The sequence below is a fragment of the Citrobacter sp. CK194 genome, assembly GCF_030333395.1.
Taxonomy (GTDB): Bacteria; Pseudomonadota; Gammaproteobacteria; order Enterobacterales; family Enterobacteriaceae; genus Citrobacter_B; species Citrobacter_B koseri.
On the sequence record NZ_JAOWGA010000015.1, the window covers coordinates 57672 to 115342 of the forward strand.

46 protein-coding genes (2 of these 46 cut by a window edge) are annotated in these 57671 nt (G+C 55.5%); 19 read left to right on the forward strand and 27 right to left on the reverse strand.

Features of this window, described 5'->3' with window-relative positions; all coding sequences use genetic code 11:
• From aroB to OGX80_RS05820, 7 genes are all read right to left on the reverse strand, one after another.
• Window positions 1-211: the beginning of a 3-dehydroquinate synthase gene (gene aroB / locus OGX80_RS05790; protein WP_047460717.1), read on the reverse strand. 878 nt of this gene lie to the left of the window's left edge; 211 of the gene's 1089 nt are visible here — the first part of the coding sequence; the start codon lies at window positions 209-211; the stop codon falls past the left edge of the window.
• 58 nt (window positions 212-269) lie between these two features.
• Window positions 270-791 (reverse strand): shikimate kinase AroK, encoded by a 522-nt coding sequence (aroK, locus tag OGX80_RS05795; protein WP_012135498.1) that lies wholly within the window; start codon window positions 789-791, stop codon window positions 270-272.
• Between the two features lie 308 nt (window positions 792-1099).
• On the reverse strand, window positions 1100-2338 hold the full coding sequence (gene hofQ, locus OGX80_RS05800; protein WP_115181036.1) for a DNA uptake porin HofQ: 1239 nt from the start codon (window positions 2336-2338) through the stop codon (window positions 1100-1102).
• Window positions 2250-2651, reverse strand: a complete 402-nt coding sequence (locus OGX80_RS05805) for a DUF2531 family protein (RefSeq protein WP_012135501.1) — start codon at window positions 2649-2651, stop codon at window positions 2250-2252. Before OGX80_RS05805 ends, hofQ begins: the two co-directional genes overlap by 89 nt.
• Window positions 2644-3114, reverse strand: coding sequence for a HofO family protein (locus OGX80_RS05810; RefSeq protein WP_115181035.1), 471 nt, complete (start codon window positions 3112-3114; stop codon window positions 2644-2646). Before OGX80_RS05810 ends, OGX80_RS05805 begins: the two co-directional genes overlap by 8 nt.
• Window positions 3098-3637 (reverse strand): PilN domain-containing protein, encoded by a 540-nt coding sequence (locus OGX80_RS05815; protein ID WP_150333871.1) that lies wholly within the window; start codon window positions 3635-3637, stop codon window positions 3098-3100. The genes OGX80_RS05810 and OGX80_RS05815 overlap by 17 nt, the downstream gene beginning before the upstream one ends.
• Window positions 3637-4416, reverse strand: a complete 780-nt coding sequence (locus OGX80_RS05820) for a type IV pilus biogenesis protein PilM (protein ID WP_115181034.1) — start codon at window positions 4414-4416, stop codon at window positions 3637-3639. Before OGX80_RS05820 ends, OGX80_RS05815 begins: the two co-directional genes overlap by 1 nt.
• 120 nt (window positions 4417-4536) lie before the next feature.
• Between OGX80_RS05820 and mrcA the strand changes: the two genes are divergently transcribed.
• A complete protein-coding gene (mrcA, locus tag OGX80_RS05825; RefSeq protein WP_047460696.1) occupies window positions 4537-7089 on the forward strand; it encodes a peptidoglycan glycosyltransferase/peptidoglycan DD-transpeptidase MrcA in 2553 nt (850 codons plus the stop codon).
• A gap of 93 nt (window positions 7090-7182) precedes the next feature.
• Here the strand turns inward: mrcA and nudE are convergent, their stop codons facing one another.
• Window positions 7183-7743 carry an ADP compounds hydrolase NudE gene (nudE, locus tag OGX80_RS05830; RefSeq protein WP_012135506.1) on the reverse strand — a complete coding sequence of 187 codons (561 nt, stop codon included), beginning with the start codon at window positions 7741-7743 and terminating at the stop codon, window positions 7183-7185.
• Between the two features lie 322 nt (window positions 7744-8065).
• Here nudE and igaA point away from each other — a divergent pair, with 322 nt between their 5' ends.
• The 5 genes from igaA to pckA all read left to right on the forward strand — a co-directional run bounded on the left by igaA (window position 8066) and on the right by pckA (window position 14300).
• On the forward strand, window positions 8066-10198 hold the full coding sequence (igaA, locus tag OGX80_RS05835) for an intracellular growth attenuator protein IgaA (RefSeq protein WP_049012024.1): 2133 nt from the start codon (window positions 8066-8068) through the stop codon (window positions 10196-10198).
• An 81-nt stretch (window positions 10199-10279) separates the two neighbouring features.
• Entirely contained in the window at window positions 10280-10948 is a 669-nt protein-coding gene (gene yrfG, locus OGX80_RS05840) for a GMP/IMP nucleotidase (protein ID WP_012135508.1), read from the forward strand.
• Between the two features lie 10 nt (window positions 10949-10958).
• Window positions 10959-11360, forward strand: coding sequence for a ribosome-associated heat shock protein Hsp15 (gene hslR / locus OGX80_RS05845; RefSeq protein WP_012135509.1), 402 nt, complete (start codon window positions 10959-10961; stop codon window positions 11358-11360).
• Between the two features lie 24 nt (window positions 11361-11384).
• Window positions 11385-12263: an Hsp33 family molecular chaperone HslO gene (gene hslO / locus OGX80_RS05850; protein WP_024131015.1), complete on the forward strand. Its 879-nt coding sequence runs from the start codon at window positions 11385-11387 to the stop codon at window positions 12261-12263.
• A gap of 417 nt (window positions 12264-12680) precedes the next feature.
• Window positions 12681-14300 carry a phosphoenolpyruvate carboxykinase (ATP) gene (gene pckA, locus OGX80_RS05855; protein WP_058668195.1) on the forward strand — a complete coding sequence of 540 codons (1620 nt, stop codon included), beginning with the start codon at window positions 12681-12683 and terminating at the stop codon, window positions 14298-14300.
• Between the two features lie 288 nt (window positions 14301-14588).
• Here the strand turns inward: pckA and envZ are convergent, their stop codons facing one another.
• Entirely contained in the window at window positions 14589-15941 is a 1353-nt protein-coding gene (envZ, locus tag OGX80_RS05860; protein ID WP_012135512.1) for a two-component system sensor histidine kinase EnvZ, read from the reverse strand.
• Window positions 15938-16657 carry an osmolarity response regulator transcription factor OmpR gene (gene ompR, locus OGX80_RS05865; protein WP_001157751.1) on the reverse strand — a complete coding sequence of 240 codons (720 nt, stop codon included), beginning with the start codon at window positions 16655-16657 and terminating at the stop codon, window positions 15938-15940. Before ompR ends, envZ begins: the two co-directional genes overlap by 4 nt.
• Before the next feature lie 226 nt (window positions 16658-16883).
• Between ompR and greB the strand changes: the two genes are divergently transcribed.
• From greB to feoC, 5 genes are all read left to right on the forward strand, one after another.
• Window positions 16884-17357 (forward strand): transcription elongation factor GreB, encoded by a 474-nt coding sequence (gene greB / locus OGX80_RS05870; protein ID WP_012135514.1) that lies wholly within the window; start codon window positions 16884-16886, stop codon window positions 17355-17357.
• A 97-nt stretch (window positions 17358-17454) separates the two neighbouring features.
• Entirely contained in the window at window positions 17455-19785 is a 2331-nt protein-coding gene (locus OGX80_RS05875; RefSeq protein ID WP_012135515.1) for a Tex family protein, read from the forward strand.
• 425 nt (window positions 19786-20210) lie between these two features.
• Window positions 20211-20438 carry a ferrous iron transporter A gene (gene feoA / locus OGX80_RS05880; protein ID WP_012135516.1) on the forward strand — a complete coding sequence of 76 codons (228 nt, stop codon included), beginning with the start codon at window positions 20211-20213 and terminating at the stop codon, window positions 20436-20438.
• An 18-nt stretch (window positions 20439-20456) separates the two neighbouring features.
• Entirely contained in the window at window positions 20457-22775 is a 2319-nt protein-coding gene (gene feoB, locus OGX80_RS05885; protein WP_115181033.1) for a Fe(2+) transporter permease subunit FeoB, read from the forward strand.
• A gap of 11 nt (window positions 22776-22786) precedes the next feature.
• Window positions 22787-23023: a [Fe-S]-dependent transcriptional repressor FeoC gene (gene feoC, locus OGX80_RS05890; protein WP_012135518.1), complete on the forward strand. Its 237-nt coding sequence runs from the start codon at window positions 22787-22789 to the stop codon at window positions 23021-23023.
• A gap of 83 nt (window positions 23024-23106) precedes the next feature.
• Here the strand turns inward: feoC and bioH are convergent, their stop codons facing one another.
• Window positions 23107-23877, reverse strand: coding sequence for a pimeloyl-ACP methyl ester esterase BioH (gene bioH / locus OGX80_RS05895; protein ID WP_114848061.1), 771 nt, complete (start codon window positions 23875-23877; stop codon window positions 23107-23109).
• A gap of 37 nt (window positions 23878-23914) precedes the next feature.
• Here bioH and gntX point away from each other — a divergent pair, with 37 nt between their 5' ends.
• From gntX to gntT, 3 genes are all read left to right on the forward strand, one after another.
• Complete coding sequence (gntX, locus tag OGX80_RS05900; RefSeq protein WP_024131016.1) at window positions 23915-24598, forward strand: DNA utilization protein GntX; 684 nt, start codon at window positions 23915-23917, stop codon at window positions 24596-24598.
• 58 nt (window positions 24599-24656) lie between these two features.
• A complete protein-coding gene (gene nfuA / locus OGX80_RS05905) occupies window positions 24657-25232 on the forward strand; it encodes a Fe-S biogenesis protein NfuA (protein WP_012135521.1) in 576 nt (191 codons plus the stop codon).
• Between the two features lie 431 nt (window positions 25233-25663).
• Window positions 25664-26980, forward strand: coding sequence for a gluconate transporter (gene gntT / locus OGX80_RS05910; RefSeq protein ID WP_012135522.1), 1317 nt, complete (start codon window positions 25664-25666; stop codon window positions 26978-26980).
• Between the two features lie 131 nt (window positions 26981-27111).
• Here gntT and malQ read toward each other — a convergent pair whose 3' ends face one another.
• Complete coding sequence (gene malQ, locus OGX80_RS05915) at window positions 27112-29199, reverse strand: 4-alpha-glucanotransferase (protein ID WP_012135523.1); 2088 nt, start codon at window positions 29197-29199, stop codon at window positions 27112-27114.
• A gap of 9 nt (window positions 29200-29208) precedes the next feature.
• On the reverse strand, window positions 29209-31602 hold the full coding sequence (malP, locus tag OGX80_RS05920; RefSeq protein WP_115181032.1) for a maltodextrin phosphorylase: 2394 nt from the start codon (window positions 31600-31602) through the stop codon (window positions 29209-29211).
• A 617-nt stretch (window positions 31603-32219) separates the two neighbouring features.
• Between malP and malT the strand changes: the two genes are divergently transcribed.
• A complete protein-coding gene (gene malT / locus OGX80_RS05925; protein ID WP_012135526.1) occupies window positions 32220-34925 on the forward strand; it encodes an HTH-type transcriptional regulator MalT in 2706 nt (901 codons plus the stop codon).
• A gap of 44 nt (window positions 34926-34969) precedes the next feature.
• Here the strand turns inward: malT and OGX80_RS05930 are convergent, their stop codons facing one another.
• The 3 genes from OGX80_RS05930 to glpE form a co-directional block, all read right to left on the reverse strand.
• Window positions 34970-35728 (reverse strand): DeoR/GlpR family transcriptional regulator, encoded by a 759-nt coding sequence (locus OGX80_RS05930; protein ID WP_012135527.1) that lies wholly within the window; start codon window positions 35726-35728, stop codon window positions 34970-34972.
• A 115-nt stretch (window positions 35729-35843) separates the two neighbouring features.
• On the reverse strand, window positions 35844-36674 hold the full coding sequence (gene glpG / locus OGX80_RS05935) for a rhomboid family intramembrane serine protease GlpG (protein WP_049011819.1): 831 nt from the start codon (window positions 36672-36674) through the stop codon (window positions 35844-35846).
• Window positions 36675-36749: 75 nt separating this feature from the next.
• Entirely contained in the window at window positions 36750-37076 is a 327-nt protein-coding gene (gene glpE, locus OGX80_RS05940; RefSeq protein ID WP_012135529.1) for a thiosulfate sulfurtransferase GlpE, read from the reverse strand.
• Window positions 37077-37278: 202 nt separating this feature from the next.
• Between glpE and glpD the strand changes: the two genes are divergently transcribed.
• Window positions 37279-38787: a glycerol-3-phosphate dehydrogenase gene (glpD, locus tag OGX80_RS05945; protein ID WP_012135531.1), complete on the forward strand. Its 1509-nt coding sequence runs from the start codon at window positions 37279-37281 to the stop codon at window positions 38785-38787.
• 136 nt (window positions 38788-38923) lie between these two features.
• On the opposite strand, the gene glgP is transcribed toward glpD, so the two are convergent.
• From glgP to asd, 6 genes are all read right to left on the reverse strand, one after another.
• Window positions 38924-41371 (reverse strand): glycogen phosphorylase, encoded by a 2448-nt coding sequence (glgP, locus tag OGX80_RS05950; RefSeq protein ID WP_115181031.1) that lies wholly within the window; start codon window positions 41369-41371, stop codon window positions 38924-38926.
• Window positions 41372-41390: 19 nt separating this feature from the next.
• A complete protein-coding gene (gene glgA, locus OGX80_RS05955; protein WP_115181030.1) occupies window positions 41391-42824 on the reverse strand; it encodes a glycogen synthase GlgA in 1434 nt (477 codons plus the stop codon).
• Complete coding sequence (glgC, locus tag OGX80_RS05960) at window positions 42824-44119, reverse strand: glucose-1-phosphate adenylyltransferase (protein WP_058668212.1); 1296 nt, start codon at window positions 44117-44119, stop codon at window positions 42824-42826. The genes glgA and glgC overlap by 1 nt, the downstream gene beginning before the upstream one ends.
• Before the next feature lie 17 nt (window positions 44120-44136).
• Window positions 44137-46110 carry a glycogen debranching protein GlgX gene (glgX, locus tag OGX80_RS05965; protein ID WP_047460642.1) on the reverse strand — a complete coding sequence of 658 codons (1974 nt, stop codon included), beginning with the start codon at window positions 46108-46110 and terminating at the stop codon, window positions 44137-44139.
• Window positions 46107-48293 (reverse strand): 1,4-alpha-glucan branching enzyme, encoded by a 2187-nt coding sequence (gene glgB, locus OGX80_RS05970; RefSeq protein WP_058668214.1) that lies wholly within the window; start codon window positions 48291-48293, stop codon window positions 46107-46109. The genes glgX and glgB overlap by 4 nt, the downstream gene beginning before the upstream one ends.
• A 362-nt stretch (window positions 48294-48655) precedes the next feature.
• The gene (gene asd / locus OGX80_RS05975; protein ID WP_012135538.1) at window positions 48656-49762 is read right to left on the reverse strand and encodes an aspartate-semialdehyde dehydrogenase; all 1107 of its coding nucleotides are present in this window, start codon (window positions 49760-49762) and stop codon (window positions 48656-48658) included.
• A 191-nt stretch (window positions 49763-49953) separates the two neighbouring features.
• Between asd and yhgN the strand changes: the two genes are divergently transcribed.
• Window positions 49954-50547: an NAAT family transporter YhgN gene (gene yhgN, locus OGX80_RS05980; protein ID WP_012135540.1), complete on the forward strand. Its 594-nt coding sequence runs from the start codon at window positions 49954-49956 to the stop codon at window positions 50545-50547.
• 83 nt (window positions 50548-50630) lie between these two features.
• Here the strand turns inward: yhgN and gntU are convergent, their stop codons facing one another.
• From gntU to OGX80_RS06005, 5 genes are all read right to left on the reverse strand, one after another.
• Window positions 50631-51971, reverse strand: a complete 1341-nt coding sequence (gntU, locus tag OGX80_RS05985) for a gluconate transporter (RefSeq protein WP_047460635.1) — start codon at window positions 51969-51971, stop codon at window positions 50631-50633.
• Window positions 51971-52501 (reverse strand): gluconokinase, encoded by a 531-nt coding sequence (gene gntK / locus OGX80_RS05990; RefSeq protein ID WP_024131019.1) that lies wholly within the window; start codon window positions 52499-52501, stop codon window positions 51971-51973. The genes gntU and gntK overlap by 1 nt, the downstream gene beginning before the upstream one ends.
• 139 nt (window positions 52502-52640) lie before the next feature.
• Window positions 52641-53636, reverse strand: a complete 996-nt coding sequence (gene gntR / locus OGX80_RS05995; RefSeq protein WP_024131020.1) for a gluconate operon transcriptional repressor GntR — start codon at window positions 53634-53636, stop codon at window positions 52641-52643.
• Between the two features lie 296 nt (window positions 53637-53932).
• Complete coding sequence (yhhW, locus tag OGX80_RS06000) at window positions 53933-54628, reverse strand: quercetin 2,3-dioxygenase (protein ID WP_012135544.1); 696 nt, start codon at window positions 54626-54628, stop codon at window positions 53933-53935.
• A gap of 124 nt (window positions 54629-54752) precedes the next feature.
• Complete coding sequence (locus OGX80_RS06005) at window positions 54753-55790, reverse strand: oxidoreductase (RefSeq protein ID WP_024131021.1); 1038 nt, start codon at window positions 55788-55790, stop codon at window positions 54753-54755.
• 519 nt (window positions 55791-56309) lie between these two features.
• On the opposite strand from OGX80_RS06005, the gene yhhY reads away from it, so the two are divergent.
• Both yhhY and OGX80_RS06015 read left to right on the forward strand, forming a co-directional pair.
• Window positions 56310-56798: an N-acetyltransferase gene (gene yhhY, locus OGX80_RS06010; protein WP_115181029.1), complete on the forward strand. Its 489-nt coding sequence runs from the start codon at window positions 56310-56312 to the stop codon at window positions 56796-56798.
• A 236-nt stretch (window positions 56799-57034) separates the two neighbouring features.
• Window positions 57035-57671, forward strand: partial view of an Hcp family type VI secretion system effector gene (locus tag OGX80_RS06015; protein WP_225622037.1) — the 5' portion only. 266 nt of this gene lie beyond the right edge of the window; 637 of the gene's 903 nt are visible here — the first part of the coding sequence; the start codon lies at window positions 57035-57037; its stop codon lies beyond the right edge, outside the window.

Sequence of the window (57671 nt, forward strand, 5' to 3'; positions counted from 1 at the left end):
CGGGCAGGATAACGCTATCTACGTTAACCCCCGCCTGTTCAAGTACGCTACGGATCTTATCAAGGTAAAGGGGAGCCAGGGTTTCGTTGGTCACCAACATAACCTGATCGCCCGATTTCAGCGGTAAGAATGAAGCTGGTTCGTTAAACAAACCAGCCGCGATGGTGATAGGGTAACTACGTTCCCCGAGAGTAACTGTAATCCTCTCCATGACGCGACATCCACCTTAGTTACTTGTACCCGCTTACCGAGTATGTATTAAGCCAGAATCAGTTGCTTTCCAGCATATGAATAATCTGGTTTGCCACGACCTTAGCGCTCTGATCGTCGGTACGAATGGTCACGTCGGCAATCTCTTCATACAGAGGATTGCGTTCGTTGGCCAACGCTTCCAGAACTTCACGAGGCGGAGCTTCTACCTGCAACAGCGGGCGTTTCTTGTCGCGCTGCGTACGCGCAAGTTGTTTTTCGATTGTCGTTTCAAGATACACCACGACGCCACGCGCGGAGAGACGGTTACGCGTTTCACGTGATTTTACAGAGCCACCGCCGGTTGCCAGCACAATACCCTGTTTTTCCGTCAACTCGTTGATGACTTTTTCTTCGCGATCACGGAAGCCGTCTTCACCTTCTACATCGAAGACCCAGCCCACATCAGCTCCGGTTCGTTTCTCAATCTCTTGATCAGAATCGTAAAATTCCATATTGAGTTGTTGAGCTAACTGGCGCCCAATAGTGCTTTTTCCGGCACCCATAGGCCCAACCAGAAAGATATTGCGTTTCTCTGCCATTTTTTCGGTACTACTAAGACAATTCGTTAATGATAAACCCGCGTCGCAGACACCTTGCGCAGCAGGACATGAACTGAAACCTCATAAGATATTGCGAGAGTCAGACTGAAAATTATCTCAATACTCCAACGGGTTTGGCAACTGAATAAATTACCAAGACATATTGTAGACAACCCCGGAGGCAGCGTCGCCGGATAGCGACGAGAAGAACCAACTCTCAAATCGGTACTCCTTGTATGCTAAATACACCCCCACGTCAAATCCCTGAAACGTGTTCAGTGCAAAAACAGCGCGATTTCAGGCATAAATTATTCTGCCGCAACCAGTCTGGGGGTAATGAACACCACCAGTTCGCGCCGCTCGTTCTCTTTTCCATCATGGCTGAAAAGGGAACCAAGCCAGGGGATATCGCCTAACAGCGGGACGCTATCTTTAGCGGATTTGTTCTTGCGCGAAAAGATGCCGCCCAGCGCCAGCGTTTCGCCGCTTTTAACCTCGACCTGCGTGTCGATCTCCTGCTTATCGATCGCCAGCACTTCGCCATCCGCCTGCTGTAGCACCTGACCGGGAACGTTCTGGCTGATGTGAAGCTTCAGGCGAATGCGCCCCTTCGGCAAAACGGTGGGCGTCACCTCCATCCCCAGCACCGCTTCTTTAAACTCCACGGACGTCGCCCCGCTCTCGCCGCTGGAGACCTGATACGGGATTTCGCTCCCCTGCTTAATACTGGCGGGTTGCAGGTGCGAAGCCAGCAGTCGTGGGCTGGCGATAATATCAAGTTGCTGCTTCTGCTCCAGGGCGGAAAGCTCAAGATCCAACAAGCGACCGTTGATGCGCCCGATGTTAAACCCGACGCGAGACGTGGCGGCCGCGACGGAAAGATCGCTGGCAAGCGACGTCACCTGCCCTGGCGACCCGGCCTGTTGCGCGTCCGCCAGCGTCCACTTTACCCCCAGCTCACGCAGGCTTTTTTCATTTATGGTGACGATATGCGCCGCCAGTTCAACCTGCTCAACGGGGAGATCCATTTGCGCCGCCCACGTTTCCAGCGCCGCCAGCGCAACGTTGTTATCCCGAAGCAATAACCGGTTGGTGCGCTTATCTACCGTCATACTGCCTTTGGCGCTCAGCAGTTTTTCTCCCGCTTTTGCCAGTTCGGAGGCATCGGCGTATTGCAGAGAAATACTGCGATCCTCCAGCGGTAAGTTGGCCCGAATCCTTGCCTGCTCGGCCTCCTGCCGCGCGGCGTTTTCGTTTTGCCAGTGAACCGAGTGAACATGCAGAATATTCCCCTCCTGGCGCAGCACCAGCCCGGCGCTTTTTATGACCGTCTGCACCGCCTGCTTCCACGGCACATCCGTCAGACTCAGCGACAGCGAACCGCTGACGTCAGGCGAGACCACCAGATTCTTCTTCTCCTGCGCGGCAAGCGCCTGCAATACCTGAACAACAGGAACATCATCCACCACCAGCGTCACGTTTTGCGCTTTCCCCGCCTGTACGGCGGGCATCACGGCGATCAACGCTGCGGCTATCCATCGCTTCATTCACTTCTCCTTGTCGTTGCCACCGCCACTGCGACGGTTCACAGCCTTTACCGGTCTCAAGCGTTATGCTGTCTGCCGTCAGTCGGGAAATCGTCCAGCCGTTCTCCAGCACCTGATATTGTTCGACGCGCCGCCACTTCTGCTGGCTGTCTTTGAGAATGCCAGTCAGGCGCTCTCCCTGACTCACCACGCCCTGGTAACGCCACATCGGCAGTTCAGCGATCCGGCATCGGTCCTCCGGCGGTTTGAAGGGGTCGCGCATTCCGGTCAGCATCAGCAGGCAGCTACAGACCAACAGCCAGCGCTTAGTCATCAGTCAGCCGCTCCAGCTGTAGCGTCAACAGCAGTTCCGTCTCCTGCGGAACAAGCGAAAAGCGGTTGATGCGTATGCCGCGCTCCGCCAGCCGACTGAACAGTTGTGGAACCGCCTCCCAGGAGGATGCCAGCGCCAGCTCGCCTCCCTGCGCGGAAGGCTGCCAGTGAAGGAGGCGTACCGGAGAGCGCTGAAAATCCAGAGGGGAAAAAGGCACGCGCTTGCTGGCCGACGCTAAACGAGACATATCCATTGATGCGGCGATCTGGCGCAGGCTTCGCCACTGCCGGTCGATAGCCGCCCGCTGTTGCGCCAGCGCCGTTCGTTGCCGCTCCTGTTGCTGCGCACCCGAAGAAAACGCACATAAACACGCCAGTAATCCCAGCCCCAGGCTCCAGCCTAACCAGCAGAAGAGGCGGGTTCGCGGCAATAACCCGCACCAGAGGTCAAAAAGCGCGGCCATCTGCGAGGCTCCTTTTTAACGGGTAATGAAATTGCCAACGTCCCTGCGCATCCTGCTGCGTTGCCCCACTCCCGGCTAACGGGAAATCAGGATGACGACGCAGCGCGGTTTCCAGCGTGTTTAACGCGAGAAATGTCGTCGCGTATCCCTCAAGTTCCAGCGTTCCCTGCTGCCAGGATAACCGGGTTAGCCACGCCTGCTCGGGCAACAGCGCCGCCATCCCTTCCAGCACGCTCTGCCAGCGCCGCGTCTGCTCATATTCCGTTTGCCGCTGCAACGCTTGCTGCCACGCGGTCTGCCGCTGCTGTAAGCGGGGTTGGATCGCCAGCAGCGCGGCCGCGCGCTCTTTCTCTGCGATCGGCCACTGCGCATCCGCCCGTTTTTGCGCCGTGAGCGTAACCTCATGGATGCACGCCAGCGCAATGGCCAGCAGCAGTGAACCGCTGAACATAACGCTCCAGAATCGCAGACATTCGCGCCGCCGGGACTGGCGCCAGGGCAAAAAGTTGACCGGATGACTCATCAGCACGGCGCCCCCATTGCTAATCCCAGCGCGATGGCAAAGGTATGGCCTTCCGGCGGAACGGGAGGCTGGCGAATGGCAACCGCGCACCAGGGTTCGAAGCCGCCCGCGCCGCACACCGTCAGACTTTCCGGCGCAATGGACAACGTCGCGGCAAGACTGTTGGCGCAGGCCGCCTCTTGTAGCGGTTTTCGTCCCCACGCATAGCGCGTCGCCCACAGCCACTGTTCTTCGTCACGCCAGGCCAGACACTGCTGGTGCGCCAGCAGATAAGGAATAAAGCGCTGTAATGCGCAGGCATCCGGCGTAATCGCCGTCACCTGCATTTTCAGTTTTTGCGCCAGCGTTAATAAGGTCGCCACCTCCTTGCTTTGGGCGGCGGTCACGTTAAATGCCGGAGTCAGGGTATCTTCGCGATAGTCAAAGCGCAGGGCGTCGGGGGGCATATCCAGCTCACGCGCCATCGCGCCGGTCAGCCACGCCGTTTGTTCACGTTCGCGCAGCGCCATTTCCGGGCGCGGAAAATGCTTTTGCAGCGTCCGGCTGGCAGGGAAAGAGAGATAAATATGATGCCGGTGAGGAAGCGAACGACGCCACGGAAGCAATGCATCGACGAGCTGTTCTGGCTCGCGGAGATGCCCGTCAACGAAGGTACGTCCCGCCAGCGGCACCCGCCACCAGCGTTGTAAAGACCAGCCTGACGCGCCGCGAACCACGGCGACAGCCAGCGCCTCATGCTGCTGAATATGAAGGCCAATTTGCCAGAACCTGAAAGCCATTGCTTATGATCTCCTTATCAATGGTCGCTCTTACGGGTATATCAATGCGTCTGGCTTGCCTTTATACTACCGCGCGTTTGTTTATAAACTGCCCAAATGACACTAAATGGGAAATCTCCAGTGAAGTTCGTAAAGTATTTATTGATCCTTGCAGTATGTTGCATCCTGCTGGGAGCAGGCTCTATTTATGGCCTCTACCGCTATATCGAGCCGCAACTACCTGACGTCGCGACCTTAAAAGACGTGCGTTTGCAGATTCCGATGCAGGTTTACAGCGCGGATGGCGAGCTGATCGCGCAGTATGGCGAGAAACGTCGTATCCCGGTCACGCTTGACCAGATGCCGCCGGAAATGGTTAAAGCCTTTATCGCTACGGAAGACAGCCGCTTTTACGAGCATCATGGCGTCGATCCGGTAGGGATCTTCCGTGCGGCCAGCGTCGCGCTGTTCTCAGGCCATGCCTCACAGGGGGCAAGTACCATCACCCAGCAACTGGCGAGAAACTTCTTCCTGAGCCCGGAACGCACGCTGATGCGTAAAATTAAGGAAGCGTTCCTGGCAATCCGCATTGAGCAGATGCTGAGCAAAGATGAGATCCTCGAACTTTACCTGAACAAGATCTACCTCGGCTACCGTGCCTACGGCGTCGGCGCGGCGGCGCAGGTCTATTTCGGTAAGACGGTCGATCAGCTCACCCTGAGCGAAATGGCGGTGATTGCCGGTCTGCCGAAAGCCCCTTCCACATTTAACCCGCTCTACTCGATGGATCGGGCGACGGCGCGTCGTAACGTGGTGCTGTCTCGTATGTTGAGCGAAGGCTACATCACCCAGGCGCAGTACGATCAGGCGCGCGGCGAAGCGATTGACGCCAATTACCATGCGCCGGAAATCGCGTTCTCAGCGCCGTATCTGTCGGAAATGGTGCGCCAGGAAATGTACAGCCGTTATGGCGAAAGCGCCTATGAAGACGGGTATCGCATTTACACCACAATCACCCGCAAAGTACAGCAGGCGGCGCAGCAAGCCGTGCGTAACAACGTGCTGGACTACGACATGCGCCACGGCTATCGCGGGCCGTCGAACGTGCTGTGGAAAGTAGGCGAAACCGCCTGGGACAACAAAAAAATCACCGACACGCTGAAAGCCCTGCCAACCTACGGGCCGTTGCTGCCCGCCGTCATTACCGGCGCGAATCCGCAGGAAGCCACCGCGATGCTCGCTGATGGCACCTCCGTGTCGCTGCGGATGGAAGGCGTACGCTGGGCGCGCCCTTACCGTTCGGATACCCAACAGGGCCCGACGCCGCGTAAAGTGACCGACGCCGTACAGACAGGCCAACAAATCTGGGTTCGCCAGATGGGTGATGCCTGGTGGCTGGCGCAAGTCCCGGATGTGAACTCGGCGCTGGTTTCCATCAACCCGCAAAACGGCGCGGTTCTGGCGCTGGTCGGCGGTTTTGACTTCAACCAGAGTAAATTCAACCGCGCCACGCAGGCGCTGCGTCAGGTCGGGTCGAACATCAAACCGTTCCTCTATACCGCCGCGATGGATAAAGGTCTGACGCTGGCGAGTATGCTGAACGACGTGCCGATTTCCCGCTGGGACGCAGGCGCCGGTTCCGACTGGCGGCCAAAAAACTCCCCGCCGCAGTATGCCGGGCCAATCCGCTTACGTCAGGGTCTGGGTCAGTCGAAAAACGTAGTGATGGTGCGGGCGATGCGCGCGATGGGCGTGGATTACGCCGCAGAGTATCTGCAACGCTTCGGTTTCCCGGCGCAGAACATCGTGCATACCGAATCGCTGGCGCTAGGCTCCGCGTCCTTCACCCCAATGCAGGTGGCGCGCGGTTATGCGGTAATGTCTAACGGCGGCTTCCTGGTAGACCCGTATTTCATCAGCAAGATAGAGACCGACCAGGGCGGCGTGATCTTCGAAGCGAAGCCGAAAATCGCCTGCCCGGATTGCGATATCCCGGTCATTTACGGTGATACCCAAAAATCCAACGTGCTGGAAAACAATAACGTTGAAGATGTCGCCATCTCTCAGGAGCAGCAAAACGCCACCGTGCCAATGCCAAAACTGGAGCAGGCTAACCAGGCGTTAGTGGCGCAAAGCGGAATGCAGGAATATGCTCCGCATGTGATCAACACGCCGCTGGCCTTCCTGATTAAGAGCGCGCTGAACAGCAACATCTTCGGCGAACCCGGCTGGATGGGCACCGGCTGGCGCGCGGGTCGCGACCTGCAACGTCATGATATCGGCGGAAAAACCGGGACCACCAACAGCTCGAAAGATGCCTGGTTCTCCGGTTACGGCCCGGGCGTGGTGACTTCTGTGTGGATCGGCTTTGACGATCATCGTCGCGATCTGGGGCGCACTACCGCGTCCGGGGCGATCAAAGACCAGATTTCTGGTTATGAAGGCGGCGCGAAAAGTGCGCAACCCGCATGGGATGCTTACATGAAAGCCGTGCTGGAAGGGGTTCCTGAAGAGCCGTTGACGCCGCCTCCGGGCATCGTGACGATCAATATCGACAGAAGCACCGGGCAACTGGCAAACGGCGGTAACAGCCGCGCGGAATACTTTATCGAAGGCACTCAGCCAACGCAGCAGGCGGTGCATGAGGTGGGCACCACCATTATCGATAACGGTGAGACACACGAACTGTTTTGATCTTTTGCCGGATGGCGACGCCTGAGACGTCTTATCCGGCCTACATTTTGTTGTAGGCCAGGTAAAACGTCAGCCGCCATCCGGCAATATAAATTACAACCGCCCCTGCCCCTTCAGCCACTCACGGACCAGGAACAGCGCGCTGACGTTTCGCGCTTCACTGAAATCCGGTTCTTCCAGCAGATCCATTAAATGCGTCAGCGGCCAGCGCACCTGCGGCAGCGGTTCCGGCTCGTCGCCTTCCAGTGATTCAGGATAGAGGTCTTCCGCTATCACAATGTTCATTTTGCTGGAAAAATAGGACGGTGCCATGCTGAGCTTTTTGAGGAACGTCAGATCGTTCGCGCCAAACCCAACTTCTTCTTTCAGTTCGCGGTTCGCCGCTTCAAAAACGGTTTCGCCAGGGTCGATCAACCCTTTGGAGAACCCCAGCTCATAAGACTCCGTGCCCACGGCATATTCACGGATCAGAATCAGGTGATCGTCTACGATCGGCACAATCATTACCGCTTCACGAGTGGACGGACGCATACGCTCATAGACGCGGCGCACGCCGTTGCTGAATTCGAGATCCACACTTTCGACGTTAAACAGCCGGGATTTCGCGACAGTTTCAACTTTCAAAATGGTGGGTTTTTGTAATGATTTGCTCATCGTGAGAATCTATGCAGTGAAATCTGGTGCCATTGTGCGATATACAGCACGGTTTCGGCAATGTGAATTGCCGTTTATTTACATTTATGTAACGTAGTAAAAATTAATTCCCATTTAAAATTAAAAGTCAATAGGTTGAAATAACTCCAGGAATTTGCTGATATTCCGCTTTTGGTGGGTTTGCTATGATCCGCGTTCACTGGGATGCGCGTAAAAATGCTCAAGTTCAACTCCACGCTTGCCGATAGCCAACCACAGCATCACATTTATTCGACAGGGTGCGACTGACCACGCCTGACAGACTTAGTAAGATGGGGAAAGCATGAGCACCATTTTGATTTTCTTAGCTGCTTTGCTGGCCTGCTCTCTACTGGCAGGATGGCTACTCAGAGTAAGAGCCAGGCGGCAGAATCTGCCCTGGATCAGCGCCTTTTCAGACGCCGCGACGCGCAAGCTAACGCCGGAAGAGCGCAGTGCGGTTGAAAACTATCTCGACAACCTCAGTCAGATTCAGCAGGTGCCGGGGCCGACAGGCGCCAGTACCGCTCCCGTGTCGTTAACGCTGAATGCCCAGAGTAATAACGTCATTATTCTGACCCATTCCATTACGCGTTATGGCATCACGACCGACGATCCCAATAAATGGCGATATTACCTTGATTCCGTTGAGGTTCATTTGCCGCCGTTCTGGGAACAGTACATCAATGACGAAAATAACGTTGAGCTGATCCATACCGATACGCTTCCTTTGGTCATCTCGCTTAACGGCCACACGTTGCAGGAATACATGCAGGAGACGCGCGGCTATGCGCTACAGCATACCTCCTCCACCCAGGCGTCGATTCGTGGCGAAGAGAGCGAGCAAATTGAACTGCTGAACATTCGTCAGGAAACTCACGAAGAGTATGCGCTCAGCCGCCCTGCTGGGCTGCGCGAAGCATCGCTGATTGTGGCCTCATTCCTGCTGTTCTTCTGTTGCTTAATTACGCCGGATGTCTTCGTGCCGTGGATTGCGGGCGGCGCAATTTTGCTGCTCGCCGCAGGTCTCTGGGGGCTGTTCGCACCGCCATCTAAAACCTCGCTGCGGGAGATTCACTGCCTACGGGGAACCCCGCGTCGCTGGGGGCTGTTTGGCGAAAACGATCAGGAGCAGATCAACAATATTTCGCTGGGAATTATTGACCTGATTTACCCTGCCCACTGGCAACCCTATATCGCACAGGATCTCGGGCAGCAAACGGATATTGATATCTATCTGGATCGCCACGTCGCGCGGCAAGGGCGTTTTCTCTCCCTGCATGACGAGGTGAAAAATTTCCCGTTGCAACACTGGCTGCGTAGCGCCGTTATTGCGGGCGGATCGCTGCTGGTGCTGTTTATGCTGCTCTTTTGGATCCCGCTGGACATGCCGATCAAATTCACCTTGTCGTGGATGAAAGGCGCGCAAACCATTGAGGCCACCAGCGTTAAACAGCTCCACGACGCCGGAGTTCGCGTGGGCGATACGCTGCATCTGAGCGGCAAAGGCATGTGTAATATCCATCAGTCTGGTAGCTGGACTGCGCAGCCGAACTCCCCTTTTATGCCGTTTGATTGCTCGCAAATCATCTGGAATGACGCGCGGACGCTGCCGCTGCCCGAGTCCGATCTCGTCAACAAAGCCACGGCGCTGACCCAGGCCATCAACCGCCAGCTGCACCCGAAGCCGGAAGATGACTCCCGCGTTAGCGCGTCGCTACGTTCGGCGATTCAAAAGTCCGGGATGGTATTGCTGGATGATTTCGGCGACATCGTATTAAAGACCGCCGATCTGTGCGCCGCCGAAGACGAATGCGTGCGCCTGAAAAACGCGCTGGTGAACCTCGGCAATAGCAAAAACTGGGCCGCGCTGGTCAAACGCGCGAATGCGGGCAAACTTGACGGCGTGAACGTTCTGTTGCGCCCTGTCAGCGCGGAGTCGCTCGATAACCTGGTGACGACCTCAACCGCGCCGTTTATCTCCCGTGAAACCGCGCGCGCCGCACAGGCGCTTAACAGCCCCGCGCCGGGCGGCTTCCTGATTATCAGCGATGAAGGCAGCGATCTGGTTGATCAGCCGTGGCCGTCGATGTCCCTGTACGATTACCCCGCGCAGGAACAGTGGGGCGCATTCCAGCGCCTGGCGCAGATGTTAATGCAAACGCCGTTTAGCGCCGAAGGGATCGTCACCCGTGTCTACACCGACGCCAACGGCACGCAGCACATCGGCCTGCACCGCATCCCGGATCGTTCCGGTTTATGGCGCTACCTTGGCACGACGTTGCTGATGCTCACCATGCTGGGCTGCGCCGCTTACAACGGCATTCAGGCGTTCAGACGTTATCAGCGTAACCGCACCCGTATGGCGGAAATTCAGGAATATTATGAAAACTGCCTGAATCCAAAGCTGATCGCCTCCCCGGAAAGCCTCATCTGACAGCTCACGGTATGCTACCCTGTAGCGCATATCCGGCAAAAGCCGCCAGGATTTGGCGGCAATCTCATCTGGAGAATTCCCATGCATATTGATATTGCCTGGCAGGACGTCGATACCGTTTTGCTGGACATGGACGGCACGCTGCTCGATCTGGCATTCGATAACTATTTCTGGCAGAAACTGGTGCCGGAAACCTATGGCGCACAGCAGGGAATCACTGCACAGGAAGCCCAGGACTATATTCGCCAGCAGTATCATGCCGTGCAGCATACGCTAAACTGGTACTGTCTTGATTACTGGAGCGAGCGGCTGGGTCTGGACATTTGCGCTATGACGACGGCACAGGGGCCGCGCGCCGTGCTGCGCGAAGATACCGTGCCGTTTCTGGATGCGTTAAAAGCCCGCGGTAAACGCCGCATTCTGCTGACCAACGCGCACCCGCATAACCTGGCGGTGAAGCTGGAACATACCGGTCTGGCATCACACCTTGATTTATTACTTTCCACCCACACATTTGGTTATCCCAAAGAGGATCAGCGGTTATGGCACGCAGTGGCTGAAGAAACGGGAATAAGCGCAGAGAAAACGCTGTTTATCGACGACAGCGAACCGATTCTCGACGCCGCCGCCCAATTCGGCATTCGTTACTGCCTCGGCGTGACCAATCCCGACTCCGGCATTGCGGAAAAGCAGTATGCACGCCATCCGTCGTTGAATGATTACCGCCGACTGATCCCCTCACTGATGTGAAGGAGACGCCATGAAAGAAAAGCCCTCTGTTGAGGTCCGACTGGATAAATGGCTGTGGGCCGCACGCTTTTATAAAACCCGTGCATTGGCCCGCGAAATGGTTGAAGGCGGTAAGGTGCACTATAACGGGCAGCGCAGCAAGCCGGGCAAGATTGTCGAGCTGAATGCGACGCTGACCCTGCGCCAGGGCAACGACGAGCGGACGGTAGTCATTAAAGGCATTACCGAGCAGCGCCGTCCGGCGAGCGAAGCCGTTACGCTGTATGAAGAAACAGCGGAGAGCGTGGAAAAACGCGAAAAAATGGCGCAGGCACGCAAACTTAACGCATTAACCATGCCGCACCCGGACAGGCGACCGGATAAAAAAGAGCGCCGCGACCTGTTACGATTTAAACACGGCGACAGTGAGTGACTGTCACCCGCAAGAGAGATGATTATGCCGCAACATGACCAATTACATCGTTATCTGTTTGAAAACTTTGCCGTGCGCGGCGAACTGGTGACCGTATCGGAAACCCTGCAACAGATCCTCGAAAACCACGCCTATCCGCAGCCGGTCAAAACCGTGCTGGCCGAGCTGCTGGTCGCCACCAGCCTGCTGACCGCCACGCTGAAATTTGCCGGTGACATTACCGTGCAGCTACAGGGCGACGGCCCGCTGAGCCTGGCGGTGATCAACGGCAATAACAACCAGCAGATGCGCGGCGTCGCTCGCGTACAGGGCGAAGTGCCGGAAAACGCGGATCTGAAAACGCTGGTGGGCAACGGCTATCTGGTGATCACCATTACGCCGGAAGAAGGCGAGCGTTATCAGGGCGTGGTCGGTCTGGAAGGCGACACGCTGGCGGCGTGCCTGGAAGATTACTTCCTGCGTTCCGAACAGTTGCCGACACGCCTGTTCATCCGCACTGGCGAGGTGGAAGGCAAACCGGCGGCGGGCGGAATGCTGCTACAGGTAATGCCCGCGCAGAACGCGCAGGCAGACGACTTCGATCACCTGGCGACGCTGACCGGAACCATCAAAACCGAAGAGTTGCTGACCCTTCCGGCTAACGATGTGTTGTGGCGTTTGTACCATGAAGAAGAGGTCACGCTCTACGACCCGCAGGACGTTGAGTTCAAGTGTACCTGTTCTCGCGAACGCTGTGCGGGCGCGCTGAAAACGCTGCCGGATGAAGAAGTGGACAGCATCCTGGCGGAAGAAGGCGAGATCGATATGCACTGCGATTACTGCGGCAGCCACTATCTGTTCAACGCGATGGACATTGCGGAAATCCGCAACAACGCCTCCCCTGCCGACCCGCAGGTGCATTAATCACCGGTAAAAGGCCTGATGGCGAATCGCTCATCAGGCTTACTCATTTACAGGTCGGATAAGACGCATCCGCGTCGTCATCCGGCCTGCTCCGCAAAATTCCGCACTTTTTGTTCATTTTTTCCTTCGTGGTGAATCGATATTTTATATGTAAGGGTTTCGTAAATTTCTTACATGAATGCGATTACACTCACAACATTCCCGCAGAATACACTCATTTTTAACGTTTTAAGAACATTTTCCACAACAAAAAAGGGTTCTCTGCCATAATAAGCGCCGCTTCGTGACAGGAGTCACAGCGTTTTCGGTCAATCGTGATTTTGTCCAGATACGTAAATCTATGAGCCTCGTCGCGGTTAACAAACCCTAAAAAACCCTACAATTTCAGGTAATACATATTGGCTAAGGAGTAGTGACATGCGCGTTAACAGCTTAACCCCGCAAGATCTCAAGGCTTATGGTATCAATGACGTTCAGGATATCGTTTACAACCCCAGCTACGACCTGCTGTACCAGGAGGAACTCGATCCTACTCTGGAAGGTTACGAGCGCGGCGTATTAACGAATCTGGGTGCCGTTGCCGTTGATACTGGTATCTTTACCGGACGTTCGCCGAAGGATAAATACATTGTCCGTGACGACACCACGCGTGACACGCTCTGGTGGTCCGACAAAGGCAAAGGCAAGAACGACAACAAACCGCTGTCCCAGGAAACCTGGCAGCACCTGAAAGGGCTGGTAACTCAGCAACTCTCCGGCAAACGCCTGTTCATCGTTGACGCCTTCTGCGGCGCTAACGCGGATACCCGTCTCTCCGTTCGCTTCATCACGGAAGTCGCCTGGCAGGCGCATTTTGTCAAAAACATGTTCATCCGTCCTACGGACGAAGAACTGGTGGATTTCAAACCAGACTTTATCGTGATGAACGGCGCGAAATGCACCAACCCGCAGTGGAAGGAACAGGGGCTGAACTCTGAAAACTTCGTGGCCTTCAACCTGACTGAACGCATTCAGTTAATTGGCGGCACCTGGTACGGCGGCGAAATGAAAAAAGGGATGTTCTCCGTCATGAACTACCTGCTGCCGCTGAAAGGCATTGCTTCCATGCACTGCTCCGCCAACGTGGGCGAGAAAGGCGACGTCGCGGTCTTCTTCGGGCTTTCCGGCACCGGGAAAACCACCCTCTCCACCGACCCGAAACGCCGTCTGATCGGCGATGACGAACACGGCTGGGATGACGACGGCGTGTTTAACTTTGAAGGCGGCTGCTACGCGAAAACCATCAAGCTGTCTAAAGAAGCCGAACCGGAAATCTACAACGCTATCCGTCGCGATGCGCTGCTGGAAAACGTCACCGTTCGCGAAGATGGCTCCATTGATTTCGACGATGGTTCCAAAACCGAGAACACCCGCGTCTCCTACCCGATTTATCACATCGATAACATCGTTAAGCCGGTATCAAAAGCGGGCCATGCAACCAAAGTCATCTTCCTGACTGCCGACGCTTTCGGCGTGCTGCCGCCGGTTTCTCGCCTGACGGCTGACCAGACGCAGTACCACTTCCTGTCTGGCTTTACCGCTAAACTGGCCGGTACTGAGCGCGGCGTTACCGAACCGACGCCAACCTTCTCTGCCTGCTTCGGCGCGGCGTTCCTGTCGCTGCACCCGACGCAGTACGCTGAAGTGCTGGTAAAACGCATGCAGGCATCTGGCGCACAGGCGTATCTGGTAAACACCGGCTGGAACGGCACGGGCAAACGTATTTCCATCAAAGATACGCGCGCGATTATCGACGCCATCCTGAACGGCTCTCTGGATAATGCGGAAACCTTTAATCTGCCGATGTTTGACCTGGCGATCCCGACCGAGCTGCCGGGCGTAGAGACACGTATTCTTGACCCGCGTAACACCTACGCGTCACCGGAACAGTGGCAGGAAAAAGCCACCGCGCTGGCGAAACTGTTTGTCGAGAATTTCGAGAAATACACCGATACCCCAGCCGGTGAAGCGCTGGTCAGCGCCGGGCCGAAGCTGTAAAAAAACACGCCGGATGGCGGCTGCGCCTTATCCGGCCTACAGAGCACACGCTGTTGTAGGCCCGGTAAGCGTAGCGCCACCGGGCGCAATGCCGGATGGCGGCTGCGCCTTATCCGGCCTACGAAGCACACGTTATTGTAGGCCCGGTAAGCGTAGCGCCACCGGGCGCAATGCCGGATGGCGGCTGCGCCTTATCCGGCCTACGGAGCACACGCTGTTGTAGGCCCGGTAAGCGTAGCGCCACCGGGCGCTGAGAAACGAAAAGGGAGGCATTTCGCCTCCCTTTTCTTATGCGTCTTTCGTCGAACCCGGTACGCGAGCGACCGGAATCGGCAGCCAGGCGCGAATAGAAAGCCCACCGCGCTCGCTGGAGCCAATCTCCAGCATACCGTTATGGTTATCCACAATACGCTGCACAATCGCCAGACCCAACCCGGTGCCGCTGGTGCTGCGCGCGCTGTCGCCACGCACAAACGGCTGGAACAGGTGCTTACGCTGTTCCGGCTTAATGCCCGGCCCATCGTCTTCAACCTGGAACCAGGCGCGATGCGGTTCCGTACCGCTGCTGACCTTGATCCAGCCATTGCCATAACGGGCGGCGTTGACCACCATATTGGCGATCGCGCGTTTAATCGACAACGGATGCATTTTCACCTGAATACTGCCCGGTTGCAGCGCGGTATCAATTTCCCGCTCGTAGCCGCTTTCCGCCGCAATAACCTCACCCAACACGGCATTCAGATCGGCCATCTCCATCGGCATTTCCTGACCGGTACGCAGGTAATCGATGAATTGTTCGATAATGGCGTTGCACTCTTCGATGTCCTTATTAATGGACTCCGCGAGATAGCCGTCCTCTTCACCCATCATTTCGGTAGCCAGGCGGATACGCGTCAACGGTGTGCGCAAATCGTGGCTCACCCCCGCCATCAGCAAGGTACGGTCATCAGCCAGTTGCTTCACGCCTGCTGCCATATGGTTGAAGGCGCGGGTCACAGAGCGCACCTCCGACGCGCCATACTCGCGCAGCGGCGGCGGAATCATGCCTTTCCCCACCTGCAACGCGGCATGTTCAAGATCGACCAGCGGTCGGTTCTGGATACGAATAAACAACCATGCGCCGCCTATCGCCAGCAGCATAATCGCCAGCGTATAGCGGAACAGCGGGGAGAAATCGCCCTGATGGATTTCCGTCAGCGGCACGCGCACCCAGATATTGGGCGACAGCCAGGTTTTCAGCCAGACCACCGGCGAGCTTTTGTTGACCTCAACGCGTACTTCCGTCGGGCCGCCCAGCTGCTGCGCCATCTGATGGCTTAAGAATTCATAGTGTTGCGCCCAACGCAGCCCGGCCTCTTCGGCAGCCTCGTTGGAATAGAGAGAAATTCCCAGCTCACGATAGATTTCCCGGCGGAACGCAGGCGGCACCACCAGTTGCGTGCCGTCCTCCAGTTGCAGCTTGTCGGTCATCAGCATACGAACTTCGTAGGCCAGAACCTTATTAAACTGCTGGAGGCTCGGCAGAATCGCAAAGTTCAGCACCACCAGATAAGTCGTCACCAGGCTGACGAACAGCAAGGTGACGATGAGCAGTAGCGTGCGGGCAAATGAACTTCGCGGTGAGAAGCGCATTCGCCTCATGCTTTAGAACCGTCCGGTACAAAGACGTAGCCCAGGCCCCAGACGGTCTGAATGTAACGTGGATGCGCCGGATCTTCTTCCACCATGCGGCGCAGACGGGAGATCTGCACATCGATGGAGCGTTCCATCGCAGAGTATTCACGACCGCGCGCCAGGTTCATCAGCTTATCGCGGGAGAGCGGTTCGCGCGGGTGGCTGACCAGCGCTTTCAGTACCGCAAATTCACCGCTGGTGAGCGGCATCGGTTCGTCTTCGCGGAACATTTCGCGGGTGCCGAGGTTCAGCTTGAACTTACCGAAGGCGATTACCGCTTCTTCCTGCGAAGGCGCGCCCGGCAGTTCGTTCGCCTGACGGCGCAGCACAGCGCGAATACGCGCCAGCAGTTCACGCGGGTTGAACGGCTTCGGAATGTAGTCGTCAGCACCGATCTCCAGACCCACAATGCGGTCCACTTCTTCGCCCTTCGCCGTCACCATGATGATCGGCATAGGGTTGCTCTGGCTGCGCAGACGGCGGCAAATTGACAGGCCATCTTCGCCAGGCAGCATGAGGTCCAGTACCATAAGGTGGAAGGACTCACGGGTCAGCAGACGATCCATTTGCTCGGCGTTTGCCACGCTTCGAACCTGGAAGCCCTGCTCGGTCAGATAACGTTCCAGTAGCGCGCGCAGGCGCATATCGTCATCCACCACCAGAATCTTATAATTCTCTTGCATTGTTTTACTCCCAAAGGTTCGCAACAATTGAATGTGTGTATTCTTAAAAAAGCTTACGTTCGTCACCAGCGAATTCTGGTATAAATTCCAGGCTAAATTGTTACAAAGCATATTTAACAGCAGCTTAAGTATACAATTAATCTTGCGACACATTATTTATTCTGCTGCGGCGATCACGTAATACGTATTGTGCGCATCGCCAAATAGTCAAAGGTAAATCAACGAGATGAAAACGCCCCTGATTACCCGGGAAGGGTACGAAAAACTCAAACACGAGCTGAATTATCTCTGGCGGGAAGAGCGCCCGGAAGTCACCAAAAAAGTGACCTGGGCTGCGAGTCTTGGGGACCGCAGCGAAAATGCTGACTATCAGTATAATAAAAAGCGCCTGCGTGAGATCGACCGTCGTGTTCGTTATCTGACCAAATGCATGGAAAACCTGAAAATCGTCGATTATTCCCCGCAGCAGGAAGGCAAAGTGTTCTTCGGCGCGTGGGTGGAGATCGAAAACGATGAGGGCGATATCCGCCGCTTTCGCATCGTCGGCTACGATGAAATTTTCGGTCGTAAGGATTACATCTCCATCGACTCGCCTATGGCGCGGGCGTTGCTGAAAAAAGAAGTGGGCGATCTCGCGGTAGTACACACGCCCGCCGGAGAGGCCAGCTGGTACGTTAATGAGATCGAGTACGTAAAATAGCGCCGGAACAATCCGAAGCCCCCGCTGATGACTGGCAATTTTGCCAGTCAATCCGTATAACTATCCCCTGATTTTTTACTCAGATGAAACTAAATCCATGATGAATGATTCTTTCTGCCGCATTATCGCAGGTGAAATTCAGGCACGCGCCGAACAGGTAGACGCTGCCGTTCGCCTGCTTGACGAAGGGAACACCGTGCCGTTTATCGCACGTTATCGTAAGGAGATCACCGGCGGGCTGGATGACACGCAGTTGCGTAATCTGGAGACCCGTCTGGGATATCTGCGTGAACTGGAAGACAGACGTCAGGCCATTCTCAAGTCCATTTCCGAGCAAGGCAAGCTGACCGATGAGCTGGCTAACGCCATCAACGGCACGTTAAGTAAGACCGAACTCGAAGACCTCTACCTGCCCTACAAACCCAAGCGTCGCACGCGCGGGCAAATCGCCATCGAAGCCGGACTTGAACCGCTGGCCGACCTGCTGTGGACAGACCCGTCCCACACCCCGGAAACGGAAGCGGCAAAATATATCGACGCTGACAACGGCGTGGCGGACGCCAAAGCGGCCCTTGATGGCGCGCGCTATATCCTGATGGAGCGTTTTGCCGAAGACGCGGCGCTGCTGGCGAAAGTGCGCGATTATCTGTGGAAGAACGCCCACCTGGTCGCGACCGTCGTGAGCGGCAAAGAGGAGGAAGGGGCGAAATTCCGTGATTATTTCGATCATCACGAACCGATCGCCACCGTCCCTTCACACCGTGCGCTGGCGATGTTCCGTGGCCGCAACGAAGGCGTGCTGCAACTGTCGCTTAATGCCGACCCGCAATTCGATGAGCCGCCCAAAGAGAGCCACTGCGAGCAGATCATCCAGGATCACCTCGGCCTGCGTCTGAACAACGCCCCGGCGGATAGCTGGCGCAAAGGCGTGGTGAGCTGGACATGGCGTATCAAAGTCCTGATGCATCTCGAAACCGAACTGATGGGCACCGTGCGTGAACGCGCGGAAGATGAAGCCATTAACGTCTTTGCCCGCAACCTCCACGATCTGCTGATGGCGGCGCCTGCTGGCCTGCGCGCGACTATGGGTCTCGATCCGGGTCTGCGTACCGGCGTGAAGGTTGCCGTAGTGGACGGCACCGGTAAACTGGTCGCCACCGACACCATTTATCCACATACCGGTCAGGCGGCTAAAGCTGCGGTGGCGGTTGCCGCGCTGTGCGAAAAACACAACGTTGAGCTGGTGGCGATTGGTAACGGCACGGCATCGCGCGAAACCGAGCGCTTCTTCCTCGACGTGCAGAAACAGTTCCCGAAAGTGACGGCGCAGAAAGTGATCGTCAGCGAAGCCGGAGCATCGGTGTATTCCGCTTCCGAGCTGGCGGCGCTGGAGTTCCCGGATCTGGACGTTTCGCTGCGCGGCGCGGTCTCTATCGCCCGTCGTCTGCAAGACCCGCTGGCGGAGCTGGTGAAAATCGATCCGAAATCCATCGGCGTCGGCCAGTATCAGCACGACGTCAGCCAGACCCAGCTTGCCCGTAAGCTGGATGCCGTTGTGGAAGACTGCGTAAACGCCGTCGGCGTCGATCTCAATACCGCGTCCGTACCGTTGCTGACCCGCGTGGCAGGCTTAACGCGCATGATGGCGCAGAATATCGTCGCCTGGCGTGATGAAAACGGTCAGTTCCAGAACCGCCAGCAGTTGCTGAAAGTGAGCCGTCTGGGGCCGAAAGCCTTTGAACAGTGCGCGGGCTTCCTGCGCATCAACCACGGCGATAACCCGCTGGATGCCTCTACCGTTCACCCGGAAGCCTACCCGGTGGTCGAGCGTATTCTTGCCGCCACCCAACAGGCGCTGAAAGCGCTGATGGGCAACAGCAGCGAGCTACGCAATTTGAAAGCGGTGGATTTCACCGACGACAAATTCGGCGTGCCAACCGTTACCGACATCATCAAAGAGCTGGAAAAACCGGGCCGCGACCCGCGTCCAGAGTTCAAAACCGCACAGTTTGCTGATGGCGTAGAAACCATGAACGATCTGCAACCGGGCATGATTCTGGAAGGCGCCGTAACCAACGTCACCAACTTTGGCGCGTTTGTGGATATCGGCGTACATCAGGACGGTCTGGTGCACATCTCTTCCCTGTCGAATAAGTTCGTCGAAGACCCACACACCGTGGTGAAAGCGGGCGACATCGTGAAGGTGAAAGTGCTGGAGGTTGACCTGCAACGTAAGCGCATCGCGCTGACCATGCGTCTGGACGAGCAGCCGGGTGAAACCAACGCCCGTCGCGGCGGCGGCAACGATCGCGCTCAGGGCAACCGCCCGGCGGCAAAAGCGGCGAAGCCGCGTGGTCGTGACGCGCAGCCTGCGGGCAACAGCGCCATGATGGACGCGCTGGCGGCCGCAATGGGTAAAAAACGCTAATCAAGCCTTATGCTTGTAGGCCGGATGAGGTATCTATACCGCCATCCGGCCGTTATATTTGAAATTAACAATTAAATCTTACGAATTAAATTGCTTAATTCATTACCCGCCTGTTGCCAGCACTGGTAATTATCAATTCATTAACAGATGAAACCTTAATTAAACATTAGCAACGCTGAATAATGTTTAAATCAACACGTTCTTTTTAAGACGAATAAATGTTGAGCCATGTCAAAACTGACTCAATTTATTATCCATTTCTACATTCCGTCACATTTTAATCATTGATGATAAAAACCATTCTCATTATCATTGTCTTGTTGATTATTTAATCTTTCTTTCGTTGGCTAATCATCTGGTCTTATGCCGCCTTCTGAGCGCGCATGAGGTATACGTCCAGTTAGCGAGAAACAAGTAGGCCCCCTATGCAATTCATTCCAGACACGGCGTGGAAAATTACCGGCTTTTCCCATGAAATCAGCCCGGCATATCGTCAGAAACTGCTTTCACTCGGCATGTTGCCAGGTTCTTCATTTAACGTAGTGCGTGTCGCCCCATTAGGCGATCCTATTCATATCGAAACTCGCCGCGTGAGCCTGGTATTACGTAAGAAAGATCTGGCGTTATTAGAAGTGGAAGCGGTTTCCTGTTAATTCGGTGAGTCTATAAAAATGAAAAAATTAACCATTGGTTTAATTGGTAATCCAAATTCCGGCAAGACAACATTATTTAACCAGCTCACCGGCGCGCGTCAGCGTGTGGGGAACTGGGCGGGTGTTACCGTTGAACGCAAAGAAGGTCAGTTCGCAACAACCGACCATCAGGTCACGCTGGTCGATTTACCCGGCACCTATTCACTGACCACCATTTCGTCACAAACTTCCCTCGATGAACAAATCGCCTGCCATTACATTCTGAGCGGCGACGCAGACCTGCTGATCAACGTGGTGGATGCCTCTAACCTTGAGCGCAACCTCTACCTGACGCTGCAACTGCTTGAGCTGGGCATTCCCTGCATTGTGGCGCTCAACATGCTCGACATCGCGGAGAAACAGCAGGTTCGCATTGATATCGACGCGCTGTCCGCACGCCTTGGTTGCCCGGTTGTGCCGTTGGTTTCCACACGCGGCCGTGGGATTGAAGCCCTGAAACTGGCTATCGATCGCTATAAAGAAAACGAAAACGTTGAGCTGGCACATTATGCCCGGCCGTTGCTGCGCGAGGCCGAATCGCTGGCCGACGTCATGGCAGCGGATATGCCAGCGCAACAGCGCCGCTGGCTGGGCTTGCAGATGCTGGAAGGCGATATCTACAGCCGCGTTTACGCCGGTAATGCCGCGCAAAACCTTGAGGCGTCGCTCACTCGCCTGAGCAAAGAGATGGATGACCCGGCGCTGCACATCGCCGATGCGCGTTATCAGTGCATCGCCGCGATTTGCGACGTGGTCAGCAACACCCTGACGGCGGAACCCAGCCGTTTCACCGCAGCGGTAGATAAGGTCATCCTGAACCGTTTCCTCGGGTTGCCGATTTTCCTGTTCGTCATGTACCTGATGTTCCTGCTCGCCATTAACATTGGCGGCGCGCTGCAACCGCTGTTCGACGTGGGTTCCGTGGCGCTCTTTATTCACGGCATTCAGTGGATCGGCTACACGCTGCACTTCCCGGACTGGCTCACCATTTTCCTCGCGCAGGGGCTGGGCGGCGGTATCAATACCGTTCTGCCGCTGGTGCCGCAGATCGGCATGATGTACCTGTTCCTCTCTTTCCTGGAGGACTCCGGCTACATGGCGCGTGCGGCGTTCGTTATGGACCGTCTGATGCAGGCGCTGGGGTTGCCGGGTAAATCGTTCGTGCCGCTGATTGTCGGCTTTGGCTGTAACGTCCCGTCCGTGATGGGCGCCCGTACCCTGGACGCGCCGCGTGAACGTCTGATGACCATTATGATGGCGCCGTTTATGTCCTGCGGCGCACGTCTGGCGATTTTCGCCGTGTTTGCCGCCGCGTTCTTTGGGCAAAACGGCGCGCTGGCGGTTTTCTCGCTGTATGTGCTGGGTATCGTGATGGCGGTACTGACCGGCCTGATGCTTAAACACACGATTATGCGCGGCGAAGCCTCTCCGTTCGTGATGGAACTGCCGGTCTACCATGTGCCGCACATCAAAAGCCTGGTGATCCAGACCTGGCAACGCCTGAAAGGCTTTGTGCTGCGTGCCGGTAAGGTCATCATCATCGTCAGTATTTTCCTCAGCGCATTTAACAGCTTCTCCCTGAGCGGAAAAATCGTCGATAACATCAACGACTCTGCGCTCGCGTCCATCAGCCGCGTGATTACGCCTGTCTTTAAACCGATTGGCGTTCATGAAGATAACTGGCAGGCGACCGTTGGCCTGTTCACCGGCGCAATGGCGAAAGAGGTGGTGGTGGGGACGCTGAACACCCTCTATACCGCTGAAAATATTCAGGAAGAAGAGTTTAACCCGGCTGACTTCCATCTCGGCGACGAGCTGCTGGGCGCGGTCGATGAAACCTGGCAAAGCCTGAAAGACACCTTCAGCCTTAGCGTACTGGCTAACCCAATCGAAGCCAGCAAAGGCGACGGTGAAATGGCGACCGGGGCGATGGGCGTGATGGACGCGAAGTTTGGCAGCGCCGCTGCCGCATACAGCTATCTGATTTTCGTTCTGCTGTATGTACCGTGCATCTCGGTGATGGGGGCTATCGCGCGTGAGTCCAGCCGCGGCTGGATGAGCTTCTCGATTCTGTGGGGGCTGAATATCGCCTACTCGCTGTCTACCCTGTTCTATCAGGTTGCAAGCTTTAGCCAGCATCCGACCTATAGCCTGGTCTGCATTCTGGCGGTCATCCTGTTTAACATTGTGGTGCTGGGGCTGTTACGGCGCGCCCGCAGCCGGGTGGATATCGAACTGCTGGCAACGCGTAAAACGGCCAGCGCCTGCTGCGCAAGCCCTGCCGGCAACTGTCACTAAGGTTGAGAACAATGGCGTCACTTATTCAGGTTCGTGATTTACTGGCTTTGCAGGGGCGTATGGAGGCAATGCAGATTAGCCGCACGCTGCATACGCCGCAGCCGATGATCGACGCGATGCTGAATCAGCTGGAGAATATGGGCAGGGCCGTGCGGATTCAGGAAGATCCCGACGGCTGCCTGTCCGGTAGCTGCAAAAGCTGCCCGGAAGGAAAAGCCTGTCTCCGGGAGTGGTGGACGTTGCGTTAACGTTCTGCCGGATGGCGAACGGCAGCTAACCTGTAGGCCGGATAAGGCGTTTACGCCGCTATCCGGCACTGCATAGACAATAATTATATCTTCTGCTTTAACGCCATCAACGCCTGACAAAATTCGCCGGGATGCGAAATAAACGGCGCATGGGCGGCCTTTGCAAACACCTGCGATTCACTCTCCGGCCATGCGGCATCCAGCATCGGCACGACTTTGCGCGGCACCAGACCATCCAGATAACCATACAGACGCAGGAACGGCATGGTCAGCGATTTAAGCGGCTCGCGCAGGTCGGCCGTTTTCAATATCTCCAGCCCACCGTTCAGTACCGCAACCTCCGGCATCGGCAACGCCAGCACGGCACTTTTCAGCGTGCGGGCATCCTGACGCGCGGTTTCAGTGCCTAACGTTTGCAGCGCCAGAAAACGCTCCACCGTACGCTGGAAATCTTCGCTGAGCTGCTGTTGAAATCCCGCCAGGATATCCGGCTTAATACCCGGCCACGCTTCGCGAGCGCTGAAACAGGGCGATGACGCGACGGTCACCAGCGCCTGAACGCGTTCAGGATGGATTAACGCCACCTGGCTCGCCACCAGTCCTCCCAGACTCCAGCCAAGCCAGACGGCTTTATCAGGCGCCTGTTTCAGCACATGCTCCGCCATCTGCTCCAGCGACATCGAGCCAAAACCCTGGCTGCGGCCAAATCCGGGTAAATCGACAAGATGCAGCGTGAAATGCGCGCTGAGTTCCTCACGAATGCAATTCCACACTTCCGCATTCAGTCCCCATCCGTGCAGCAGCACAAGATGGCAATTTCCCTGACCTTCAGTCTGCCACCAGATGTCATTCATCAGTTACTGTTCTCTTTTGGCTAACAAGGATGAACATATGCTAACAGTACCGGGATTATGCTGGCTATGCCGAATGCCGCTGGCGTTGAGTCACTGGGGGATTTGTTCGGTTTGCACGAGAGCGGCGCGTCGCCGCGTCAGCCTGTGCCCGCAGTGTGGGTTGCCCGCTGCGCACGCCGCCATTCCCTGCGGGCGTTGTCTGCAAAAACCCCCGCCGTGGCAGCGTCTGGTGACGGTCAGCGACTACGTACCGCCGCTGAGTTTACTTATCCACCAGCTAAAATTCTCTCGCCGCAGCGACGTCGCCGCCGCCCTTTCACGCCTGCTGTTGCTGGAAGTCTTACACGCGCACCGCGCATCGACGCTTCCGCTACCGGATCGCTTAGTCAGCGTGCCGCTCTGGCAGCGCCGTCACTGGCGCAGGGGATTTAACCAAAGCGATCTGCTGTGTCGCCCCCTGGCGCGCTGGCTGGGCTGCGGCTGGGACAGCCGAAGCGTCACGCGCCTTCGTGCCACCGCCACTCAGCACCATCTCAGCGCCCGATTGCGCAAACATAACCTGAAAAATGCGTTTCGCCTTGAATTGCCGGTACAGGGACTCCATATGGTCATTGTGGATGATGTCGTCACTACCGGAAGTACCGTCGCGGAGATCGCGCAGCTGCTTTTGCGCAACGGCGCGGCGACTGTCCAGGTATGGTGCCTGTGTCGAACCTTGTAGAGCCTCGATGATGGGCGTATTATAACCAAGTAAAATAGTCAACTATTAGGCCATTACTATGATCCATATTTCCGATGCTGCACAAGCGCACTTTGCCAAACTGCTGGCAAATCAGGAAGAAGGGACACAAATCCGCGTATTTGTGATCAATCCCGGTACGCCTAACGCTGAATGCGGCGTTTCTTATTGTCCGCCGGACGCCGTGGAAGCAAGCGACACTGCCCTGAAATTTGACCTTCTGACCGCTTATGTTGATGAACTGAGCGCGCCGTATCTGGAAGATGCCGAGATCGATTTCGTCACCGATCAGCTGGGTTCTCAGCTGACGCTGAAAGCGCCAAACGCAAAAATGCGTAAGGTTGCTGATGATGCGCCGCTGATGGAACGTGTGGAGTACATGCTGCAATCGCAGATCAACCCGCAGCTTGCCGGTCACGGCGGTCGCGTCTCTCTGATGGAGATCACCGACGAAGGCTACGCCATTTTGCAGTTTGGCGGCGGCTGTAACGGTTGCTCGATGGTCGATGTGACCCTGAAAGAAGGGATCGAGAAGCAGCTGCTGAATGAATTCCCTGAGCTGAAAGGCGTTCGCGATCTGACCGAACACCAGCGCGGCGAGCACTCTTACTACTAAGATTCTGCCCGGTGGCGCGTCGCTTACCGGGCCTACAATGCATATCCCGTAGGCCGGATAAGGCGTTTACGCCGCCATCCGGCGTTTTGCCCGGTGGCGCATCGCTTACCGGGCCTGCAATGCATATCCCGTAGGCCGGATAAGGCGTTTACGCCGACATCCGGCGTGATGATATCTTCCGCTTTTCCCCTCCGATAACATGACCTGCCTCTCATAATTTAAATTTTGCCTGCCAGGGTGATTCTCAATCGCTATATGTTACCCGTATCATTCATATGGGCACCAAACATCCCCATAACAGCCGACTAAACCAGATAGTGTTAAAGTCAATCAGTGTTGGTGCCGTTACGCTTCTGTTCCCGGTTGGGACAAGCGGAATTTTTCGTCGACACACCGACGTTACCCATAACAAATGAAAGGCCAGGTAAATCATGCCATTAGTCATCGTCGCTATCGGTGTAATTTTGTTATTACTCCTGATGATCCGCTTCAAAATGAACGGTTTCATCGCTCTCGTCCTGGTGGCACTTGCTGTTGGATTGATGCAAGGAATGCCGCTGGATAAAGTCATTGGCTCTATTAAAGCTGGTGTTGGTGGTACTCTTGGTAGCCTCGCCCTGATTATGGGTTTCGGCGCCATGCTGGGCAAAATGCTGGCAGACTGCGGCGGCGCACAGCGCATCGCGACCACGCTGATTGCCAAATTTGGTAAAAAACACATCCAGTGGGCAGTGGTATTAACCGGTTTCACGGTAGGTTTCGCACTGTTCTATGAAGTGGGCTTCGTGCTGATGCTGCCGCTGGTATTCACCATCGCAGCGGCGGCCAGCATTCCTTTGCTGTATGTCGGCGTACCGATGGCGGCAGCGCTGTCCGTTACCCACGGCTTCCTGCCTCCGCACCCGGGCCCGACCGCCATCGCCACGATCTTCCACGCCGATATGGGTAAAACCCTGCTGTTCGGTACAATTCTGGCTATCCCGACCGTAATTCTCGCAGGCCCGGTATTTGCCCGCTTCCTGAAAGGCATCGATAAGCCGATCCCGGAAGGTCTGTACAGCGCAAAAAACTTTACTGAAGAAGAGATGCCTGGCTTTGGCGTCAGCGTCTGGACTTCTCTGGTGCCGGTTATTTTAATGGCCATGCGCGCCGTTGCAGAAATGGTGCTGCCAAAAGGTCATGCCTTCCTGCCGGTTGCTGAGTTCTTTGGCGACCCGGTAATGGCAACGCTGATTGCGGTACTGATTGCGATGTTTACGTTCGGTCTGAACCGTGGCCGCTCAATGGATCAGATTAACGACACGCTGGGTTCCTCAATCAAAATCATCGCGATGATGCTGCTGATCATCGGCGGCGGCGGCGCATTCAAGCAGGTACTGGTTGATAGCGGCGTAGACAAATACATCGCGTCCATGATGAACGAAACCAACGTTTCTCCGCTGTTCATGGCGTGGTCCATCGCAGCCGTACTGCGTATCGCGCTCGGTTCTGCCACCGTGGCTGCGATTACCGCGGGTGGTATCGTGGCGCCGCTGATTGCAACGACGGGCGTAAGCCCTGAGCTGATGGTTATCGCCGTCGGTTCCGGTAGCGTCATTTTCTCTCACGTAAACGATCCAGGCTTCTGGCTGTTCAAAGAATATTTCAACCTGACCATCGGCGAAACCATCAAGTCCTGGTCAATGCTGGAAACCATTATCTCCGTCTGCGGCCTGATTGGGTGTCTGCTGCTGGGAATGGTGGTGTAACCGAGACGGCCTGTAGGCCGGATAAGGCAAAGCCGCCATCCGGTAATGTGCGCCAGAATTGCCTGATGGCGCTGCGCTTATCAGGCCTACGTGTTGCCATCATAAAAAAGCCGGGAAATTCCCGGCTTTTTTTACTTCTTCTTCGCGGCCGCTTTTCGCCGTTTGTCCAAATCTTTAAGCAGTTTATTCACCTTGTCATCGGCAAACATCTTCTCAAGCGTCGTGGACAGCTTGCGCCGCCAGTTCTTGTACTGGTCGCTGGTGCCTGGAATATTGACCGGCTCCGCCATATCCAGCCAGTCTTCCGGCTGCAACCCCAGCAATGCGCTATGGCTGTCCGCAATGTAACGCTGCATTCCACGGTTGAGGATCGGCGTCATCGACATCAGCGACGCCTTATGCCCGGCGCGTTTCGGCAGGCAACCGTATTTGTGCAACGCGTCCAGCAGACCCTGCTTCGCCAGCTCACGATCCTGATACAGCCCACGCAATATCACTTCATCCGGGTAAAGCCCCAGCGTTTTGCCGAGCGTCAGGTCGCCGCTGTCCCAGTAGCCACGCAGCGTAGGAAGGTCATGCGTCGTCGCGACTGCCATTGATTGTTCCGGGTACGCTTTCGGCGCGCGGAAGTTCTTCTCATGATCATTCTCGAAATAGAGCACTTTATACGAGTAAACGCCGCTGTCGCGCAGTTTACCCACGATTTCCACCGGCACCGTCCCCAGATCTTCGCCAATCACCATGCAGCGATGACGTTTACTTTCCAGCGCCAGAATAGAGAGCAGGGCGTCCACCGGGTAATGCACATACGCCCCGTGATCCGCCGTTTCACCGTAAGGAATCCACCACAGACGCAGCATCGACATAACATGATCGATACGCAAAGCGCCGCAGTTCTGCATATTGGCGCGCAGCAGTTCAATAAACGGCTCATAGGCGCGAGCGGCGATGATGTGCGGGTCCATCGGCGGCAGTCCCCAGTTCTGCCCCAGAGGGCCGAGGATATCCGGCGGCGCGCCCACCGATGCTTTCAGGCAATACAGCTCACGATCGCACCAGGTTTCCGCCCCGCCCTCCGCAACCCCTACCGCCAGATCGCGATACAGGCCAATCGGCATATCATAACCCTGGCATACCGCCCAACAGGCGGCAAACTGGGTATACGCCAGCCACTGTAACCAGAGGTAAAAGTCCACCTCATCACGGTGATCTTCACAGAACTGTTTCACTTCCGGCGAGTTCACTGACTGATACGCTTCCGGCCAGACCGGCCAGCCCCAGCGCAATTCATCTTCCTTCACCTGATGCGCGTGCAGCGCGTCAAATGCCGCCTGCCAGTACAGGCTGTCGCCTTCCTGGGCGACAAAGTGGCGAAACGCCGCCATCTGCTCGTCATCACGAAGCGCAAAACCTTTCCATGCCATCCGCAGGGCGGTCATTTTCAGCGCGGTAACAGCAGAATAATCAACCCATTCGGCATCCCGTGCGCGCTGCAATGTCTGCTGCGTCGCCGGCATGTTCCACCAGGCCTGCGCCTCTTTGCTCAACCGGAAATCGTCAACGGCATTCACGTCAATATAAATGACATTCAGCCAACGGCGGGATGAGGGGCTGTACGGGCTGGCGCTCTCCGGGTTTGCCGGGTAGAGGGCGTGAATCGGGTTCAGGCCAATAAATGCGCCGCCGCGTTTCGCAACATCCGTCAGCATCGACTGGAGATCGCCAAAGTCGCCAATCCCCCAGTTTTTTTCCGAACGCAGGGTATAAAGCTGAACGCACGCTCCCCACAGCTTCTGTCCAGTCAGCAGCGCCTGCGGCTCATAGCAGCGTTTCGGCGCCACGATGATCCGGCAGTGCGTGCGCTGTTCGCCCTGAGTCAGGGTCAGCGTGTGATACCCCTCCGGCAGCTTTGCCGGGAGCGTAAAGGCTTTACCGCCGGTGGCGTGCCCCTTGTGCTGTACGCCCTCCTCGGTGGTCAGCAGCCAACTAAAATCGCCGCTGCCTTCTACCGCCAGCGGCATCTTCTTGCCTGCGGTATACACCATCACATTCGGCACTGGCGTTACCGCCACCTTCGTGGCGGCGGTGGCGCGGTGCATCGCATCAAGCAAACGCCGTTTGGTTTCGGCGCCAATCGACTGCGGTTTACCGTGGGCATTGATGTAATTGGGGCTGATCCCCGCCGCCAGCGCGGCATTATCCAGACGTTTGCGTTCCATGGCGCTTCCTTAGCGTTTTGCCTGCCAGATACGAGCCTGATAATCGCGGATGGAGCGATCCGAGCTGAACATCCCGCAACGCGCGGTGTTCAGGATCGTCGCCCGGGTCCAGGCATCCTGGTCGCGATACAGCACGTCCACCTGCTTTTGTGCCGCAACGTAGGCGGCAAAGTCCGCCATCACCAGGTACGGATCGCCCCCCTGTTTGCCAATGCTGTGCAGCATCTGATCAAAAGCGTGCTTGTCGCCGTTGCTGTATTTGCCGCTTTCCAGCTCCTTCAGCACCGCGTCCAGCACTTTGTCTTTCTTACGCCATTTCACCGGGTCGTAACCCTTGGCCTTCAGCCGTTTCACCTCTTCCACGGTATGACCGAAGATAAAGATGTTCTCGTCCCCGACCTGTTCGGCGATCTCAACGTTCGCCCCATCCAGCGTACCGACCGTCAGCGCGCCGTTCAACGCCAGCTTCATATTGCCGGTGCCGGAGGCTTCTTTACCGGCAGTAGAGATCTGCTCAGAGACGTCCGCCGCCGGGATCAGCATTTCCGCCGCCGAAACGCAGTAGTCCGGCAGGAAGACCACTTTCAGCTTATCGCCGACTTTCGGGTCGTTGTTGATGGTTTCCGCCACCTTGTTAATGGCGAAGATGATGTTTTTCGCCAGATAGTAGCCCGGCGCCGCTTTTGCGCCAAACAGGAACACGCGCGGCACGCGGTCTGCTTTCGGATTTTCGCGGATCTCTTTGTACAGCGCCAGAATATGCAGCAGGTTCAGGTGCTGGCGCTTATATTCGTGCAAGCGCTTAATCTGGATATCGAAAATCGCCTGCGGGTTGATTTCAATCCCGGTGCGTATTTTCACAAATTCGGCCAGGCGGACTTTATTCGCCTGTTTAATCTCACGATACGTTTTGCGGAACGCCGCGTCGTCGGCGAATTTCTCCAGGTTGATCAGCTGATCGAGGTCGTTAGCCCACTCGTTCTTCAACGACTTATCCAGCAGCGCCGCAAGTGCCGGGTTGCACTGTTTGATCCAGCGACGCGGCGTAATGCCGTTGGTCACGTTGTGGAATTTGTTCGGCCACAGCTGGTGATATTCCGGGAACAGATCCTTCACCACCAGATCGGAGTGCAGCGCCGCAACGCCGTTGACCGCAAAGCCGCTGACCACGCACATATTGGCCATCCGCACCTGCTTGTCGTGCACTACCGCCAGCTTCGCCCACACATGCTTATCGCCCGGCCAGGTTTTATCAACCTGTTTCTTAAAGCGGTCATTAATCTCTTTGATAATCTGCATATGGCGCGGCAGCAGCGCTTTCACCAGTTTCTCATCCCAGCACTCCAGCGCCTCCGGCATCAGCGTATGGTTGGTGTAGGCGAACGTTTTACTGGTGATAGCCCAGGCGTCGTCCCAGCTTAGCTGGTGCTCATCGAGCAGCACGCGCAGCAGTTCAGGGATAGCGATGGTCGGGTGAGTATCGTTGAGTTGAATGACCTCATACTCCGCCAGCTCATGCAGTTTGCGCCCCGCCAGGTGGTGACGGCGCAGAATATCCGCTACCGAGCAGGCGCACTGGAAATACTGCTGCATCAGGCGCAGCTTTTTGCCTGCGGTGTGGTTGTCGTTCGGATAGAGGACTTTCGTCAGTTTTTCCGCGTCGATACCCTGCTGCTCCGCACGCAGGAAATCACCGTCGTTGAATTTGGTCAGGTTAAACGGATGCGCATGCGCGGCCTGCCACAAACGCAGCGGCTGTGCGACGCCGTTCCGGTAGCCGAGCACCGGCAAGTCCCACGCCTGCCCGGCGATCACAAAACCCGGTTCCCAACGCCCGTCCTTCGTCACTTTACCGCCAATACCGACCTGAACATCAAGCTGTTCATTGTGACGGAACCACGGGTAGCTACCGCGATGCCAGTCATCCGGCGCTTCCATCTGTTGCCCATCGACAAAAGACTGACGGAACAGCCCATACTGGTAGTTCAGGCCATAGCCCGTTGCGGACTGGCCTACCGTCGCCATAGAGTCCAGGAAACATGCCGCCAGACGTCCTAAACCACCGTTGCCCAGCGCAGGATCAACCTCTTCCTCCAGCAGGTCGGTCAGGTTGACATCGTGCGCTTTCAGCACATCGCTCACCGCCTGATACCAGCCCAGATTCAACAGGTTGTTCCCGGTCAGGCGGCCAATCAGGAATTCCATCGAGATGTAGTTAACATGACGCTGGTTCTTAGCCGGTTTTGCCGCAGGTTGCGCGCTGAGCAATTCAGCCAGTGCGCCGCTAACGGCCTGCCACCACTGGCGAGATGTCATCTCATGAGCCGACAGTAAACCGAAACGCTGCCACTGACGCATCAGGGCAGCCTGAAAGTGATCTTTGTTGAAGGTAGGCTGTGACATAGAAATTCCGAATCCTCAGGTAATAAAACAACGTTATCGTTAGTTTGCCTGGCTCGATGTTGACCTTCCTCATCCCACCCGGGATTAGGCAGGGAGGAGTAGTGGGGATGAGCATAAAAGTGTGATCGCCGCCACTTAAAGGTAGTGGATTGCCGATGAATACGTCGAATTACCGCACAGCATACCTGCGACTGCACGCCGTTTTACGCACGATGACACAAATAATTAAATCGCGGCGGTTTATTGAAAGTGAATATGTAAATGCGGAAATAGTTTCTAACCTGAAATATCAAACCCATTCAGTTATTTCCGTTCCTGAATAATTCCCTGAGTTCATTACTTCCTGACTTTCATTAAAAAGTACAGTAACCACACAGAGGAAACGGCATTATTTGGGGCAGGCAGGATCGGGCACCATCCCAGTCTCCACGCACACTCAGACCGTGCTAAACCGTTTCTTGCAATGGATATTTAGAATTGTGACAGAGTGCAAATTCAGACACACAAAAAACTTGCATAGCTTGCATTAAACCGGTTTCTGTCCGACCTTATATCTATTAATTACGAAGCGCAAAAAAAATCGCATTTCCCCATTTCCTCACAGTGAAGTGATTACTATGTTGATTCCGTCTAAATTAAGTCGTCCGGTTCGACTCGACCATACGGTGGTTCGTGAGCGCCTGTTGGCTAAACTTTCCGGCGCGAACAATTTCAGGCTGGCCCTGGTAACAAGCCCTGCGGGCTATGGGAAAACCACGCTTGTTTCACAGTGGGCAGCCGGGAAAAACGAGTTAGGCTGGTTCTCGCTGGATGAAGGCGACAACCAGCAGGAGCGATTCGCCAGTTATTTAATTGCCGCGCTTCAGCAGGCAACGGGCGGGCATTGCTCCACCAGTGAAGTCATGGTGCAAAAACGCCAGTACGTCAGCCTGACCTCCCTTTTCGCGCAACTCTTTATTGAGTTGGCTGAGTGGCATCGCCCGCTTTATCTGGTCATTGATGATTACCATCTGATCACAAACCCGGTGATCCACGACGCGATGCGCTTTTTCCTGCGTCATCAACCCGAAAATCTCACGCTGGTCGTGCTGTCGCGTAATTTACCGCAGCTCGGCATCGCTAATCTGCGCGTTCGCGATCAGCTGCTGGAAATCGGCAGCCAGCAATTAGCCTTTAACCATCAGGAAGCAAAACAGTTCTTTGACCGTCGTCTGTCCTCGCCTATCGAAGCCGCCGAGAGCAGCCGGATGTGCGACGACGTCGCCGGTTGGGCAACCGCGCTACAGCTTATCGCCCTTTCCGCCCGCCAGAACAATAACTCCGCGCACCAGTCTGCGCGACGCCTGGCGGGAATCAACGCCAGCCATCTGTCTGATTACCTGGTCGATGAAGTGCTGGACAACGTGGACGTGAGTACCCGACATTTTCTGCTGAAAAGCGCCATCCTGCGTTCGATGAACGATGCGCTGATCGTGCGCGTGACGGGCGAAGAGAACGGGCAGATGCGTCTGGAGGAGATTGAGCGTCAGGGGCTGTTCCTGCAACGCATGGACGATACGGGCGAATGGTTCAGCTATCACCCGCTGTTTGGCAGTTTCCTGCGTCAGCGTTGCCAGTGGGAACTGGCGACCGAGCTGCCGGATATCCACCGCGCTGCCGCCGAAAGCTGGATGGCGCAAGGTTTCCCCAGCGAAGCCATTCACCATGCCCTGGCGGCGGGCGATGCGCATATGCTGCGCGATATCCTGCTGAATCATGCGTGGGGGCTGTTTAACCACAGTGAGCTGGCGCTGCTGGAAGAGTCGTTAAAGGCCCTGCCGTGGGAAAGTTTGCTGGAAAACCCGCGGCTGGTTCTGTTGCAGGCATGGCTGATGCAAAGCCAGCACCGCTACAGCGAAGTGAATACCCTGCTGGCGCGCGCTGAGCAAGAAATTCAGGGCATGATGGACGGTACGCTGCATGCGGAATTCAACGCCCTGCGCGCTCAGGTCGCGATTAATGACGGCAACCCGGATGAAGCGGAACGGCTGGCAAAACTGGCGCTGGATGAGCTGCCGATCGCCTGGTTTTACAGCCGTATTGTCGCCACCTCCGTACACGGCGAAGTGCTGCACTGTAAAGGCGATCTCTCCCGTTCACTGTCGCTGATGCAGCAAACTGAGCAAATGTCGCGTCATCATGACGTCTGGCATTACGCCCTCTGGAGCCTGCTCCAACAAAGTGAAATTCTCTTCGCCCAGGGCTTTTTGCAGGCCGCCTGGGAAACCCAGGAGAAAGCGTTCCAGCTGATTAAAGAGCAACATCTCGAACAGTTGCCGATGCACGAGTTCCTGATGCGCATTCGCGCGCAGCTTCTGTGGGCATGGGCGCGTCTTGACGAAGCGGAAGCCTCCGCCCGCAGCGGTATTGATGTGCTTTCCGCATTCCAGCCGCAGCAGCAATTGCAGTGTCTGGCGCTGCTGGTGCAGTGCTCGCTGGCGCGCGGCGATCTGGATAATGCCCGCACGCAGTTGAACCGTCTGGAGAACCTGCTGGGCAACGGCCAGTATCACAGCGACTGGATTTCCAATGCCGATAAGGTTCGCGTGATTTACTGGCAGATGACGGGCGATAAGAAGTCCGCCGCCAACTGGCTGCGTCATACGCCGAAACCAGAATTTGCCAACAACCACTTCCTGCAAGGCCAGTGGCGTAATATCGCCAGGGCGCAGATCCTGCTGGGTGAGTTTGAATCCGCAGAGATTGTGCTGGAAGAGCTAAACGAGAACGCCCGTAGCCTGCGTTTAATGAGCGATCTTAACCGTAACCTGCTGTTGCTTAATCAACTGTACTGGCAGGCCGGACGTAAAAACGACGCCCAGCGGGTGTTGCTTGATGCGCTGCAACTGGCGAACCGTACCGGTTTCATCAGCCACTTTGTGATTGAAGGCGAAGCGATGGCGCAGCAACTGCGTCAGTTGATTCAGTTGAATACGCTGCCGGAGCTTGAACAACATCGCGCACAGCGCATCCTGCGGGAAATTAACCAGCACCATCGACATAAGTTCGCCCATTTTGACGAAGGCTTTGTGGAGCGGCTGTTAAATCACCCGGACGTACCGGAGCTGATCCGCACCAGCCCGCTAACGCAGCGTGAGTGGCAGGTTCTGGGACTGATCTATTCCGGCTACAGCAACGAGCAAATCGCTGGCGAGCTGGCGGTTGCGGCCACAACCATCAAAACGCATATTCGCAATTTATATCAGAAGCTCGGCGTCGCGCATCGTCAGGACGCCGTACAACATGCGCAGAGGCTTTTGAAAATGATGGGGTACGGGGTGTGATGATTGCCCGGTGGCGCTTACGCTTACCGGGCCTACAATCACGATCAGCACAACTCTAACTGAATATGGTGGTCGGTAAGCACCTGCAATACCCCTGCTGGCGGCGTCATATCGGTATAGACGGCATCCACCAGGCTAATGCTGCCCATATTCACCATCGCATTACGACCAAACTTAGAGTGATCCACAACCAGCATCACATGACGTGAATTTTCAATAATCGCGCGTTTCGTGCGTACTTCGTGATAATCAAATTCCAGCAGCGACCCGTCGCTGTCGATACCGCTGATCCCCAGAATGCCAAAATCCAGGCGGAATTGAGAGATGAAATCGAGCGTCGCTTCGCCAATAATGCCGCCGTCACGGCTGCGAAGCTCACCGCCAGCGAGAATAATGCGAAAATCCTCTTTCACCATCAGCGTGTTCGCCACGTTGAGATTGTTGGTCACAATGCGCAGGTTACTGTGATCCAACAAGGCATGCGCCACCGCTTCCGGCGTCGTGCCGATATCGATAAACAGCGTTGAACCGTTGGGGATTTGCGTGGCGACTTTCCGCGCAATACGTTCCTTCTCCGCCGTTTGCGTCGCTTTACGATCGTGCCACGGCGTGTTTACCGAGCTGGAAGGCAACGCCGCGCCGCCGTGGTGGCGCAGGATCATATTCTGCTCCGCCAGGTCGTTGAGATCCCGACGGATGGTTTGTGGGCTGACGGAGAAATGTTCCACCAGTTCTTCAGTGCTGACGTATCCCTGCTTTTTTACCAGTTCGATGATAGCGTCATGACGTTGTGTCTGTTTCATTGTTATTCCCTGGAATTTTGCCGGATGGCGACGCCTGGCGTTTTATCCGGCCTACCGACCGTGCATTTTTAGTAGGCCGGATAAGGCGTTTCGCCGCCATCCGGCGCAACCCCAATCATGTTCGTTTTCGCGCATTCACCGTGTCAGCAAATGCCATCGCCAGCCCCACGGCCAGCCCGGCGATGTGCGCACCGTTCGCCATCGACATGCCAAACACATCAAACCACCCGGCAACAATCCAGATCAACGCAAAAGCAATAAGCCCACGCTGTAGATATATGCCGCTTTGCGGATCGCGTTCACCACGTAGCCAGGCGTAGCCCATCAGCGCGTAAACCACGCCGGAAAGCCCACCAAACCACGGGCCGCTGAACTTCTGCTGTACATAACCGCTCAGCAATGCGCTGATGACGGTAATAACGATCAGTTTTCCGCTGCCCAGACGCTTTTCCACCGCCCCGCCGATATACCACCACCACAACAGGTTGAAGAGGATATGCATTAACGAGAAGTGCATAAACGCATGGGTGAAATAGCGCCAGAACTCAAATTTCAGTGACGGATCAAATGGCCACGCCAGCCACACCATGACGCTCTGCGCGCCGACGATGCTCATCGCAACGAACACCAGGATACAGGCGATCATAATAAGCCAGGTGACCGGGCCCGCCCTCTCGCGCAATGTGGCGATAAACGGGAAACGGCGATAGTGCAGCCCGCTGCCGGTATGACCGGACTGCCAGCTTGCCGCCAGATAACGCGGATCGGCGGGATTTTCCAGAAAGCGCGCCAGCTCCGCCCGCACGCGCTCGGCCTGAGATTCGTCCGCCAGCCAGACATCGCTTTGATGATGTTGTTGAATCGTCAGGATAACGCCCTGCGTCGCCATGTAATCAACAAATGCCTGCGCCACGCGGGGGTTAGCAAAAGAGGTAATCATCAACATTGTTGCTGTCGCTTAGTCCACACAAAAGAGGACAGTATATAGGCCCTTCCGGCTTCAGGCTGCATCTTTGTGGGCTTAAGCGCCAAATGCCACCTCTGAGGGGAAATGGCGGTGCCAGGCATCAAACCCGCCATCAATACTGTAAACCGCGTCATAACCCTGTTGTAGCAGGTACTGTGCCGCGCCTTTGCTGCTATTGCCGTGATAGCACATCACCATCACCACGGTATCGAAATCATGGTCGCGCATAAACGCGCCCAGCGTATCGTTGGTCAGATGGAACGCCTGCGGCGTGTGGCCCATCGCATAGCTTTGCGGATCGCGGATATCCACCAGCACCGCCGTTCCCTGGTGCAGTTTCTGGTGAGCTTCTTCAACATTAATACATTCAAACTGATCCATGAGTCTCTCTTTCTTTTATATGCAGGCTTTATATGCAGATGGCTATTTTACCGTTCAGTGTACGTCGCCGGGGTAAGTAAACGCCATAATGTTATATGTATCACTCTAAAATGTTTTTTCGATGTTACCACCAGCTCGTTTTTTTGCTATTATGCTCGATAACGAACATTTTTGAGCTTTAACGAAAGTGCAAGAGGGTAGCATGGAAACCAAAGATCTGATTGTGATAGGCGGGGGCATTAACGGTGCGGGTATCGCGGCAGACGCCGCCGGACGTGGTTTATCCGTGCTCATGCTGGAAGCGCAGGATTTGGCCTGTGCAACCTCTTCCGCCAGCTCTAAATTAATTCACGGTGGCTTGCGCTACCTTGAACACTACGAATTCCGCCTGGTCAGCGAAGCGCTGGCCGAACGTGAAGTGCTGCTGAAAATGGCGCCGCACATCGCCTTCCCGATGCGCTTCCGCCTGCCTCACCGCCCGCACCTGCGCCCGGCATGGATGATCCGAATTGGTCTGTTTATGTACGATCATCTGGGCAAACGCACCAGTCTGCCCGGTTCAACCGGTTTGCGTTTTGGCGCAGATTCGGTGCTGAAACCGGAGATCGTGCGCGGTTTCGAATATTCTGACTGCTGGGTAGACGATGCGCGTCTGGTTCTGGCAAACGCCCAAATGGTGGTGCGTAAAGGCGGGGAAGTGTTAACCCGTACCCGAGCGACCTCTGCCCGTCGTGAAAACGGTCTGTGGATCGTAGAAGCGGAAGATATCGATACCGGTAAAAAGCACACCTGGCAGGCGCGTGGTTTGGTCAACGCCACGGGGCCGTGGGTAAAACAGTTCTTCGACGACGGTATGCACCTGCCTTCACCCTACGGCATTCGTCTGATCAAAGGCAGCCACATTGTGGTGCCGCGCGTGCATACGCAGAAGCAGGCTTATATCCTGCAAAACGAAGATAAGCGTATCGTATTTGTGATTCCGTGGATGGATGAGTTCTCAATCATCGGCACCACTGACGTGGAGTACAAAGGCGATCCGAAAGCAGTGAAAATTGATGAAAGCGAAATCAATTACCTGCTGAAAGTCTATAACGCGCACTTCAAGAAACAACTGGGCCGCGACGATATCGTCTGGACCTACTCCGGCGTGCGTCCGCTGTGCGATGACGAGTCCGATTCTCCGCAGGCGATCACCCGTGACTACACGCTGGATATCCACGATGAAAACGGCAAAGCGCCGCTGCTGTCGGTATTCGGCGGTAAGCTGACCACTTATCGTAAGCTGGCCGAACACGCGATGGAAAAACTGTCGTCCTATTACCAGGGCATTGGCCCGGCCTGGACTAAAGAGTGCGTGCTTCCTGGCGGGGATATCGGCGGCGATCGTGAAGATTACGCGGCCAAACTGCGCCGCCGCTATCCGTTCCTGACGGAGTCGCTGGCGCGTCATTATTCCCGTACCTACGGCAGCAATACCGAGTGGATACTCGGCGAAGCCACCTCCGTTGCCGAGTTAGGTGAAGATTTCGGTCACGAACTTTACGAAGCGGAGCTGAAGTATCTGGTGGATCACGAATGGGTACGTCGTGCGGACGACGCGTTGTGGCGCCGCACCAAAGAAGGGATGTGGCTCAACGCCGAGCAGCAGTCCCGCGTGAGCCAGTGGCTGGCGGAATATATTGGCAAACGTCAGTTGTCGCTGGCGTCGTAATGACAATACCGGATGGCGGCTACGCCTTATCCGGCCTACAAAACAGTCCACAGGCCCGGTAAGCGTCAGCGCCACCGGGCCTTTTGCCGGATGGCGGCTAACGTCTTATCCGGCCTACAGGTAGTCCTGTCCCTTGTTACAGCCTTACTGAATCAATGTGCCAGATATTTTCGGCATACTCCTTGATCGTCCTGTCGGAAGAGAAATACCCCATATTGGCGATATTGAGCATCGCTTTCGCGGTCCACTCTTCGGAATGACGATACAATTCATCCACCTTATCCTGGCAATCAACATAGCTACGATAATCCGCCAGCACCTGATAGTGGTCGCCAAAGTTAATCAACGAATCCACCAGATCACGGTAGCGCCCCGGCTCTTCCGGGCTGAACACGCCGCTACCGATCTGCGTCAGCACCTGGTGCAGCTCCGCATCTTTTTCGTAATACTCGTGCGGTTTATAGCCCTGCTTGCGCAGTTCTTCCACCTCTTCCGCCGTATTGCCAAAGATAAAGATATTCTCCGCCCCCACATGCTCCAGCATCTCGACGTTTGCGCCGTCCAGCGTACCGATGGTCAGCGCGCCGTTAAGCGCAAACTTCATGTTACTGGTGCCAGACGCCTCCGTACCCGCCAGCGAAATCTGCTCAGACAGGTCGGCGGCAGGAATAATGACCTGCGCCAGGCTCACGCTGTAGTTCGGGATAAACACCACTTTCAGCTTATCGCCAATCTGCGGATCGTTGTTGATCACCTTAGCAACGTCATTGATCAGGTGAATAATGTGCTTCGCCATGTAATAAGCCGAAGCCGCCTTACCGGCAAAGATATTCACGCGCGGCACCCATTCCGCCTCAGGATCTTCCTTGATGCGGTTATAACGCGTAATCACATGCAGCACATTCATCAACTGACGTTTGTACTCGTGAATACGTTTAATCTGCACATCAAACAACGCCTTCGGATTGACCACCACGTTCAACTGCTGAGCGATGAGTATTGCCAGCCGTTTTTTGTTTTCCAGCTTCGCCTGGCGCACCGCGTGATTCACCAGCGGGAAATCGCAATGCTGCTGTAGTTCGCTTAGCTGGCTGAGATCCGTACGCCAGGTGCGCCCGATATTTTCGTCCAGCACCTCAGAAAGCGACGGGTTCGCCAGCGCCAGCCAGCGGCGCGGCGTCACGCCGTTGGTCACGTTGCAAAAGCGGGTCGGGAAGATACTCGCAAAATCAGCAAACAGCGACTGCACCATCAGGTTAGAGTGCAGCTCCGATACGCCATTCACTTTATGGCTCACCACTACCGCCAGCCACGCCATACGGACGCGACGACCGTTGGACTCATCGATAATCGACGCCCGCCCCAGCAGAGCGGTATCGTTGGGATACTGCTCCTGCAACGTTTTCAGGAAATAGTCGTTAATCTCAAAGATGATCTGCAAATGACGCGGCAGGATTTTACCCAGCATATCCACCGGCCAGGTTTCCAGCGCTTCGCTCATCAGCGTGTGGTTGGTGTAGGAGAAGACCTGGCAGCACACCTCAAACGCATCGTCCCAGCTGAATTTGTGCTCATCAATCAACAAGCGCATCAGTTCCGGGATCGACAGCACCGGGTGGGTATCATTGAGGTGAATGGCGATTTTATCCGCCAGGTTGTCATAGGTTTTATGCAGCTGGTAGTGGCGGCTCAGAATGTCCTGTACCGTTGAGGAAACCAGGAAGTACTCCTGACGCAGGCGCAGCTCGCGCCCCGAATAGGTGGAGTCATCCGGGTAAAGTACGCGGGATACGTTTTCAGAGTGGTTTTTGTCCTCTACCGCCGCGAAATAGTCGCCCTGGTTAAATTTACCAAGGTTGATTTCGCTACTGGCCTGAGCGCTCCACAGGCGCAGCGTGTTGGTGGCGTCGGTATCATAACCCGGGATAATCTGGTCATAGGCCACCGCCAGAATCTCTTCGGTTTCAATCCAGCGGGCTTTCTTGCCTTCCTGCTGAATTCGCCCGCCGAAACGCACTTTGTAGCGCGTATTATGGCGTTTGAATTCCCACGGATTGCCGTATTCCAGCCAGTAGTCCGGGGACTCTTTCTGCCGCCCCTCGACAATGTTCTGCTTGAACATGCCGTAGTCGTAGCGAATTCCATAGCCGCGCCCCGGCAGACCCAGGGTCGCCAGCGAATCGAGGAAGCACGCTGCCAGACGGCCAAGACCGCCGTTGCCAAGACCGGGGTCGTTCTCTTCATCAATCAGTTCTTCGAGATCCAGCCCCATCGCTTCCAGCGCCCCTTTAACATCGTCGTAAATACCCAACGATAACAAAGCATTGGAGAGGGTTCGGCCAATCAAAAATTCCATCGACAGGTAATAGACCTGACGGGTTTCCTGCGACAGTTGAGCACGGTTAGAACGCAGCCAGCGTTCCACGAGGCGATCGCGCACCGCAAACAGCGTGGCGTTCAGCCATTCATGTTTATTGGCAATGACCGGATCTTTACCAATCGTGAACATCAGTTTGTAGGCAATAGAATGCTTGAGCGCTTCTACGCTAAGAGTGGGCGATGCATAAGTAAATGGAGCATTCATATAGGTGATTCCTGGATAACTATTTCAAGCGATAGTAAAGCTCGCGGTAAGACTTCGCCGCGACTTGCCAGCTAAAATCCATGGCCATAGCCTGCCGTTGCACAAACCGCCAGAGCGAAGGTCGGGACCACAACACGAAAGCACGCCGGATCGCCCGTAACAGAGACCAGGCATTACTATCTTCAAATACAAACCCACTGGCGATGCCGTCCGCCAGATTTTCCAGCGAACTGTCCGACACCGTATCAGCAAGCCCACCGGTACGCCGCACCAACGGCAGCGTGCCGTACTTCAGTCCGTATAACTGCGTTAAGCCGCACGGCTCAAAGCGGCTGGGCACCAGAATGACATCCGCCCCGCCCATGATGCGGTGAGAGAAGGCTTCGTGATAGCCGATCTGCACGCCCACCTGACCAGGGTGTTCCGCCGCCGCCGCTAAAAATCCCTCCTGCAATACCGGATCGCCCGCGCCCAGCAGCGCCAGTTGCCCGCCCTGCTCCAGCAATCCCGGCAACGCCTCCAGCACCAGATCCAGCCCTTTCTGGCTGGTCAGACGGCTGACCACGGCGAACAGCGGCGCTTTGTCATCCACTTTCAGCCCCATCGCAATCTGTAGCTGGCGCTTGTTCTCCGCTTTCTCCTCCAGCGAATCACGCGTATAGCGCGCCGCCAGCAGCAGATCCGTTTCCGGGCTCCAGATTTTCTCATCCACGCCATTCAGCACGCCGGACAGGCGCCCTTCCTGATGACGCTGACGCAGCAGGCCTTCCATCCCGTACGCGAACTGCGGCTCGGTAATTTCACGCGCATAGGTCGGGCTCACAGCCGTAATATGGTCGGCGTAATACAACCCCGCCTTCAGGAATGAAATCTGCCCGTTAAACTCCAGACCATGCATGTTATAGAACGACCGTGGCAGTTGGATGTCATCCATGTGATGTGCATAAAACATGCCTTGATAGGCCAGGTTGTGTACGGTAAACACCGATTTCGCCGGACGCCCGCGCGCAGCCAGATACGCAGGCGCCAGGCCTGCATGCCAGTCGTGCGCATGCACCACATCCGGGCGCCAGAATGGATCAAGCCCGCAGGCCATTTCACATCCCACCCATCCCAACAGCGCAAACCGCAGGACGTTATCGGTATAGGCGAATAAATTCGTATCGTGATAAGGGCTTCCCGGACGGTCATACAGATGCGGCGCATCAATCAGGTAGATTCCCACGCCGTTATAATGCCCGAACAGGAGCGTAATTCTTCCCGCAAAGGTATCGCGCCGGGTCACTACCTGCGCATCCGGGATACCCCGACGAATATCAGGAAATGCAGGAAGCAGCACACGAGCATCCACACCATCCGCAATCTGTGCCGCAGGCAACGCGCCAATCACATCCGCCAGACCACCTGTTTTTAGCAGGGGGAACATCTCTGAACATACATGTAAAACCTGCATTATCGCTCCTGTTTGACCTGCAATTTGCGCAGCATTTCACGCGTGACCAGCACAATGCCTTCCTCTGAACGGTAGAAACGACGGGCATCTTCTTCCGCGTTTTCACCAATCACCATACCTTCCGGGATTACACAGGCGCGATCGATGATGCAACGACGCAAGCGGCATGAGCGTCCAACCCAGACCTCTGGCAGCAGGACTGCCGAATCGATGTTACAGAATGAGTTCACCCTCACGCGCGGGAACAGGACGGACTGCACCACCACCGAACCGGATATAATGCACCCGCCGGAGACCAGCGAGTTGAGCGTCATGCCGTGGCTGCCGGAGCGATCCTGAACAAATTTCGCAGGCGGCAGAGACTCCATGTGCGTGCGGATCGGCCAGTCCTGATCATACATGTCGAGTTCCGGCGTCACCGAGGCCAGGTCGAGGTTGGCTTTCCAGTAGGCTTCCAGCGTACCCACATCGCGCCAGTAAGGTTCAGATTCGGGATCGGACTGCACGCAGGACAGCGGGAATGGATGCGCATATGCCATACCGGCTTTGGTGATTTTTGGGATGATATCTTTACCGAAATCGTGGCTGGAGGTGTCGTCTTTGTCGTCCTCCTCCAGCAACTCATACAGATAATCGGCGTTGAAAATGTAGATCCCCATGCTGGCGAGAGATTTCGTCGCGTCGCCAGGCATGGCTGGCGGATTCGCCGGTTTTTCAACAAACTCGATGATCTTGTCGCCCTCGTCCACCGCCATCACGCCAAACGCGGTGGCCTCTTCAATCGGCACCGGCATACACGCCACGGTGCAGCGCGCTCCTTTTTCGAAGTGGTCGATCAGCATGCGCGAGTAGTCCTGCTTGTAGATATGATCGCCCGCGAGGATCACCACATATTCCGCTTTATAGCGACGAATGATGTCCAGGTTCTGGGTCACGGCATCCGCCGTTCCACGATACCAGTTTTCACCCTGCATCCTTTGCTGGGCGGGAAGCAGATCGACGAATTCGTTCATCTCTTCGCTGAAGAATGACCAGCCGCGCTGAATATGCTGTACCAGAGTATGAGACTGGTATTGCGTGATCACGCCAATACGGCGGATCCCGGAGTTAATACAGTTGGATAAGGCAAAATCGATGATGCGGAACTTACCGCCAAAGTGCACGGCAGGTTTGGCACGTTTGTTGGTTAAATCTTTCAGGCGTGTACCACGGCCACCGGCCAGGATCAGGGCAACAGATTTTAATGGCAGCTGGCGCGCCAACATTACACGATCGTTCTTCTCTAAACTCACCATGACTAACTCCTTTTTTATCATCTCTGGAACACACACAGTCCGTGCGCAGGTCCCTGCCAGACAGCCGTAATCACCGGATTATCCTCTCCAGCGAATGGGGGAATAGCGTGCCACTCCCCTTCAGGTAAAACGATATCTGTCACCTCAAGCGTGGCGTTTATCGCGATAAGGAAGCGGTCTGAAAGCAGGATCTGCATCTGTTTCGGCCCGTTTTCCCACTCGCCCGCGCTTAAGGGCTCTGCATTTTTATTCAGCCAACGAACATTGCCGTCATTTTCTTCCCACCAGCGATTTCCCACTAATGCCGGTATCTGCTGGCGAAGATGAATCAATGCAGCGGTAAAGGTGGTTAGCCCACTGTTTGCCTGCTGCCAGTCCAGCCAGGTTAATGCGTTATCCTGGCAGTAAGCGTTATTGTTGCCGTGCTGGCTATGGCCGTGTTCATCGCCCGCCAGCAGCATCGGCGTTCCCTGAGAGAGCAACAACGTGGTCAGCAGGGCATGAATGCTGTCGCGCCGCCGTTCAATCAGATCCAGCGTGCCGCCTAATCCCTCTTTACCATGATTATCACTGTAATTGTTGTTGGTGCCGTCCCGATTTTCCTCACCGTTCGCCTCATTGTGTTTCTGATTGAAACAAACACAGTCGCGCAGCGTAAAACCGTCATGCGCGGTGATCAGATTGACGGACGCATTGGGCAGGCGATCGTGGCGTTTAAACACATCGCTGGAACCGGCGAAACGTCCGGCAAACTCGCCGAGGGGCAGATTGCGTTGCAACCAGAAGCGGCGGGCCGCGTCACGGAAATGGTCGTTCCACTCGGCAAACGGCGGCGGGAAATTCCCCACCTGATAGCCGCCTTCGCCGATATCCCAGGGCTCAGCAATAAGCTTCACGCTCGACAATACCGGGCAATTGTTGATGGCGGTAAACAGCGGCGCATCCTGACGGAACGCCGGGGTGCGCCCCATCACGGAGGCCAGATCAAAACGAAAACCGTCCACATGGCATGTTTCAACCCAGTAGCGCAGGCACTCGCACGCAAACTCCACCACACCGGGATGGCTCAGATTGAGGGTGTTGCCGCAGCCGGTCCAGTTGTGGTAATCGCCATCCTCCTTGATCCAATAATAGCTACGGTTGTCGATTCCGCGCAGGGAGAAGAGCGGCCCGTCGAGATCCAGCTCCGCGCTATGGTTCAGCACAATATCAAGAATGACTTCAATACCGGCTTTATGCAGCGCTTTGATGGCATCGCGAAACTCATCCAGCGCCGTTTCCGGGGAGCAGGCATAAGCCGGATGCAGCGCGAACATCGCCACCGGGTTATAGCCCCAGTAATTCGACAGCCCCAGGCGCTGTAAGCGCGGTTCACTGGCAAAATGCGCCACCGGCAACAGCTCCAGCGCGGTAATGCCCAACTGCTTGAAATACGCGATCATCACCGGATGGCCCAGCGCCTTCCAGGTGCCGCGAATCTCTGACGGGATCGCCGGATGCAGGTACGTCAGCCCCTTCACATGCGCTTCGTAGATGACCGTGTTGCCCCACGGCGTGCGCGGCGGGGCATCATCTTCCCAGTCATAGCGGTCGGCAGTGACAACGCATTTCAGGGCAACGGCGGCATTATCACGATGATCCGGCTCGTCGTACCCGCCGTGCAGCAGCGGGTTATCCTTCAGCTCTCCTTCAACGCGGCGAGCGCAGGGATCGATAAGCAGTTTTGCCGGGTTAAAGCGGTGCCCTTGCGCGGGTTGCCACGGGCCGTGTACGCGATACCCGTAGCGCAGGCCGGGTCTGGCGTCGGCAAGATAGCCGTGCCAGACATCGCCGCTGCGCCCCGGCAGGTCATACCGCTGCTCATTGCCGAGCGCATCAAACACGCACAGTTCAACGCGCTCCGCATGCGCCGAAAAAAGCGTGAAGTTGACGCCATGACCGTCATACGTCGCGCCATGCGGTGTCGCTTTGCCGGTTGCCAGTTGCGTCATTCACCCTCCCGCACAAGCCAGATGGTGGCCAGCGGCGGCAGCGTCAGACTCAATGAGTGCTGGCGGCCGTGGCTGGCGATCTCGTCGCTGTGCACCACCCCGCCGTTGCCGGTATTGCTGCCGTGGTAGTGCATGGAGTCGGTATTCACAATCTCCCGCCATTTCCCTGGCTGATTGATGCCAAAACGATAGTCATGGCGCGGCACCGGGGTAAAGTTGCTGGCGACGATGATTTCATTGCCGACTTTATCGCGGCGGACAAAAATCAGCACCGAACGTTCGTTATCATCCACCACCAGCCATTCAAAACCGTAAGCGTCAAAATCAAGTTCATGCAGCGCTTTATGGTGGCGATAGGTATGGTTGAGATCGCGCACCAGCCGCTGTACGCCGTGGTGCCAGTTGTCGCCGCCTTCCAGCAGATGCCAGTCAAGGCTGGCGTCGTGGTTCCACTCGCGCCCCTGGGCGAACTCGTTGCCCATAAACAGCAGTTTCTTACCGGGGAACGCCCACATCCAGCCGTAATAGGCGCGCAGGTTGGCGAATTTCTGCCAGGCGTCGCCAGGCATACGGTCGAGAATCGATTTTTTGCCATGCACCACTTCGTCATGCGACAGCGGCAGGACAAAGTTTTCGGTGTAGTTGTAGAGCATGCCGAAGGTCAGCTTATCGTGATGATACTGGCGATGAACCGGGTCCAGCTTCATGTAGTCCAGCGTGTCATGCATCCAGCCCAGGTTCCATTTGTACCAGAAACCCAGTCCGCCCATATCCTGTGGTCGGGACACGCCAGCGAAGTCAGTGGACTCCTCGGCCATGCTCACCGCGCCAGGCACCTGCTCGCCCAGAATACGGTTGGTATTGCGTAAGAACTCAATGGCTTCCAGGTTCTCACGCCCGCCGAACTCGTTGGGGATCCACTCGCCTTCTTTGCGGCTGTAGTCGCGGTAAATCATCGACGCCACGGCGTCTACACGCAGCGCATCAATGCCGAAACGCTCAATCCAGTAAAGCGCGTTCCCGACCAGATAGTTGCTGACTTCACGGCGCCCGTAGTTATAGATAAGCGTGTTCCAGTCCTGGTGATACCCTTCGCGCGGGTCGCTGTGCTCATACAGTTTGGTGCCGTCGAAATCCGCCAGACCAAAATCATCCGACGGGAAGTGGCCCGGCACCCAGTCAAGAATGACGTTCAGACCCGCCTGATGAGCGGCATTGATGAAATAGCGGAAGTCATCGCGCGTGCCGAAACGGCGGGTCGGCGCATACAGCCCGGTCGGCTGGTAGCCCCAGCTGCCATCAAAGGGATGTTCATTAACAGGAAGCAGTTCGAGGTGGGTAAAGCCCATCCATTTTACGTATGGAATAAGCTGATCCGCCAGTTCGCGGTAGCTCAGCCAGAAATTGTTATCGGTATGACGACGCCACGAGCCCAGATGCACTTCATAGATGGAGACAGGCGCATCGAACCGGTTGGCTTGTTTGCGCTCTTCCGTCTGCACCACTTTTTCCGGTAGACCGCAGATCAGCGAGGCCGTTTCCGGGCGCATTTGCGCTTCAAACGCATACGGGTCGGCTTTGATTCTCAGCTTGCCATGCGCATCGATCATCTCGAACTTGTACAATTGACCGTGTTGCGCGCCGGGAATAAACAGCTCCCAGATACCGCTCTCTTTGCGCAGGCGCATCGGGTGGCGGCGACCATCCCAGTAGTTGAATTGCCCAACGACGGAGACGCGCTGGGCATTCGGCGCCCAGACGGAAAAACGGGTTCCAGTAACGCCGTCCATTGTGTCGGCATGTGCGCCCAGCGTTTCATACGGGCGTAAATGCGTGCCTTCAGACAGCAACCAGGCATCCATTTCCTGGATCAGCGGGCCAAAACGGTAAGGATCGTCAATCAGATTCTGCTGTCCATGCCAGACAACAGCGAGCTGATAGCGAAAGAAATTTTTGCGTCGGGGGAGCACACCGCTAAAAAAACCGCGTGAGTCGATACATTCCAGTTTGCCGACTTTACGTCCGGTTTTCGGTTCAATCACCCACACTTCGGTGGCATCAGGCAATAGGGCGCGGACTTCCAGTCCCGCGGTGGTTTGGTGCATACCAAGTACGGAAAAAGGGTCCGCAAAATGGCCCGCAATTAGCGCGTTAATCACGTCTCTATCGATACGATCGGACATGGCTGTCTTCCTGTTTTATGGTGTCACCCCTTCCAACTGATCTTCGACATCAGGTTGTGACACTTCTTTGACCTGAACGGCGCAGCACCAATGTGCATCCTCTCTGCCCCGTCCCACCTTCAGGCTAAGGCTTAATACCTCCGGTATTAAGACACCCTTAAAGAATAGCCAATGCTTTATCTTACTCCTGGTAAATATTGGAACATCTGCGCTTACTCCTGTATTACGCAAAAAAAAGGGTGACTCAGCACCCAACATTTAAACTCTGTTTTGTTTGCCGGATGGCGGCGATGCGTTATCCGGCCTGATGATTCACGTTATTGGTGGGCCTGATAAGCATCGCGCCACCAGGGCCACCACAATTACGCCAGCTGACGCAGCATACGGCGCAGCGGTTCTGCCGCGCCCCAAAGCAGCTGGTCGCCAACGGTAAAGGCGGAGAGGAACTCCGGCCCCATGTTCAACTTACGCAGGCGGCCAACCGGCGTGGTGAGCGTGCCGGTAACGGCAGCCGGGGTTAACTCACGCAGGGTAATATCACGATCGTTGGGTACCACTTTCGCCCACGGGTTGTGCGCGGCCAGCAGTTCTTCTACGGTCGGAACAGACACGTCTTTTTTCAGTTTAATGGTGAACGCCTGGCTGTGGCAGCGCAGCGCGCCGACGCGCACGCACAGACCATCCACCGGGATCACGGAAGAGGTGTTGAGAATTTTGTTGGTTTCCGCCTGGCCTTTCCACTCTTCGCGGCTCTGGCCGTTATCGAGCTGTTTGTCGATCCACGGAATCAGGCTGCCCGCCAGCGGTACGCCAAAGTTATCAACCGGCAGGTCGCCGCTGCGGGTCAGGGTCGTCACTTTGCGCTCAATGTCGAGGATCGCAGAAGAAGGGGTCGCCAGCTCATCGGCTACGTGACCGTACAAGTGGCCCATCTGCGCCAGCAGTTCGCGCATATGACGCGCGCCGCCGCCAGACGCCGCCTGGTAAGTCGCAACAGAAACCCAGTCCACCAGGTCATTAGCAAACAGACCGCCCAGCGACATCAGCATCAGGCTGACGGTACAGTTACCGCCGACGAAGGTTTTAATGCCGTTGTTCAGGCCGTCGGTAATGACATCCTGATTAACCGGATCAAGAATAATGATGGCGTCGTCTTTCATGCGCAGCGAGGATGCCGCGTCAATCCAGTAGCCCTGCCAGCCGCTTTCACGGAGCTTTGGATAGATTTCGTTGGTATAATCGCCGCCCTGACAGGTCACAATGATATCAAGCGCCTTCAGCGCATCGAGATCAAAGGCATCCTGAAGTGTGCCGCCGGGCGTACCGCCGAACGTCGGCGCTGCCTGCCCAAGCTGGGAAGTAGAAAAGAAAACAGGGCGAATGGCATCGAAGTCGCGCTCTTCAACCATGCGTTGCATGAGTACAGAGCCGACCATACCGCGCCAGCCGATAAAACCAACATTTTTCATAGCGTTTTTTTCCTGCAAAGATGTGTGCTGTGTATGCAAACCAGTGTCCTACTGGTTCTTCCTTCACCATACAAAAAGCAGCCAAAGTCGCAAGTGAAATTAATCAATGATAGCGAAGCCATCAGTAATGCGACTTATCCCGCTTCCTAAGCAAGCAGAAAGTCCGCAGTAATTATCAGGGAATTTGAGTTATGAATGAAATCATTTCAGCGGCAGTTTTATTGATCCTGATTATGGATCCACTCGGAAACCTGCCCATTTTCATGTCCGTACTGAAACATACCGAACCAAAGCGCCGCCGGGCGATTATGGTTCGCGAGCTGTTTATTGCGCTTTTACTGATGCTCATTTTCCTGTTTGCGGGCGAGAAAATTTTGGCCTTTCTCAACCTGCGGGCGGAAACCGTGTCGATCTCCGGGGGGATTATTCTGTTCCTGATCGCCATTAAGATGATTTTCCCCAGCGCATCAGGCAACAGCGCCGGACTCCCGGCGGGCGAAGAACCGTTTATCGTACCGCTGGCTATCCCTCTGGTGGCGGGCCCGACCATCCTGGCGACGCTGATGCTGTTATCGCATCAGTATCCGAACCAGATGGGGCATCTGGTCATCGCTCTGCTGATCGCCTGGGGCGGCACGTTTGTGATTCTGCTGCAATCATCGCTGTTCCTGCGTCTGCTGGGCGAGAAAGGGGTTAACGCGCTGGAACGTCTGATGGGGTTGATTCTGGTGATGATGGCGACCCAGATGTTCCTGGACGGCATTCGGATGTGGATGAAAGGCTAGCCGGGTGGCGCTTACCCGGCCTACGGTGTGGATATGTGCTCACTTGCAGGCCCGATAAGCGGCGCGCCACCGGGCAACAAGACTCAGCTAAGAAGCTGGAACGCAATCATACCGACAATCGCGCCGACGGTGCCGAGAATGGTTTCCATCATCGTCCAGGTCTTCAGCGTTTGCGCTTCGGTCGCGCCAGTGAATTTACCGAACAGCCAGAAACCGGCATCGTTTACGTGGCTGACCACGATAGAACCGCCCGCGATACAGATAGACAATGCCGCCATCTGCGCGCCGGAGAAGTTCAGTTGTTCCACCACCGGCATCACCAGCCCCACCGCCGTTAAGCACGCGACGGTCGCGGAACCCTGAATGATACGCACCGCTGCCGCCAGCACGAAGCAGGTGATGGCAATCGGCAAGCCCATGCCGGTTAACGCTTCGCCCAGCGCCGGGCCAACGCCGGAATCCACCAGAACCTGCTTGAACACGCCGCCTGCGCCAATCACCAACAGAATAATGCCCGCCGGTTGCAGCGCCTGACCGCAGATCGCCATGACTTTATCTTTCGCCATCCCCTGACGCACCGCCAGGCCATAGATTGCCACCAGGCACGCCACCAGAATCGCGGTGAACGGGTGGCCGATAAACTCAAACCATTCGTAAGCGCTGGAACCTTCCGCGACAAAGCGCGCGGCGATCGTTTTCAGCCCTACCAGCACCAGCGGCAGCAGGATCAGCGAGAGACTGAAGCCAAACGACGGCATTTTACCTTCGCCCAGATGCGGTTCGGTAATGTCATCCGGGACGTGCAGTTCCACATAGCGGCCAATGAAATTACCAAACAGCGGCCCGGCGATGATCATGCCAGGGATTGCCGCGCACAGGCCAATCAGGATCATCCAGCCAAAATCAGCGTGCATTTGGGACGCCAGCAGCATCGGCGCAGGCCCGGGCAGCAGAAACGCCGCAGCCGCCGCCACGCCCGCAAACAGCGGAATGACCAGCTTCACAAGGTTTGTTCCGGTATGGCGCGCCATAGAGAATGCAACGCTGATCAGCAGCACAATGGCGACTTCAAAGAACAGCGGCAGCGCGCAAATCAGCCCCGCCAGACCAATCGCGTAATGCGCGCGGCTGTGGCCGAAAGATTTGAGCATTTTGACGGCAATCTGATCGACTGCGCCCGTCTCATGCAAAATTTTGCCGAACATGGCGCCCAGTGCGACAACAATCGCCAGGAAGCCAAGCGTACCGCCCATCCCTTTTTCCATCGTCGCCGCGATTTTATCGAGCGGCATACCGGAAAAAAGACCTGCGCCAATAGACACCACCATCAAAGCAACGAAGGCGTGCATACGCGCCTTCATCACTAAAAACAGCAGCAGTAAAACAGAACCTACTGCTGTTAAAACAAGCGTTAATGTACTCACTACTTACTGCCTTTGTTAATGACCTCAATGGTGCTTGCCACGACACCTTCCAGCGGCTGATCGATATTCACCACCAGTACATCGCTCTCGTCAGCGCCCGGCTCTTCCAGCGTGTCAAACTGAGTTACCAGCATCTGCGTTTTAAAGAAGTGGCCTTTACGTGCCTTCAGGCGGCTTTCGATAACGTCAAAATCCCCTTTCAGGTAGATGAAAGACAGGTTTGGGTTACCGTCGCGCAGCAGGTCGCGATAGTGTTTTTTCAGTGCGGAACAGACAATCAGCGATACCTTATTGGTTCGCTGCATCGCAAACGCCGCATCGTTCAGCGCCTGTAACCACGGCTTGCGGTCGTCGTCATTCAACGGCTCGCCGGAGGCCATTTTCATGATGTTGCAACGCGGATGGAGAAAATCGCCATCAAGAAACGCGGCATGCAGCTGATGCGCCACTTCGCTGGCGACAGCGGATTTGCCACTGCCTGATACGCCCATCAGAACGTAAATGTGGTGATCATGGTTAGTCGTGCTCAAAGTGGTGCCCCCACAGTACAAGGATCAGGAATTGTTACGGGTAACTGTTATCGGTAACATTGTCCGACCGGACCAGAATAGAAGCAATATCCATTCGTGGCAGAAGTGAATAAGTGTGAGCTACTTCAAATTTGTTGGACTAAATAGATCCACCCGGTGACAAGGTGAAACCTAAATCTAACATTTTAGGCGTCACCGCTTCACCGCGTATGCGCGCCAGCAGGCGCTCTGCGCCGATACTACCCATCCGCTCACGCGGCGTGAGTACGCTGGCCAGACGCGGTTCCATCACCTGACCAATGTCGTGGCCGTGGAAACCGGCAATCGCCATATCATCAGGAATTTTGAGCCCTAAACGCTGGCATTCGAACGCCGCCCCGACGGCAAGGTCATCGTTGGTACAGAAAATACCGTCCAGTTGTGGGTATTCACGTCTTGCCTGGCGGATCAGCTCAATCCCGGAAGAGTAAGACGACGATTGCTCCACCATCACGCTGTAGGGCACCAGCCCGGCGTCCAGCATGGCCTGTTCATAGCCTTTCTGTTTGATGATAGTACGTTCGTCGAGGCGCGCCCCCAGATAGGCGATATGACGATGGCCACGCGCGATAATCGCGGCGGTCATCTGACGCGCGGCTTCAAAGTTGTCAAAACCGACGGCGATATCGAGGCATGGTGATTTGCTGTCCATCAGCTCCACCACCGGAATGCCCGCGACTTCAATCATTTTGAGCGTGCGCGGCGTATGGGTACGTTCAGTGAGGATTAGCCCGTCAATGTTCCATGACAGCATCGACTCCAGACGTTCCTGTTCCATTTCCGGCTTATAGCCGTAGTGCGCCAGCATCGTCTGATAGCCGTGGGCATCGGTGACGGTCTCAATTCCGCGTAACACCTCGGCGAAAACCTGGTTGGTTAACGACGGCAGCAGAACGCCCACCGCACGGCTGGTCGCGTTAGAAAGAATATCGGGAGCACGATTGGGAATGTAACCCAGTTCATCAAGTGCAGCAGCGATCTTGCCCCGCAGCGCGACGGAGACCTGCTCCGGGTTACGCAGAAAACGGCTGACCGTCATTTTGGTCACGCCTACGCGGTCAGCCACATCCTGAAGTACGGGTCTTTTCTTTTTCATCGTCCTGAAAGGCATAAAAGGGATAGATTTCCCCAGTTTACCACGGACGTGCATGAACCTTCGCAGAGAAAACTAAGGTTGTTTTTGTATTGTGAGAAATACACTAAATCATTCGAGTTGCATCAAGGCGGCGACGCAGTGACAAATTCGTCAGGAACGAATTTGAACAACCGAAGGTTGCCTCTGGTGAGGGACAAGGATGTCCCTCATTAAATCCCCGGAAGCGTACATAAAGTACGCGACCGGGGTGAGCCAGGAAGCCAACAAAGATGCGGCTTGAAGGATGACGTGTATTTTTAAACTGGCGGCAGGTCGAACAGTAACACTTCGCTATCGCTGTCGGCATGGATGGAGATCGCCTGCTCATCCCAAATCGCCAGACCGTCGCTGGTAGACGCTTTGGTGCCGTTAATGGTGACGTTACCTTTCACCACCTGAATCCAGATGCGGCGTTCGGCGGAGATCTGGTGTACCGACTGTTCGTCTTTCAGCAGCGCCCAACGGTACAGCTCCATATCCTGATTCACTTTCAGCGAACCGTCGCGCGCATCCGGCGACAGCACCAGCTGTTTGCCCTGTACGGCGTCAAAACGACGCTGCTCGTAACGCGGTGTAATCCCGTTTTCCTGCGGCATGATCCAAATCTGATACAAACGCAGGCGGTCGGTATTGCTCGGGTTGTATTCCGAGTGACGAATGCCCGTCCCGGCGCTCATAATCTGGAACTCACCGGCAGGAACCTGCTCTTTGTTACCCATGCTGTCCTGGTGTTCCACTGCGCCTTCCAGCACATAGGTCAGGATTTCCATGTCTTTATGCGGGTGCGTCCCAAAGCCCTGGCCTGCTTCAATAACGTCATCGTTAATCACGCGCAGTGCCGAGAAGCCCATAAAGTTAGGGTCATAGTAGTTTGCAAAAGAGAAAGTATGCCAGGAATCCAGCCAGCCATGATTCGCATGACCACGGTCGTTTGCTTTGCGTAAGTAGATCATTGTATTCACCCCCCAGATGTTTTCGATGGAGTAAGTGTGAACCCAATCCAGACGGGATCATAGAGGGTGAAAATTGACTCCTCTGTTCAAAAATTATGAACAAGCCCAGAGGCGTTGATTTTGTTTATTTCGCAAGGGTTACTGTGGCCGGAGACGCCTGTTCAAACGCCCGCTCAAGGATCTCAAGGTTGGTGAGAACGTCAGATTCCTTGACGTAATTCGGCACGCCATGCGTGAGGGTCTCGAACAGGGCGTCATAAACGCGGCCATAGTCGCCGACCTCCGGTTTCATCTCTTCTTTCACCGTCACGCCTTCGTCATTAACGTATTCCAGCAGGCCGACAGAATCATCCGCCGCAAACCCCGGTTCGCCGGGCATGATATTGGCCTTCAGACTGGTTTCCTGCTGGTCGATGCCGTACTTCACAAACGAGCCTCTGGTGCCATGAACGATAAATTTCGGGTAATCGATCTTCACTAAATGGCTGGTTTTAACGATGGCTTTCAGATCGCCGTAAAACAGCTGCGCTTCGAACGTATCATCCGGGTTGGCTTTATTGCGCAGGCTGCGGATGTCATAAGCCACATGGTCCGGGCGTCCGAACAGCGAAATAATTTGATCCATCGTATGCACGCCGAGGCCGTAAAACGCGCCGTCCTGCGGCAGGCCAGGTTTGGTTTCCGCAACCGGTCGGTAGTAATCAAAGTGGCTTTCAACTTCAACAATCTCGCCCAGTTTACCGCTCTCAATCGCTTTTTTGGCGGTCAGGAAACAGGAGTCAAAGCGGCGGTTCTGGTACGGCGTGACGGTCAGCCCTTTGCTCCGCGCCAGTTCGAACAACACTTTCGCCTCGGCAAGCGTTGGCGTAAACGGTTTTTCCACCAGCACGTTTTTTCCCGCCTCCAGCGCGCGCCGGGCGTAGTCAAAATGGCTGTCCGCATGGGTACAGACGATCACCAGTTTTACCTGCGGATCGTTCAGCACTTCATCAAGATCGCTGGTGAAGTGAATATGCGAGTAGATCGGCGCCTGCTCTTCCGGCTTCGCGTGACGGCGGAAGATATGCGCAACATGCCAGCTGCCTTTACGGTTAAGAACATACGGCAGATGGTAGCGGGTGGTGCTTTTACCAAAGCCAATAAATGCGCAGTGTAAGGTCATGGGAGTGTCCTTTTTGAAAGGTGATTGCATACACCATAGCGCAAACAACATGTGGGAAATAGCGGTGAAACGATCGTAGGCCGGATAAGCATAAGCGCCATCCGGCGTCACAAGAACCATTGCCGGATGACGGCTTTGCCTTATCCGGCCTACAGCCTCAAGATCGGTCGTCGGCGTCGCGGTCAGATCGTAGGCCGGATAAGCATCAGCGCCATCCGGCATCACAAGCGCCATTGCCGGATGACGGCTTTGCCTTATCCGGCCTACAAAACTGACCAGCAAACCAGCCCGAAACTGATCCAAAAAAAAAAGCCAGCACCCGGCTGGCTAAAGTAATACTGGAAGCAATGTGAGCAATGTCGTGCTTTCAGGTTCTCCGCAAGGGTCTCCCTGAACGCAGAGCAATAATAATCATTCTCATTCGCACTTGTCCAATACTTTTTGCAAAAAAATGCAGTTGACTCCGTTTTTAAAGTCAATGATGTTTAAAAGGACTTTTAACCTGCTAAGGACACAGAAATGAGCGAGATAGTGATACGCCACGCGGAATCAAAAGATTACGACGCAATTCGTCAGATCCATGCCCAGCCGGAGGTGTATCACAACACGCTACAGGTTCCTCATCCTTCCAGTACGATGTGGCAGGAGCGGCTAGCCGACCAGCCCGGCATCAAACAGCTGGTCGCCTGTATTGACGATACTGTCGTTGGGCATCTCACCATTGCGGTCATCCAGCGTCCGCGCCGCAGCCATGTCGCCGATTTTGGCATCAGTGTTGATGCGCGGTGGCAAAACCGTGGGGTCGCCAGCGCGCTGCTCCGTACCATGATCGATATGTGCGATAACTGGCTGCGCGTGGAGCGTATCGAGCTAACGGTATTTGTCGATAATGAACCCGCCGTGGCGGTCTACAAGAAGCATGGTTTTGAGATTGAAGGCACCGGCAAGAAGTACGCACTGCGTAACGGTGAGTATGTCGACGCATACTTTATGGCGCGGATGAAGTAATTTTCGCCTCCCCTCTCTCCAGGAGAGGGGAATATCCCGTAATTAAAAGTAGTCCTGCCCAATTCAGAATATCCTCAATAATATTTGGCTAAAGTGAAAACATTTATTAACTCTGTATACGAATCTGAGAATAGAGCGTAAACAGATAATAAAGAAAGGATTCACGGCTAATACATTTAGCATGCCGTTATTAAAGGATAAGGTAATAATGGGAAATATTGTCTACCTGACAATAGTTGTATATGGAGTTTTATTTCTACCGCATCAATAGATTCGGTAGATGGGAGAAGTATCATTATATTCAACTGCGGGGAGCATTTCTATCAGGTATCCAACACCAATTCAGCGAAAATAATTTAGATACAGAAACAATAACCATCAGCTATGAATATATCCTCTGCAAACACCTTATTGCCAACACTGAATTCAGCTACCTGGCGTTGCCCGAGAACTACAACCGCCTGTTTATCCCCCGTCCAAAAACACCCGCAGATAATAGCCTCAAAACGTTAAGCAGCAAAGGGGTTGGCAGATTGCTTGCCGCCGGAGGTATCTACAACGGGAATATCGAAGGTTTCAGGGAAACGGCAGAAAAGTTGGGAGGCGTTGCTCCAGCGGGTTACGAGCAGGTTATGGATAACAAAGGATTGCTGATTCTTGGAGCTTCAATAGCTGCCAGCTTAACTATGGGAAGAATGAAACTTCCTGAATTAGAAGAACTGGAGCAGTTCGGTGCCTGGGGAACTGCATCAGGACGAACATTCGATCCCGAGCTTGCCGGAGGTCCAATAGAGAGCCTGACAACTGATGGTGTCATTATTAACAGTAAAGGTATCGCTACAGTTGAGAAACATATTTCCAGGTTCGTTCATG

What these genes read in the sequence shown, in the direction of transcription:
- aroK (WP_012135498.1), bottom strand. Translation starts at nt 791, where the DNA reads ATGGCAGAGAAACGCAATATCTTTCTGGTTGGGCCTATGGGTGCCGGA.
- hofQ (WP_115181036.1), bottom strand. Translation starts at nt 2,338, where the DNA reads ATGAAGCGATGGATAGCCGCAGCGTTGATCGCCGTGATGCCCGCCGTA.
- OGX80_RS05805 (WP_012135501.1), bottom strand. Translation starts at nt 2,651, where the DNA reads ATGACTAAGCGCTGGCTGTTGGTCTGTAGCTGCCTGCTGATGCTGACC.
- OGX80_RS05810 (WP_115181035.1), bottom strand. Translation starts at nt 3,114, where the DNA reads ATGGCCGCGCTTTTTGACCTCTGGTGCGGGTTATTGCCGCGAACCCGC.
- OGX80_RS05815 (WP_150333871.1), bottom strand. Translation starts at nt 3,637, where the DNA reads ATGAGTCATCCGGTCAACTTTTTGCCCTGGCGCCAGTCCCGGCGGCGC.
- OGX80_RS05820 (WP_115181034.1), bottom strand. Translation starts at nt 4,416, where the DNA reads ATGGCTTTCAGGTTCTGGCAAATTGGCCTTCATATTCAGCAGCATGAG.
- nudE (WP_012135506.1), bottom strand. Translation starts at nt 7,743, where the DNA reads ATGAGCAAATCATTACAAAAACCCACCATTTTGAAAGTTGAAACTGTC.
- igaA (WP_049012024.1), top strand. Translation starts at nt 8,066, where the DNA reads ATGAGCACCATTTTGATTTTCTTAGCTGCTTTGCTGGCCTGCTCTCTA.
- yrfG (WP_012135508.1), top strand. Translation starts at nt 10,280, where the DNA reads ATGCATATTGATATTGCCTGGCAGGACGTCGATACCGTTTTGCTGGAC.
- hslR (WP_012135509.1), top strand. Translation starts at nt 10,959, where the DNA reads ATGAAAGAAAAGCCCTCTGTTGAGGTCCGACTGGATAAATGGCTGTGG.
- hslO (WP_024131015.1), top strand. Translation starts at nt 11,385, where the DNA reads ATGCCGCAACATGACCAATTACATCGTTATCTGTTTGAAAACTTTGCC.
- pckA (WP_058668195.1), top strand. Translation starts at nt 12,681, where the DNA reads ATGCGCGTTAACAGCTTAACCCCGCAAGATCTCAAGGCTTATGGTATC.
- envZ (WP_012135512.1), bottom strand. Translation starts at nt 15,941, where the DNA reads ATGAGGCGAATGCGCTTCTCACCGCGAAGTTCATTTGCCCGCACGCTA.
- ompR (WP_001157751.1), bottom strand. Translation starts at nt 16,657, where the DNA reads ATGCAAGAGAATTATAAGATTCTGGTGGTGGATGACGATATGCGCCTG.
- greB (WP_012135514.1), top strand. Translation starts at nt 16,884, where the DNA reads ATGAAAACGCCCCTGATTACCCGGGAAGGGTACGAAAAACTCAAACAC.
- OGX80_RS05875 (WP_012135515.1), top strand. Translation starts at nt 17,455, where the DNA reads ATGATGAATGATTCTTTCTGCCGCATTATCGCAGGTGAAATTCAGGCA.
- feoA (WP_012135516.1), top strand. Translation starts at nt 20,211, where the DNA reads ATGCAATTCATTCCAGACACGGCGTGGAAAATTACCGGCTTTTCCCAT.
- feoB (WP_115181033.1), top strand. Translation starts at nt 20,457, where the DNA reads ATGAAAAAATTAACCATTGGTTTAATTGGTAATCCAAATTCCGGCAAG.
- feoC (WP_012135518.1), top strand. Translation starts at nt 22,787, where the DNA reads ATGGCGTCACTTATTCAGGTTCGTGATTTACTGGCTTTGCAGGGGCGT.
- bioH (WP_114848061.1), bottom strand. Translation starts at nt 23,877, where the DNA reads ATGAATGACATCTGGTGGCAGACTGAAGGTCAGGGAAATTGCCATCTT.
- gntX (WP_024131016.1), top strand. Translation starts at nt 23,915, where the DNA reads ATGCTAACAGTACCGGGATTATGCTGGCTATGCCGAATGCCGCTGGCG.
- nfuA (WP_012135521.1), top strand. Translation starts at nt 24,657, where the DNA reads ATGATCCATATTTCCGATGCTGCACAAGCGCACTTTGCCAAACTGCTG.
- gntT (WP_012135522.1), top strand. Translation starts at nt 25,664, where the DNA reads ATGCCATTAGTCATCGTCGCTATCGGTGTAATTTTGTTATTACTCCTG.
- malQ (WP_012135523.1), bottom strand. Translation starts at nt 29,199, where the DNA reads ATGGAACGCAAACGTCTGGATAATGCCGCGCTGGCGGCGGGGATCAGC.
- malP (WP_115181032.1), bottom strand. Translation starts at nt 31,602, where the DNA reads ATGTCACAGCCTACCTTCAACAAAGATCACTTTCAGGCTGCCCTGATG.
- malT (WP_012135526.1), top strand. Translation starts at nt 32,220, where the DNA reads ATGTTGATTCCGTCTAAATTAAGTCGTCCGGTTCGACTCGACCATACG.
- OGX80_RS05930 (WP_012135527.1), bottom strand. Translation starts at nt 35,728, where the DNA reads ATGAAACAGACACAACGTCATGACGCTATCATCGAACTGGTAAAAAAG.
- glpG (WP_049011819.1), bottom strand. Translation starts at nt 36,674, where the DNA reads ATGTTGATGATTACCTCTTTTGCTAACCCCCGCGTGGCGCAGGCATTT.
- glpE (WP_012135529.1), bottom strand. Translation starts at nt 37,076, where the DNA reads ATGGATCAGTTTGAATGTATTAATGTTGAAGAAGCTCACCAGAAACTG.
- glpD (WP_012135531.1), top strand. Translation starts at nt 37,279, where the DNA reads ATGGAAACCAAAGATCTGATTGTGATAGGCGGGGGCATTAACGGTGCG.
- glgP (WP_115181031.1), bottom strand. Translation starts at nt 41,371, where the DNA reads ATGAATGCTCCATTTACTTATGCATCGCCCACTCTTAGCGTAGAAGCG.
- glgA (WP_115181030.1), bottom strand. Translation starts at nt 42,824, where the DNA reads ATGCAGGTTTTACATGTATGTTCAGAGATGTTCCCCCTGCTAAAAACA.
- glgC (WP_058668212.1), bottom strand. Translation starts at nt 44,119, where the DNA reads ATGGTGAGTTTAGAGAAGAACGATCGTGTAATGTTGGCGCGCCAGCTG.
- glgX (WP_047460642.1), bottom strand. Translation starts at nt 46,110, where the DNA reads ATGACGCAACTGGCAACCGGCAAAGCGACACCGCATGGCGCGACGTAT.
- glgB (WP_058668214.1), bottom strand. Translation starts at nt 48,293, where the DNA reads ATGTCCGATCGTATCGATAGAGACGTGATTAACGCGCTAATTGCGGGC.
- asd (WP_012135538.1), bottom strand. Translation starts at nt 49,762, where the DNA reads ATGAAAAATGTTGGTTTTATCGGCTGGCGCGGTATGGTCGGCTCTGTA.
- yhgN (WP_012135540.1), top strand. Translation starts at nt 49,954, where the DNA reads ATGAATGAAATCATTTCAGCGGCAGTTTTATTGATCCTGATTATGGAT.
- gntR (WP_024131020.1), bottom strand. Translation starts at nt 53,636, where the DNA reads ATGAAAAAGAAAAGACCCGTACTTCAGGATGTGGCTGACCGCGTAGGC.
- yhhW (WP_012135544.1), bottom strand. Translation starts at nt 54,628, where the DNA reads ATGATCTACTTACGCAAAGCAAACGACCGTGGTCATGCGAATCATGGC.
- OGX80_RS06005 (WP_024131021.1), bottom strand. Translation starts at nt 55,790, where the DNA reads ATGACCTTACACTGCGCATTTATTGGCTTTGGTAAAAGCACCACCCGC.
- yhhY (WP_115181029.1), top strand. Translation starts at nt 56,310, where the DNA reads ATGAGCGAGATAGTGATACGCCACGCGGAATCAAAAGATTACGACGCA.